This window comes from Streptomyces sp. NPDC047971, from assembly GCF_040653355.1.
Lineage (GTDB): Bacteria > Actinomycetota > Actinomycetes > Streptomycetales > Streptomycetaceae > Streptomyces.
Genome location: NZ_JBEZNW010000001.1, coordinates 55,488 through 111,266, shown reverse-complemented (window position 1 = coordinate 111,266; position 55,779 = coordinate 55,488). Strand labels below are relative to the sequence as shown.

The following is a 55,779-nucleotide window of genomic DNA, read 5'->3' as shown; positions in this document are numbered from 1 at the left end:
CGTCCAACTCCGCGTACGCGTTCACCGCGAGTGTGCCCGGCTCCAGGCGCTCCAGGGCCTCGGAGACCGCATCGATCGCGGCGGGGGAGATGAACGGTTCGTCACCCTGCACGTTGATGTACGCGTCGGCGCTGAGGCGCTGCGCGCACTCCGCGACGCGGTCGGTCCCGGTGGGGTGTTCTCCCGTGCGCATGCACTCGATGCCCAGGTCGCGGCACGCCTCCTCGATGCGTTCGTCGTCGGTGGCGACCACCACGCTGTCGAGGCGCTTTGCCTCTAGGCAGCGCTGATGAACGTGCCAGAACAGCGGCCTGTTCCCGAGCTGGGCCAGGGGCTTGCCGGGAAACCGGGAGGCGCCCCAGCGGCAGGGGATGACCGCTATGTGTCGGCGTGAGGGGGTGCGTGGGGACGCGGTGGCAGCCACGGTGCTCCTGTCGGTGAGTATCGAGCGTGGGGGCGAAGTCGTGTGCAGCCCGCTATGCCGCGTGGCCATACGCGGCGGAACCGGCAGCCAGCGCCTGCATGTGGGCTCGCATACCGGTGTGGAGGTCGATCTGGGGCCGCCAGCCGAGGACCTCGTGGGCGCGGCCGGGGTTGGCGCGGGTGGTGAGGACGTCGCCGCTGCGCGGGTTCTCCTGGTGGAGCTGGATCTCGCGCCCGGAGAGGCTGTTCGCGATGTTGATCACTTCGAGCAGGGAGGCGCTCGAACCGCCCCCGACGTTGATCACCCCGCTGGCCGTCGGGATGGTGGCCGCGGCCACCGTGGCGATCACCGCGTCGTCGACGTACGTGAAGTCCCGGCGCTGGTGCCCGTCCCCGTACAGACGCAGTGGCCGGCCGGTCAAGGCCGCCGTGAGCGCGCGGTGCGTGAACATGTCCTGGCGCTGGCGAGGGCCGTAGACGGTGAAGTACCGCAGGGCGACGACGCTGGTGGGGCAGTGCGCCTGTGTGGAGTGCGCGAGACAAAGCTGCTCCTCGGCGAGCTTCGTGACCGCGTACGGGGATGCGGGCTGGGGCCGATCGGTCTCGATGCTCGCACCGCCGTCGGTGGGCCCGTAGACGCTGGAGGAGGAGGCCACTACGAGTCGCGGTACGCCCATCCGGGAGGTGGCTTCCATGACGCGGTGGGTGGCGAGGACGTTCGAGGCGACGTACTCGCTGAACTTCGGCCCCCACGAAGGGCGTACCCCAGGGATGCCCGCCAGGTGGAAGACGGCGTTCGCCTCCACGAGAAGCGGCTCGATCGCGCAGCTGAGGAGGTCGGCGGTGACGTGCATGTACCCCGGGAGCCCCTGCAGGACGGAGAGGTTGGCCGCGGCCGTGGGGTCGGTGGCCGGGCCGCGCCGGTCGACGCCGATGACGACGGCGCCCGCTTGGACGAGGGCGTGCGCGAGGTGGGAGCCGATGAAGCCGGCGGCACCGGTCACCACGGCCCGGCGGGGCACGGCGGCGGTCAGGTGTGATGGGTGATGCGACACGGGGATCTCCAGGATTTCCGGCGAGGGCGTGGTTTTCAGGTGAGGCGGGCCAGAACGGTGCGGCCGTGGGTACTGAGCGAGAGGTCGTCCTGCTCGTGCCCGCGGACCAGGGCGGTGACGGCCTCGATCGCGCCGAAGGACTCCAGCAGCCGCTGTTCGGTGTCATTCAGTGGCTGTCCGTATCCGGCGAAGAACGCTGTCCGGAGGCTCGGGACGGCCTGCCAGCGGCGGAACTCGAGCCGGGTGAAGTCGCGGATGCGGGCGTCGCGGCGCACGTGCTCGAAGTCGCACAGCCCGAAAGCGTCGCCGATGAGCCAATTCCGAGGCTGGTAGTCGAGGTGGCACACGGCGCTGTCCATGAGCGTGTTCGCCAGGACGTCCGCGTTGTGGTTCAGGCGGTCGCGTTCGACCTTGGAGATGAGATCGGCCCGGTCTGCGCGGGCGATCCAGTCGCGCAGCCGCTGGGCGAGTTCCGTGCCGACGGCGCCGGTACGCGGCGCCGAGGTGGCATGGTGCAGCTTGCCCAGCACGCGCCCGGCCTCGTAGTGGGCCTGCTCCTCCTCGGGCGACCCCGGTGCGACCGTGTCTGCCCGTACGCCGGGGACAGCGGTGAGCAGCAGGGTGCACGTCCGATCGTGGCGGCCGACCACGCGGGGGACATGGCCGATCAAGCGAGATCCCCAGGCGAGGTAGGCGTGCAACTCGCGGGTGTACCGGTCGCGTTCGCTGTGCTGCTTGGCGAAGAACTCGTCGCCGTCGGTGTTGACCAGACGCATGACGCGGGACGGGAGCGTCGGATCGTGCACGACACAGACCTCTCCGAGGGCGCCTCGGGCCAGGTTCAGACGCGGGTCGTCGCACATCGTTATCACGAGGCGGCCTCCTGCGTTAAGGCGGCCAGGTGCTCGGTGTCGTTATGCCGGTCGAGCATCCACCGTCTCTGTCCGAGGCGGTTGCGGTGGTGCTGCCAGCGGGTGACGGACGCGTGCGAGACCGTGAATCCGGCCGAAGAACCGGGCGGGATCCCCAGGAGCAGGGTGTGCGCAACGAGCACGGTCTCGCCGTGCGCGGCGAACAGGATGCGGTCACCCTCGTGCTGCTCGATGAGCCCCTGCAGGAGGCGGCCGGCGCGTTCCAGGTATCCGTTCCAGGTGTCGGATCCGGCTGCCCACGGCTTGTCAGGGTGGGCGTGAGGCCCACCGTCGGCGGCGGCCTTCACGTCGGTCCAGGGCAGACCGTCGGCGGCGCCGTGGACGGGGCCGTCGAGACGGTCGTCCGTGTGCAGAGGGAGCCGAAGGGCCTGGCTGATGATCTCGGCGGTCTGGCGCAGTCGGATGCGCGGGCTGGCGTGCAAAGCGTCGAAGGGCTTGGCGCGGTGCTCGGCGGCGAGGCGGAGCGCGACCCGTTCGACCTGGTCGTATCCGAGGTTGGTCAGTCCGGTGCAGGTGCGGGGGCCGCCGACGAGGCCGTCGATGTTGCACTGGGCCTCGCCGTGGCGGACGAAGACGAGTTCGGTTGTGATCATGGGGATCCTTGGGGGCGGTGTCGGGAGGGCCAGCTGTGGAGGTAGCCGTTGCGCCCGGCGTACGGAGCGGTCAGGACGGCGTGCAGGGTGAGGAAGTCGTTGAGCCGCCGGCGATCCGTGGTGGCGAGTCGGGGGTCGTGGCGCTCGGCCGCCTCGTTGTACGTGCGCAGTGCGGAGTCGATGGCCGGGGTGGGCAGAGGCCCGTACATCAGGATGAGCGTCGCGATCAGCTTCGCCAGGTCGTACCCCATCGGCGCCAGCGTGAGGTCGTCGGCGTCGACCGTGTAGACGTCGCCGGCTTCGGTAATGAGGAAGTTCCGGGGATTGCTGTCCTTGTAGAACGCAGTCGGCCCCTCGGCGGTCTTCTCCAGCAGCGTCAGCATCGCGTGGAGGGCGTCCCGGTCCGCCAGGTACCCCTGCTCCAGTCTTCTTCGCAGCGCGGCCTGCCGAGGCCCGGTGTAGTCACCGAAGGCGATGCCGTCCCGGAAGCGGTGCGGCGTGTTCAGAGAGGCCGGCCGGAGGTCCGTGGTCCACGCGGCGCCGTGGGCGTCGCCCAACAGCGCGGCCAGGGCCAGCAGGTCCTCGGGCCGAGCCGGGCGGCCGTCGATCCATTCGTACGTCAGGCTCGTCGGCCCGACCACGGTCAGCGCCGGCAGCCGCAGCGGCCGTGCGTGCTCGGCGAGCCAGGCGTGATGGCGGGCTGCCGCGGCCACCAGGCCAGGCGCCTCGAAGCGCTTGGTGAAATACCGGAGCCTCACTGCCGTCCTCCCCGCGACTGGGCGAGCACGAAGGTGACGAGGGACTTGGTGGTGAGGGGCCGGTCCGGCAGCAGCTCGTGCAGGGTCGTGGCGAGCGCGGCCGCGTCGCTGTAGACGCCGGGGGCCAGGTCGTACTTCGGGTTGGTGGCGAGGTATTCGGCGACGTGGTCGTGGCCGTCGAAGGTGAAGGTGTGCTCTTCGTGCTCCACCGCGAGTACGTCGAGCGACACGGCGACCAGGTCGGCGAGGTTGCCGCTGTGCGCCGAGACGTACAGGCTCTCGTGCTGCTCTGCTGCTGGATCGAGGCCGGCGGCAGCGACGAGCTGGTCCATCTCCCGGTAGCTGTCGAGGCTCTTCGTGACGAACACGGCCAGACCGCCGGGAACGAGCGCCCGGCCGATCTCCGCGACCACGGACCGCGGACGCGGCGAGTGATACAGGCAGAACGCTGCGACGACGACATCGCACGACCCGGCGGACACAGGGAGATGGTGGAAGTCGCCCTGATGGAAGGTCACCGGGAGATCGGGTAGTCGCCGGGCGCGCTGACGTGCCTGCTCAAGCAGGGCCGGTGCGGCGTCGAGGCCGACGACGTGCCGGGGGCGGAGGTCCTCGGCGAGGGTCAGGCTGCTCGTGCCTCGACCGCAGCCGAGGTCCAGGACCAAGCCGAGGCGATCCGGTCGCTCGTGGTGGTGGCGCACCAGCCCGACGATTGTGTCCGGTACCGGGTGCCCGGAGGTCTTCGCCCGCATCAGCGCGCTGGACCGGCTTGCCAGCCGGGAGTCGTCCCCGTACAGCTCCGCCTGCCGCAACGGGTCCAGGAACGGGTTGATGCCGCTCACGCCGCACGCTCCCCTCGGGCGAGCGGTGCACTCCGCGGTGTACTCAGCGGTGCTCGGCGGCGACCTTCCGCAGCCAGCGACGCGTCTGCCTCCGGCTGGACAGCAGCACCACGTCGGCACGGCCCGAGGCGAACTCGCCGATCTTGGCCATGACCCGCGGGCGCATTTTGCGGCGGTACGTCGCCACGTACTTGATCACGCCCCAGTGGATGCGGTTGTGCACCCCGTTGCCCTTGTGCCCGGCCCCGTGCCGGAGCTGGCGGGAGAAGATCCCGAACAGCGCGGCCGCGGTCGAGACGTCCATCAGGACCACCGTGTCGCAGGCTTCGAGCCGGATCTGCAGCGTCGAGTTGTAGTTCCCGTCGATCACCCACCTCGGCTGCGCGACCAGCTCCCGCTGCAGATCGGCGAACCTCTCCATGGGCAGCTCGTTCCACTCGTCGTCGTAGAACGCGGCGTCCAGGTGCGTCACCGGGGCGTTGAGAATCCTGCCCAGCTCGCGCGCCAGGTACGACTTGCCGCTGCCTCCGCTGCCTCCGCTGCCTCCGCTGCCTCCGCAGCCGACGATGGCGACCTTCTTCATGATGCTCCAGCGTAGAGGTGCTCGGGTGCTCGGTCGGACCGGCTGCCGGGGCACTTTCGGATGATCCGGACTTGGTGGCCTGGCTGCTCAGCTGCATCAGGCCGCTCCGCGTTCCAGTGCCACGACGGGGTCCACGGCCGTGTTCAGGACGGCTTCCAGCGCGTCGACCTGTCGACTCAGGCAGAACAGGTCCAGGCGGTCCAGGCAGGCTGCGATCAGGTCCGCGTGCTGCTGGGTGCTGGCGATCCGCTGGAGGTGGTTCAGTCGCTCGATCACCTCGCCACCGGATCGGACGATCAGCTCCTGGGGTACGAAGCGGTCGGCGTGCACGATGTCGGCAGGGGCGAGCGGGAGGCAGCCGGCGAGCACGGCCTCGAAGATCCGCTGCGTCATCTGCCCGACGGCGGCGTACCGCTCCGGCAGCATGAGCACGGTCGCCAACGACCTGCCGTACACGCCATGGACCGCCTCGAAAGGGAGTCTGCCGAGGAACCGGACGTGCGGCCAGCGGCTGGCGTTGGTCCACTTGCCTCCGACGAGGTGGTCGAAGCGCGCGGCGGCCGGTGCGAAAAAGCGGTCGAAGTGCTCGTCGCGGTCGTATTGGTTGCCGAGGTACCCGAGGACGAGGTCCCGGGGCCGCTTGGCGAGCGCGACCGGATCCGCCCCGGCGAGCAGGCGGTCGTCGACGGGGAAGAGCAGGCGGTGAGCCCCAGGCGTCGGTTCGAGAGCGGCCTCGCAGACAGTGGCCTGGGGAACGCGCCGCCACACGCTTTCCGCCCGGAGCTTGCGGTCCTTGTCCCAGATCACGGTCGGCGTCTTCCTACGCACCGTGTACCGGGTGATCAGTTCGGCCTGGCGGTGCAGGTCGCACGTGTGGCCTTCGGCACCACACGGGGTGGTCGTCATGGCCGCCGCCGTCGCTGGCCCAGTGCACGAACTTGTACGTCGCGTACGGGCAGAGCAGCACGAGGACCATCACGACGATGCCTGCCATCGCGTCGGACAGGGCCGCCATCCCGTCGCTGGCGTCGCTCTTGCCCATGGCGGAGACGCCGATCAGGAAGACCACGGTCATCAGGAGTTTGGAGACGACCAGGGTGGCGGTGGCCTCGATCCAGCCGCGCCGCCAACGCTTGGCGACCTCCCAGCCGCCGCCGGCACCGGCGAACACGGCGAGCGAGACCATGATCAGGACGCCGACTTTGCGGGCGACCATGACGCCCCAGTAGAGGAAGGCGCCGACCGCGCACCCGAGGGCGACGAGCGCCGGGACGCCCCAGCCAAGGCCGTACATCGCCCCCAACTGGTTGACCTTCACCACGCGCCGGATCGCGTCGTCGACGGAGGTGTTGGCCGCTTGGAACAGTCCGTCGGAGAGGGCGTCGACCACGGTGATGGCGACAGTGGTGAAGGCAATGGCGGAGAAGCTGAAGAGGACGCCGGTCATGGTGCCGAACGCAGCCTGGGCAAGGGCGCGTTCATCGCGACGCCAGGCCGCGGTCATGAGCTGGACGCAGAAGATGCCGACGGTCAGAGCGAGCCCGATGGGCAGCAGGAGCTCGTAGTTGTCCCGGAACCATCCGGCGTTGAGGTCGATGGCGGTCGTCTTGTTGACGGCTTGGGCGGCGAGGTCAGCGGCGCTGGCCGCCAGTTCACCCATCGACTTCGCGATCCACGCGCCGATGCCGTCGGTGACGGTTCCGGCGGGGTTGGTGGCGAAGTCGACGGCACCACATACCTTGTCCATCAGCGGGAAGTCGCAGACTCCCATGGTGCTACCTCCTTTCTCGGACTGGGGTCAGGGCGCGACGGACGGCATGACGCCGACCAGGGCGCAGGGACGGTCGGGCCGGCACTGGACCGCGAGGGTGGTGGCACGGCTCTCCGCGCCGCCGGCGGGCGAGCCCTTCCAGGCGATCGACTGCTTGCCGGAGACCGTGACGGCGTAGACGTACGCCTGGGTGATCGCGCCGGGCTCTTCCTGCAGGGCCCGGGTGAACGCGTTCGGGAAGTGCCCCTCGTAGACCTTGGCGGTGGCGAACTGGCCGTTGGAGGCCATCTCCTTCCACAGCGCAGCCGAGGGGACGACCTTGTCGACCGAGGCCGGATCGGCGTAGTTGGTCTCCGTGGTCAGCCACCCGCGCAGAGCCTTCCGCAGCTCGGGCTGCGAGTACGCACGGGTGTCGTAGGACCACAGCGCTGCGGCGGCTGCCTTCCCGTACGCGATCGGGTCATGGGTCTTCGGTGGGACCGGAAGAGCATGGGGACGGGTGTGCGGGGTAGACGACCCGGACGCCGAGGGAGGCGAAGAGGAGCCCGAGGGTGAATTCGGCGGTGGAGCAGGGGCTTCGGAAGGACCCCTGCCGTCGCGGGTGAGGTACGCGGCCAGGCCGGCGAGGGCGACGAGCACCACCAGGACGACGGTGCCGAGCAGCGCCCGGCGGCGCACGCGAGATGCGCCGCCGGGGTGGGTGGAGTGCTGAGTCATCAGCGGACGTGCGTCCCCAGCGTGCTGAAGAAGGCGACCACGCCGTTCGCCGCGCCGAGCAGAAGAGCCGCGCCAGCGCTCACCAGCACGCCCTTCTTGCCGTTGGCCTCGGCCTGGTGACCGCCCGAGTGGTGGCCCCAGGCCCACACGCCCGCGCTGACGGCGAGGGCGCCGACCACGGCGATGAGCCCGAAGAGGTTGATCGAGCCCATCACCTGCTCGAGGACGGATAGGCCCGGCAGACCGCCCTCGTTCGGCTTGATCCCGGGATCGTAGGCGAGCTGAATGACCTGGTCGGCGAGATACATGGAGAACTCCAGTTCGATGGTGCGCACGCCGAGGCCCGCTGGGGCCAAGCGGCGGCGCGAGGAAAGGGGATGGGGGAAGAAGCGCCGGTCAGACGACTCGGCGGGCCGCGAGAATCCGCGGTTTCCAAGAGGCGAGGGTCGTGATGCGGACCACGTCGCCAGTGCGGGGGGCGTGGACGATCAGGCCCTGCCCGATGGCCATCCCAACGTGCTCGGGTACGGCGGCCGTCCCCTCGGTGAAGATCAGGTCACCCGGCTGAAGGGCATCCACCGACACCGCCTTGCCCTCCTTGACCTGCGTGTACGTCGTACGTGTCAGGGTGCCCCCGGCGGCCTTGTACGCCTGCTGCATCAGGGAGGAGCAGTCGCACCGGCCCAAGGCGTCCTCGCCGTGAGAGTCGGTGCAGGTCCCGCCCCACTGGTACGGCGTGCCGAGCTGGCCGAGCGCCCACCGGATCGCCGTCTGGACCTCTCGCGGAGCGGTGGCGGGGATCTTGTACTCGGCCGGCAGCGCGCCGGGCGGGATGGTGCCGAAGTCGGTCCCGTCCCCCTCGGCACTGCAACCGCCCGCGAAGCCGGGCGCAGGACTGCCAGTGTCGGCCGAGCCAGACGGTGAAGGGGCTGGCAACGCGCCACCGGCCTTCGGTAGCAGCGGCTCGATGGCCTTCTGCAGAGCGGTGGCCAGCGGCTCCCACTTGGCGTACGCCTCCGGGAAGCCCGACCGCTGCACCGCCTGCGCGGCCTGCGTGATCGACAGGGACTGCCAGCCTGAGACCTTCTGCAGCCCCTCGTAGAACTTGGTCGAGGCGTGCACCGGGTCGAGGATCTCGTTCGCCGTGCCCCAACCCTGTGACGGCCGCTGCTGGAAAAGCCCCAGCGAGTCGCGGTCGCCGTAGGTCAGATTCCGCAGGCCGCTCTCCTGCAGGGCGGTCGCCAGCGCCACGACCTGCCCGCGGGCCGGGATGTTCATCGCCACACCGGTGGCCTGGATCGTCTTGGCGTTGGACACCTGCTCGGCCGGATCGTCCAGGCCCGGCACGGAGACCGAGCCCTTGTCGCCGCCGTCCAGGATGGCCTTCACCTGGGTGGCGACGGCGGCAGTATCCACATCCTGTGCCCCGGCGGTCGAGCAGGCGGCCGAAGCTGTCCCGGCCCCAATGGCGAGAATCGGAACGGCCAGCAGCAGCGGAGCGGTCGCGCAGAGACCGACGACACCCTTGGTGGTCTTCTTCATCGCCGCCGCCGCTCACCGAGGCGGCGGTGTCGGCCGGGTGACGCCGTCGGGTCGGGGCGCGGATGTATCAGGGCATGCTGCATCGCAGCGGCTCCTCGCTGTTCGTAGGAGGCGCGGTGCCGACTTCTCGTGCAAAGCCGTCGGCACCGCGCCGATGTGCATCCGCCGCTCGGGCGGCCCCCGGGTCAGAGGAGTTGGTAGCTCCTGCCGCGGGCCGGCTGACCCTCGGACGCCGGTCTCAGGTCACGCGCGGCAGCCAGCCGCGCTCGTAATCTCAGGCAGTACACCGGGGCTCCTGACGGCATGCGGGAAGGAAGAGGACAAGGTGCCCCCGATACCGCTCGACTGGACGAGGTAGCACGGAAAGCACAGGTCAGCGACGGTGGAGCGACGCTCCTGTCCGGTGACACGGCGAGACAGTAGACCGGGCATCCGGCCGCACCAAACGACTCCCGGACCGCGCTCGTAGTATGGACCGCCCTCGTTGGGTACGGCCGTAGAACGCCGCTAACCTCCAGCACAACCCCGCCCCGGAAGAACGCCGTTGAGCGCTGCCCGAAGCGGTCCCAGCCCCGCCATGCCCTGAGAGAGGCCCTTCCCGTGAGCTACACGCTGCACCGAGGCGACGCCCTGACCGTGCTGAAGTCCCTTCCGGACGAGAGCGTCAACGCCGTGATCACCGACCCGCCGTACAACTCCGGCGGCCGTACGAGCTCGGAACGCACCGGACGGACCGCGCGCGCCAAGTACGTCACCAGCAACAGCGCCCACGACCTCGCCAACTTCCCCGGCGAGAACCGAGACCAGCGCTCCTACCGCTCCTGGCTGACCGAACTGCTCACCGAGGCGTACCGGGCCTCGACCGAGCACGCGGTGGCCATGGTCTTCACCGACTGGCGCCAGGAACCGACGACGTCAGACGCCCTGCAGACGGCCGGGTGGACCTGGAGCGGCACCATCCCGTGGATCAAGCCCGCCAGCCGGCCCCGCAAGGGCGGGCCGAAGCAGGACTCCGAGTTCATCGTCTGGGGCGTCAAGGGATCCCTCGACAACACCCGCGATCTCTACCTGCCCGGCCACTACATCGCCTCCCAGCCCCGCAAGGACCGGGTCCACATCACCCAGAAGCCCGTCGAGATCATGCAGCAGCTCGTACAGGTCTGCCCCGAAGGCGGCACCGTCCTCGACCCGTTCACCGGCAGCGGCTCCACGGGCGTCGCGGCCCTTCGCGAGGGACGTCGCTTCGTGGGCGTCGAGCTGTCCTCGCACTACGCCGATGTGGCCGAGCAGCGGCTCCGCGCCGAGCTGACCAAGGACGACTTCGACCTCGCCGGACCGGAGGCGTGATCATGAGAGCGGACAGAGCCTGGGGCCGGCGGGCCGCAGACGCCGAAGGGCGGATGGTGTATCGAATGACCGATGCACCAGCCGCCCTTCTCGTCGCGTCAGGCCGCCTCGAACGCCCGCCGGATCAACGGCGCCGCCTTCTCCAGATCCGCCGCCGAGACGAGACGCACCTCCAAGGCCCCGGTCCCCAGGTGCCCGACGCCGCGCATGTCCCGGGTGAACCCCTCCTCCAGCACGACCGAGTCCGGGTCGAGTCTGAGATAGACCAGGATCGCCCCGTGCTTCGCACGGAAGATCACCGACGCGACGTTCACCAGCCGCCGGTAGGCGATGTAGTGCCGCAGCGGCGCCACCTCGACCTCGCCCCACGCTGTAAGCGCTTCGTCGAGCTCGGCGTACAGGTCCCGCAAACAGTCCGGCACGAGGCAGGCACCCGCCGGCGAAGGCGTCGCTGGTGCCGCTGGCGGGCTGCCGACCACCGCGTCCCGCTCCCGGCTCCGCCGAGACGAAGCGGCGCTCGGCGAAGCGGGAGAGCAATCGACGAGCAGCAGACTCAACAGGCCGCCCTCGAAGACCCGGTAGCGCACCAGGTCTATCCGCTCTGGCAGCCACTGCACGGCCACACGGTCATGGTGGGAGAAGCCCGCTGCGATGCAGACCATCCGCGGACGCCGCCAGTCGATCGACTCGGCCGCCTCAGCGCCCAGCACCTTCCGGACCAGCGCCTCGAATTCGTACTGCGCCGAACGAAGCCAGGACAGATACGAGACGGCCTGCGACAGCACCCCGGTGTTGGAGCCCCTCTTGAACTCGATCACCACCGGGCTGCCGTTCTCGTCCAGCCCCAGCGTGTCGATCCGCCCCCGATGCCACGGACCAGTCGCATACTCCGACGCCACGAACCGAATACCGAGCATCTGCTCCAGCCCGGCCTCGACCCGCCGCTGCAGCTCCACCTCCAGCGCCACCGTCGAACCGGACAGCTCGACATCCCGCCCGTCCGCGTCCTGCCGGAACAGCATCAGCTCAGCCACTAGCGCCCCTCCCGTGATCTTTGCACGAAGACCAATCGTCGGAGAGCTCGCGGTATTCCACATCTAGGCACCGAGACGGAAGGTCGTTCAGCTGCGCCGTCTGCCAGCCTCCGTGCGGCTCGGAGAGCTGAACACAGCTGGGTCGGGCGACGGGGCACAAGAGGAACTGCCCTCACACCCTGACGCTTAGGTGTCGTGCTCTGGTGAGTGCGACGTAGAGCGCGCGGTGGGCCTCGTCGCCGGGGTCGAGGCCCTTGCGGAGCGCGGCCAAGTCGGACTCCTCCAGCCGCACTCCGACCCTGTCCCATTCCCTGCCCTTCGCCTGGTGACAGGTCAGACCGAGTATCAGACGCTCGTGATGGACGTTCAGGCGCGCGCGCAGGTGGCCGAGAGCCTTGCGTGGGGTCCGTTTGTGCCCCTCCGACGGCTCGACGCGCGCCGTAGCGACCACCGTACGCACCAAGGCGGTCCAGACCTCGGAGAGATCGTCCTGGCCCGCCAGGCGTTGGAGCGCGCTCTGCAGGTCCGGACGCAGCTTCTCAAACGTCTCGGCCTCCTTGATGCCCAGGGTGGTCCAGGCCTCCGGGATGAACAAGGCTGGCAGGCCGAGGGCCGTCTGAGTGAGTTCGTTCAGCAGCAAGGTGCACAAGGCTTTCTGGAGCGGCCCCATCCTCCACCTGGCGGTGGCCAGGGGGAGGACCTGAGGGGCGCAGTCCCACAGCGACTGCCACTTCCGTGCGAGCACGACATTGACGTCTTTCGCCGCTCCCGCGGGGATGATCGTGCTCTCGCCGCGGCGCAGTCCTTGCGTCAGTGACGTCTGGGTCACGCTGTCGCGCCATCGGAACGTGGTCCGGAGGTCGCCGCGTTCGAACTCCAGCAGTCCGAGGAGTCGGCGCACGCTCTCCGGGCGGGCGCCGCGAAAGGCGTAGAGGGCCTGCCAGGGGTCTCCCACCAGGGTGACGGCCAGTCCCGCGTCGGCCGCCACACGGATGATCTCCACGTCCAGGTCGTTCGCGTCGTAGACCTCATCGACGAGCAAGGACCTAATCGCCGTGGCGAAGTAGGCCGTGACCCGGGCGCGGATGTCCTCAGCGTCGAGGGCGTCGCGCAGGACCTCACGCACGTTCTCGTGGGTGCACCGACCGTCCCCGACCATGGAGGAGAAGTCCACCGGCTTGATGTGGTAATTCGGTTCGTCTTCCTGCTGATAGGTGGTGACGACGCGGGTGCCCGCGAGGCGGAGGACCGGCTTTGCTTTCGTTCGGGTGGTGGGTAGGTGGGTCGGCCATGTGTCCAGCACCTCCAGTTCCTCGTGGTTGCCCGGCCACTGGAGGACCCGGGACCGCAGGAGGTCGGTGAGAAGGTCGTCGAGAACGGTGTCGAGTGTGACGATGCGATGGGGCCAGGTCAGGGCTGAAGGGCCCCACTGTCGGGACACACGGCTGCGTATCTCCTCGGTGGCCGAGCGGGTGAAGCTGACCGCCACGACCGCCCGGTGGTCGGTCGTGCGCGCGAATCGGTGCAGGCCGAATCGCTGGTGCGAGACGGTCGTCTTCCCCGAACCTGGGAACGCCTCTATGTAGAGGAGGCGGTGAGGGCTCGCGGCGACAAGGAGTTGTTCCCGCGTGAGGACGGGGTTCTCAGCTCGGCGGCTACTCATCGGTGTTCGTCATTTGATGCGTGGCTGTGGGCCAGGCGGCTCTGGGGGAGGGGCACCAAGGCAGGAGTTCGTCCCAGGGCGGCGCATCCGGCTCTGGTACGCCGGGGAACGGTTCGTACCCGGCTGCTTCCGCCCAGTAGCTTTCCTCCTCTTCGTCATCGTCCAGCCAGTGGAAGCCCTCCACGTCCGTGGCGTACTGCTCGTCCGTGCCCTGTTCGCCCTCCACCGCGAGCCAGTCCGGCTCGTCGAGGGGCCCGAGGGATGTGTTGTGTGGCGCGGCATCGCCTTCGTCGGCCGGCGTGGGCGCGTAGAGAAACTCGAACAGGCGCCGCATGTGCTCAGGCACGGCTGGAAGGAACCAAGCCTGCTCGGGGTCTACTTCATTGGCTTCCGCGAGAAGACCGGCGAAAGCCAGCGCGAAGTCGCCCTTCTTACGCCGGTTGCCGCGGAACAGCTCGTACACCGTCTGGGGCGTCACCTCTCCCAGGTTCAGCCCGATTTCGTGCAGGGCCTCCTCGACCAAGTCCTCGTTGCCTGCGGTGATGGACGGCTCCAAGGTCGGGTGACTGACGAAGGCGTCGACGACCGACGGGTCGTGATCGGAGAGCCATCCCGGCTTCTTCCGCTCCTCGCTATCGAAGGGCAGGTCGTTGTCGACGAGGATCGCCAGCCTGGTGCACAGCTCGCTGCCCCGGGTCGCCAGGAGGTGCACCGGCCACTGTCCGACTTTCCAGCCCATGTGCACGATGCTGAGCGCGTCGATGAACGCGTGCTTGCGTGCGTCCATACCTGCCCAGGTCCTGCCGAACTCCCGCACGACAGCGGCGTCGGTGACACCCTCCACCAGCAGGAGACGTTCGGCGAAGAGTGCGGCGGACCGGCTGGCGTCCAGATGGAGTCGTGTCTTCCGCAGTGTGACGTCGCGGTGCTCGGCCGGTACGACGTCGGCGACGGTGCGACAGACCCTCCCCCGCGCCGTCCTGCGGACGACGACGAGCTCCTCCGGGGCGCAGGACGTGATGATGTCTGTTGCGTGGGTGGAGAGGACGACCTGCAGCTCCGGTCGCCTCTTGACGGTCCTGCGCAGGTAGCGGACCAGAGCCTGCTGCAACTGCGGATGGAGGTGTGCCTCGGGCTCCTCGATGACGACCGTCGCGTGGAATGGCTTCGTACCGAAGAAGGAGTCCTCCTCTGCGTCGGCGTCCGCCTGTGCCTGTTCGAGGTTCAGGGTCGCCTCCCGTATTTGCTCCTCCTCGGTGAGGGGCGGCTGATCTGAGGTGTCCGAGGGAAGCCACGCCCCAGCCTGCGGAGGTTCGGCGGAGTCCGGTATCGCCGCCAGAGTCACGGCGATGTGCAGCAGGTTGACGTATCCCAGCCCGGAGACTTCGAGGGGGCGTGCGAACCTGCGTCCCTCCATGACGGCGAGCATGACTTCCAGCACACGAGCCAGGTAGGTGTCGTCGATCACCTGGCCGCGTATGTACGGCCACTGGCGGTCCACTCCGGCCGACAGATCCATGAGGTATCCGCCGATCCGCTTCTCGACGGCGTCGATGATGCTCTCCTTGGCCAGCTCCTCAAGCAGCTGGGAGGCGCGCGCCCGGAGTCCCACCAGGTTCCGGGTACCGTTCAGGCGCTGCTGCTCGGCACGGAGCAGCTCGACCAGGATCCGCGCCTCACGGCGCGCCAGCTCGTCGAGCGGATGGCGCCAGGCCGGCAGGTAGATCAGCTTGTACGGGTCCAGGTCCAAGGACCTGCCGTGCGCGCTCTCGATCTTCGTGGCGACGCCTCCGAGTCGACGGCTCAGCGTGACACCCCAGCTCTGGGCGACGTGACCGAGGGGCCGGTGGTCGGCCTCGTGTAACTGGCGTCCGAGGCGCCCTTCCTCGGTGAGGCTGTCGCCCAGCTTGTAGGAAACCTCGATGCTGCGGGTGGACCTTTCGGGCGCGAGCGTGGCGGATCCGTACCTTGGCAGGACCGGGAAACGGTTGGTCGGATGCGCCAGGTAGAGGGCGTCCGTGAGCGTCGTCTTCCCGGCACCGTTGGCTCCGATCAGCACACTGAAACGACCGGGGAGGTCGCAGGTCATCTCCTCCTCCGCGCTTGCCCGGAAGCCGCTGACAGCAATACGACTCAGGTGCACCATGTCCCCCCACGGGCCAATCAGTACGGGTGGTCATCGTCACCCATGCCACTGACAATCCCTGAAGAGGTTGGTTGCTTGCGAGTACCTGTCGGGTTTTTCCTGAATTCCCTTTGATGTGCCAAGCGTTCGACGCTTACAGGACCAAGTGGTCTAGCGCGACGCCGACGGGGATGCTGAAGATCAAGCTAATGGATCTTCTGTTGCTCCAGCCATTGGAAGACCTCGGCCCTCTTGTACAGGACCTTGGCGTTCCTGCCTCGGCCGAGTTTGTACCCCTTCAAGCCCAGTTTCGACGCTTCCCTGTAGACCCAGCTCGTGGACATGCTGAGCATCGCGGCGACCTCGGAGGTTTCCATGAGGACGGGTTCGAGGGGTTGACGCCGTCGTGGTCGGGTGGTGTCGGAAGGCTGCGGTTCCATGGGTGAGACGGCTCCTGCGAGGCTGGCCTGAGCGTGATCGCAGTGCCGAGCTGCTCCGCTCTGGCGGGATTCTGAGGTCTTCGGCGGCCGCCCTGTGTCACTGCCAAGAGTCACCGGGCGGGCTAAGGCCATGGTCATGAGGAACGCCGGTTTCGCTGGGCCGGGATTCGCTGCTAGGTTCCCGCGCCGCTTTTTCGGGGATTCTTGCGGTGGCCTCGTGCACGCGCGGATCGGGCGTCGCCGCTCTGTGAGAGTGACGGTGATCACGAGGGCTCTTGAGCGCGTGCTGCGTAGGCTTGTGGGGTCGTCGCGGTGGAGCCAGGGAGAGTGGGCGAAGTTCCCCGGAATTGCCTGATGATGCGTCAGGAAAGTCAGCAAGTGGTCAGCATGAGTCCTGAAAAACCTGGGGACAGCTGCCTGAACTTGCGACTCGTTGTAGGGTGTGAAAACAGCCCTTGACCTGCAAAAACGCAGGCAGGGAGCCTATGTCCAGGAGTACCTCGATGATACGTACAATGTTCAAGTCCAAGATCCACCGCGCCACCGTGACCCAGGCCGATCTGCACTACGTCGGCTCCGTCACCGTCGACGCCGATCTCATGGAGGCGGCCGATCTGCTGCCCGGGGAGCTCGTGCACATCGTCGACATCGACAACGGCGCCCGGCTGGAGACCTACGTCATAGAGGGCGAGCGGGGGTCCGGGGTCATCGGGATCAACGGGGCGGCCGCCCACCTGGTCCATCCCGGGGATCTCGTCATCCTCATCAGCTACGCCCAGGTCGAGGACGCCGAGGCGCGCGCGCTCGTGCCGCGCGTCGTGCACGTGGACGCGGACAACCGGATCATCGAACTGGGGGCCGACGCCTCCGCGCCGGTGCCCGGGAGCGACACGCGGCGCAGCCCGCAGGCCGTGCCCGCGGGCGCCTGAACCGAACGAGGGAGACGCGACGCATGGCCGAGCGGGAGATCAGGGACGACCGGGAGAAGGGGCGCCTCGAAGCGTTCGAGGACGGCTCCTACGTCGGTGTGATCGTCTACTTCGTCCTCGACGCCGATCCCCACGCGCTCGTCGCCGTCCACACGGTCGTGGAGGAGGGCAACGAGGGCAAGGGGATCGCCGGGTCGCTCGTGCGGGAGTTCTACGGCATGGCGGCGCGGGAGGGAGTCCCCGTCGTACCGCTCTGCCCGTACGCAGCCAAGTGGGCCGAGAAGCACCCCGACGAGGCGCCCGTGCCCGCCGAGGACGTCGTCCGCGCCGCCAAGCAGCAGCTGAAGGCCACGCCGGAGCTCTGGTGAGGCTCGGCCTCCTGCACACCTCGGCCGTTCACGTGCCCGTCTTCGACGCGCTGCGCGACCGGCACCACCCGGAGCTCGACCTGCGGCACCACGTCGTCGAGGAGCTGCTCGAACGGGCCCGGGCCGAGGGGCCGCACGCCGTGGTGGGCGCCGTCCGCGACGCCCTCGCCGAGGCCCTCGCGGACGGCGCCCGCGCCGTCCTCTGCACCTGCTCGACCATCGGCGCCGTCGCCGAACGGTGCGCCGCCGAACTGGGAGTGCCCGTCCTGCGGGTGGACCGGCCGATGGCCGCCGAGGCGGTCGGGTGGGAACGGATCGTGGTGGTCGCGAGCGTGCGGTCCACCCTCGCTCCCACGCTCGACCTGCTCCGCGAGGAGTCGGGGGACCGGACCTCTTTCGTCACCACGCTCGTCGTGGACGGCGCCTGGGAGCGGTTCGAGGCCGGCGACCGGGACGGCTATCTCGACACGGTCGCCGCGGCCGTGGACCGCGTCGACCCCGACGGCGGGGGCGTCGTCGTCCTCGCCCAGGCGTCCATGGCGGACGCCGCCGAGCGGACCACGACCCCGCTGCCCGTCCTCTCCAGCCCGCGCCTCGGCCTCGCCGCCGCGGCCGAGGCGGTGCGCCGACACGGATGAATGGCCCCGGCGGGCGCGGGCACACGCTCCAGGAGAGCCTGGAGCCGTACGGCCCCGTCGACCGAGAGGCCCGTCATGACCCACCCGTACCCCGACCCGGTACCGCCCTCTCCCATTCCGCCGCCGGGGCCGGTGCCGTCACCGCCGACACCGGTGCCCGAGCCGCCTCCCGTGCCGCCTCCCAACCCGGTTCCGGAGCCCCCGGGTCCCGTACCCGTACCCGGACCCGAGCCACAGCCCGAGCCGGGGCCCGCACGGGGCTGATCCGTAGCTGACACAAGGGACTTGGGGTTCGGCCCCGGCCCTTGTCACGGCCTGTGACCTTCCCTTACCTTGGGCGACTGCCGATGCGCTTCCACTGACGCGCACAAGGGGGGGCCATGGCCGCACGGGGACGACACCGCCGGTATCAGCCGAGCCGGATCAACCGCGCCTCGCTCACCGTCACCGCGGGCGGTGCCGGGATCGCGTTACCGCTGGTCGGGGCGGGCGCGGCGCAGGCCGCGTCGCTCGACGTCTGGGAGAAGGTCGCGGCCTGCGAATCCTCCTCCAACTGGCGGATCAACACGGGCAACGGCTACTTCGGCGGTCTGCAGTTCAGCCAGGCGACCTGGGAGCGCTACGGCGGCACGCACTACGCGCCCCGCGCCGACCTCGCCTCCAAGGACCAGAAGATCGCCGTCGCGGAGAAGGTGCTCAAGGGCCAGGGTCCGGAAGCCTGGCCGACCTGCTCGTCGCGTGCGGGACTCGGCCAGGCGCCGGAGCGGACGAGCGCCCGGCCCGCGGCCGTGCCGGCGCAGCGCGACGGGGCGGCGCCCGGCACCGGACCGGCGGAGCGGACCGGAACGGCGCGGAGCGACGCGGCCGCGCAGCGCACCGGGCAGGCCCAGCGGCCCCCGGCGGCCGAGCCGCCGGCCGCGACCCCGACGACCGTGCCGACGATCCGCGAGATGTACACCGTCGCCCCCGGCGACTCCCTCTCCCGGATCGCCCGGGAGGAGCGGGTCACGGGCGGCTGGCAGCGGTTGTACGAGGCGAACCGCGCCGTCGTCGGCGGCGACCCCGACCTGATCCACCCGGGCCAGAAGCTGACCCTCCGGATCACCGCCCCCAACCGGCCGCCCACCCCGCACCCTCCGGTGGCCAAGCCCGCGCCCACGGCGAAGCCGCCCACGGCCAAGCCGGCCTCGACCAAGCCGCCCACGGCCAAGCCCGCCGCGAACCAGTCGACTTCGGCCGCACCGGCTCCGCAGGCGACCAAGCCCCGCACCACCCCCCAGGCCAGGCCGGCGGCCAAACCCGCCGCGAAGCCCGCCGCCACACCCGCACCCCGGGCCGACGGCTTCAGCGCCCCCGTCTCCGCCGCGATCGGCACCCGCTACCGCGTCTCCGGCTCCTCCTGGTCCAGCGGGTACCACACCGGCGTCGACTTCCCCGTCCCCACCGGCACGTCCGTGAAGGCGGTGGCCACCGGCACGGTCGTCTCCGCCGGTTGGGGCGGCGCGTACGGATACGAGATCGTCCTCCGTCACGAGGACGGGCGCTACAGCCAGTACGCGCACCTCTCCGCGCTCACCGTCAGGGAAGGCCAGCGGGTCAACGCCGGGCAGCGGATCGCCCGTTCAGGATCGACCGGCAACAGCTCGGGACCGCATCTCCACTTCGAGGTGCGCACGGGTCCCGGGTACGGGTCCGACATCGACCCCCTGGCCTACCTCAGGGCGCGGGGCGTCTCGATCTGACACGAGCCGTTTCTCTGACACCGAGAGCGAGTCGCCGGACGCCGTCAGCCGGTCCGTCGTGAGCTGGATCAGACCGCCGGCCGCCACCGCGCCGCAGATCAGCGCGGCGACGGTGCCCGCCGTTCCGTACCGGAAGCTCTCGCCGAACAGGGTGAGGCCCACCGCGGCGGCGACCACCGGGTTGACGACCGTGACCGTGGCCAGCGGGGCGGCGAGTCCGGCGCCCCGGTAGGAGGCCTGCGAGAGCAGCAGTCCGGTCACCGCGAGGGCGGAGAGGACCAGCAGGCTCGTCCACTGGGCGAACGGCGCGTCCGGCGACCACTCCACGGCCACGGTCTTGGTGAAGACCGAGGCGATGCCGAACGACACTCCGGCCGCCGCCGCGAGCACGATGCTGCGGAGCACCGAGCGGCCCAGGAGACGGGCGGCGGCGAACAGCCCGGCGACCACACCGAAGGTCCCCGCGGCGAGCAGCCAGCGTTCGGGCCCGTCCAGCGCCTGGGAGTCGGCGCCGCCCGTCAGGCTGAGCAGCCCGGCGAGCCCGACCGTGGCCATGAGCGCGCCGCGCCAGGCCGTGCGGCCGGCCTTGCGGCCCACGAAGAGCGCGGCCATGGGCAGCGCGAAGACGATCGTGAGGGCGCCCAGCGGCTGGACCAGACTGAGCGGACCGTAGGCCAGAGCCGCGACGTGGAGCGCCGCGCCGAGACCGTTGAGCAGCACGGACCCCCACCAGGCCGGGCTGCGCAGTGGTGCGTAGGTCGGGCCGCCGGCGGCGGCCGCGACCCGCTCCTGCACGATCGCCGCGGCCGCGTAGGCGACCGCCGAGACCAGTGACAGGAGGACGGACAGCAGGAGGGGGCTCATACATACAACGATCTCTCTTCCGGGCGTTCACGTCGTCGTACCTGGGAACCCCTTCAGACGTACTGCTCTCGCAGTACGGGACCGTCGCGTACGTCTCCGGATGTACACCGGCGCAGGTCAGGAGGGGTGGAAAGCGACCTTTCCGGTATCCAGGTCGAAGCGGGCGCCGACGATCCGAGCCGGGTGGAAAGCCTCATCCCGAGCCAGTCGACGCCGAATCCGGTCCACATTGGCCCGCACCGTGTTCTCCACCCAGTCACCCGGCAGGTCGCGGGTCGCGCGCGCCGCGGGGGCGAGCTCCTCCACGATCCGGGCGAGGTGTCCCTCGACGGGCCTGCCCGTCCGTACGTACTCCACGGCGGCGGTCGCGGCACCGCACCGCTCGTGACCCAGCACGAGGACGAGTGGGACGCCCAGCTCCTCGACGCCGAACTGGAGGGAGCCGAGCACCGCCTCGTCGAGGGCCTGCCCCGCCGACCGTATCGCCAGCAGGTCCCCGAGCCCCTGGTCGAAGACGAGCTCGGGAGCCACCCGCGAGTCGACGCAGCCGAGGACGAGCGCGAACGGGTGCTGGGACACGGCCACGGCGGCGCGCCGGGCGGCGTCCTCGTGCGGATGGGTCTGCCGGAGGGCCGCGAACCGGGCGTTCCCGGCGCGGAGTCGGGCCAGGGCCGCGGCGGCGGTGAGCGGTCCGCCGGGGCGTGGGCCGAGGTCCGGGCGCGTGGCGGCCCGGGCGGAGGCGGGGATGCCCGCCGCCACGGCCGCGGCGGTCAGCGCGAGCACCGCGCGGCGGGCGGGAGCGGCGGAGGGGGAGGGGTTCGCGGGAGGTGTCATGCGGTCGAGCGTCACGGTGCCCGGCGGTCGTGGAGCCGCACTTGGGGCGAGCATGACCCGGACGTGGCCGTCCATGACCCGAAGATGACCACGCATGACCGGAATGCGACCGGGCTTTTGCCACGGGCCGGTGAACCGGCGACCATGCACCCCGGTGGCCGTGTGATCGACGCGGTACTCCCCGGTGGTCGTGTCAGGAGGCAGTGACGGTGGATCTCGTCGAGAGCGGACGGGTCGGCGGCTTCTTCGCCCTGCGGACGGCCGCGCCGGAGACGGGCGGGGCACATCTGCCGCTCGCCCGCCTGTACGCGGGGGAGACCGGCCCCCTCTCCGCCCGCGTCACCCGCGTGAGCGGACGCCTCCGCGCCCCCGAGCGACGGGTCGCCGCCTCGATCGCCCACCTCGGGCTCGCCGCCCGGCTCTGGTCCACCGCGCTCGGCCCGGCCGCCCTCCACGGCCGCTTCCCGTCCCTCGACCCGGCGGAGCTGCACTGGGACGGCGCCCTGACCTCGCCCGACGACCTGTGGTGGGCGGGCGCGCACACCCGTCCCGCGACCGTGGCCGACCTCCGCGAGGCCGTCCAGCAGGCCCACCTCGTGCCCCTCCACGAAGCCCTCCGCCGCGACGGGCGGATCTCGCCCCGGTTGCTGTGGGGGAACGCGGGCTCCGCGCTCGCCGGAGCGCTGCGCGAGCTGACCCGCTGGGCCCTGGCGCAGAACAGGCCCGAGGTCGCCGGCCGGGCCTCCGAGCTCGTGACCGGGCTGCTCGACCACCCCGACCTGGCGGGCACGGTCCGGGGTCCGGCCCTGCGACGCGCCAGTTGCTGCCTCTACTACCGCTGCCCCGGCGGCGGACTCTGCGGCGACTGTGTGTTCGACCACCCTCCCGTCACGGGTTTGGAGACAGGGCCCCGGGCTCCGTAAAGTTTCTCTTTTGAGGACATGGGCGCGCGCGAGCGTACGAGCGATCGAGGAACGACAGAGGCCATGACGGTGACCGAAGAATCCCAGGAGTACGGGCCGGGTATCGACCCCGAGCGCCTGGCCGTCTGCCTGAGCGTGCTCGACGAGCTCGACGAGCTGGACGTCGACCACCCGGACGCGATCACCGTCCGTCGTGCCACCGCCGGCATCTACCGCACGGTCAAGCAGCGCCGCCGCCAGGAGCGCCGCGCCGCGAAGACCGCCCACGACAAGGCGGTCACCGAGGCCACCGCGACCGGCTCCGCGCAGCGGATCGACGACGAGACCGAGGGCATCCTGCCCTCCTCCGTCACCGAGGCCGGCCGGATCGCCGGGATACTCCAGCGCCCCCGCTCCTGCTACACCTGCAAGAAGCGGTACGTCGAGGTCGACTACTTCTACCACCAGCTCTGCCAGGAGTGCGCCGCGCTGAACCGCGGCAAGCGCGACGCCCGCGCCGACCTCTCCGGCAAGCGCGCGCTGCTCACCGGTGGCCGCGCCAAGATCGGCATGTACATCGCGCTGCGGCTGCTCCGCGACGGCGCGCACACCACGATCACGACCCGCTTCCCCAAGGACGCCATCCGCCGCTTCAAGGCCATGGAGGACTCGGCGGACTGGATGCACCGGCTCGAGGTCGTCGGCATCGACCTGCGCGACCCCGCGCAGGCCGTCGCGCTGGCCGACCGGATCGCCGAGGACGGCCCGCTGGACATCCTCATCAACAACGCGACCCAGACCGTGCGGCGCCTGCCCTCCGCCTACGCCGCCCTGGTCGAGGGCGAGAGCGCCCCGCTGCCCGCAGGCGAGCTCCCCGCCCAGCACGTGATCGGCGCCTTCAACTCCGGCGCGGTCGGTGATCTCGATGGACCGGCCGCGCTGCCCGTCGGGGTCACCGGCCTGGACGCGCAGAAGGTCGCCGACCTGGCCCTGGTCGCCGGGAACGCCAGCGTCGAGCGGCACCGCGACGGCAGCGCCATCGACGCGGGCGGCCTGGTGCCGGACGTCGTCGACACGAACACCTGGGTGCAGACCATCGAGCAGATCTCCCCGGTGGAGCTGCTGGAGACCCAGCTGTGCAACTACACCGCGCCGTTCATCCTGATCAGCAAGTTGCGGCAGGCCATGGCCGAGGCGGCGGGCAAGGCGTCCAGTGGCCGGGCCTACGTCGTCAACGTCTCGGCGATGGAGGGCGTCTTCGGCCGCGGCTACAAGGGAGCGGGGCACCCGAACACCAACGCGGCGAAGGCCGCGATCAACATGGTGACGCGGACCAGCGCCCAGGAGATGTTCCAGAGCGACGGCATCCTGATGACCTCGGTCGACACCGGCTGGATCACGGACGAGCGCCCTCACTTCGACAAGCTGCGCCTGGCCGAGGAGGGCTTCCACGCCCCGCTCGACCTGGTCGACGGCGCCGCGCGCGTCTACGACCCGGTGGTGCGCGGCGAGGCGGGCGAGGACCTGTACGGCGTCTTCCTCAAGGACTACGCGCCCGGCAACTGGTGATCGGCCGGCGGTAAACCGATTTCGGCAACCAAGCCGCGGTAAACCGTCCAGATGTCCGAAATTCACTCGATCGCGTCACACTTCTGGGCCCCATAGAGCGATAGGGCGCTCATTTGGTTAGTCTGATGTCCACGGTCGGCCACCGGGGTTTCACAAAACCCCCACGGCTTGCCTGGGGACTGGCCTGCCACCAAGGCCGCGGTCCCGCCCGAAGAACGGCGCCACCGCGACCGAACGGCCATGTCCTCATAGGTACGCGACACAAGGGAGTGCGCGGTGACACCAGAACTGACGAAGCAGGAACAGCGACCGGCCGAACATCCCGAGCGGCCCCGCCGCTCAGGTGAGCTGGGCAGCCTCGACGTGTGGGCCCATGCGGCTCCGATCCGGCTGGCGGGCTACGAGGACGACCTCGCGGAGCCGCACATCCTGCCCGGTATCGACTGAGTCGTAACTGTCGCTTCGCCCTGTGCCCCCGGCCGCCCCGAGACCGGGGGCACAGGCATGTCCGGGTCCGGCGCCGTCAGCGCCGCGCCACGGTCCGCAGCTCGACGGGCGGCAGATACTCCCGTACGAGCGTGCGGTGCCACCACGCCCCCGTCTCCCGCAGCTCGCGCCAGGTCGTGTAGCGGTAGCGGTAGAGGCGGGCCCTGACACGGGCCGGCGGCGCGTCCGGGAACGGATTGTGGCGCAGCAGCCGCAGGGTGTCCGGGTCCCCGTCGAGCAGCCGCTCGACGAACGGCCCGAACCAGTCGCGGGCGTACGCGGGGGAGAGCGCCGCGAACCACATCAGCCAGTCGAGCCGCAGATGGTACGGGGCGAACTGGCGCGGCAGCAGGCGCGGATCGCCCGGCTTCCCCTTGAAGCCGTACTCCTTCCACTCCGCGTCCCCGTTTCGCAAGGGGTCGGAGGTGCCCTCGATGACGATCTCGTCCCGTATCCGGCCGACGGAACCGAAGGCGCCGTACGTGTTGACCAGGTGGAACGGGTCGTACGAGCGGTTCATCGCCTGCCGCCGCGACAGCAGGTTGCGGACCGGCCGGTAGCTGCGGAAGAGGACCAACGCCGTCACGGCGATCACCACGACCACGTACCAGATCGGTGGGGAGGGCTGCGGGTGCTCGCCGACGAGGAGCGAGCCGTCCACGGCGGAGAGCGCGAGGACGATCGTCAGCCAGTTCAGCCAGGCGAAGTTGCCCGAGAGCACCAGCCACAGCTGGGTCGCCACCATCAGGCCGGCCGCCACCGTCGCCACCGGCTGCGGCGTGAAGAGCAGCACCGGGACCAGCAGCTGGACGACGTGGTTCGCGGCCACCTCGACCCGGTGCAGCGGGCGGGGGAGGTGGTGGAAGAACCAGCTGAGCGGGCCGGGCATCGGCTGGGTCTCGTGGTGGAAGTACAGGCAGGTCAGCTTCCGCCAGCAGGGGTCACCGCGGATCTTGATGAGTCCCGCGCCGAACTCGACGCGGAAGAGCAGCCAGCGCAGCAGCCACAGGACGAGGACGGGCGGCGCGGTGTCGTCGTTGCCGAGGAAGACCGCGAGGAAACCGGCCTCCAGGAGCAGCGACTCCCAGCCGAAGGCGTACCAGGTCTGACCCACGTTGACGATGGAGAGGTACAGCGCCCAGAGCACGGCCCACAGCAGCATGGAGACGGGGAGCGGCACGGCGTCGCCCGCGCCCGCCACCAGGGCGAGGGCCACGGCCGCGCCGCTCCAGCAGACCGCGGCGAACAGCCGGTCCGAGTAGTGCCAGTGGAAGAGGCTCGGGGCCCGGCGTGGCTCCACCCGGCGCAGATACTCCGGCACGGGGAGCATTCCGCGTTCGCCGATCAGAGCCCGGAACTGGAGAGCGGCCGAGAGGAAGGCCACGAGGTAGAGCCCGGCGAGCCCCCGTTGGAAGACGATCCGGCTCAGCCAGTAGTCCGGTGCCGTGAACCACTCCATCCCTTCCAGTATCGGCCCGGGGGGTCAGCCCTTCTTCTCCTCCTCGTCAAGCGAGCGCAGGCCCTCCGCCTGGGACGGTGTGGTGCGGGCGGTCAGCGGATGCCGGTGGTCCCGCTGCAGCGTGTCCATGTCCTCTTCGAGGCGCTCGCCCTCGGCCTGCGAGGGGGTGCTGTACGTGTACTCGTCGTACTGGCTCACGGCCGCCTCCGGGGGTCGGAACGTATGCCTACAGAAGGAGCGTAACCCCGCGCGTGACCTCGGGTGTCATCCCCCCGCGAGGCGCTGCAGGACGCGGCCGAGGCGGCGTGCGTAGGCGTGCTGGAGCACCGGGACGAGGCGCCCGGCGAGGCGGGTGTGCCAGGCTGCGGGGCGGCTGAACGCGGTCACCGTGAACCAGACCGAGCCGTCGTCGTGCAGATCGACCAGGAAGGACTCCTCGCCGCGCTCGGGGTGCCCGGTGCGGGTGCCGTAGGCGAATCCGACGCGGTCCTCCTCGTACGCGGTCCAGATCACCTCGCAGGGCGCGGCGAGCCGGACCGGACCGAGGCCGATCGAGACCTCCACGAAGGCGCCGGCTTCGGCCCGGACCGCCTCGCTGTGGACCCGGGCACCCGAGGCGCGGTGCATCCGCCAGGTGGTGACGGCGCTGCCCGCGGTCTCGAAGGCGTCGCGGCCCCGCCCGATCCGGACCGTGTGGTGGAGGTGGTGGTACCCGGCGGGGAGGCGGTCCCCGCGGGTGGCGCCCACGTCCTGGTAGTTGAGGGGCGCGGGGGCGGTGGCGAGGTCGCGTATCAGACGGGCCATGGTGCGGTCTCCTTGATCGGGTCGGTCGCCCGCAGGCGATGCCGGGCGAGCAGCGAACAGAGCGCGAATCCGAGGGCGTTGCCGAGGCCGTGGGTGGCGGCCATCCAGGTCAGGTTCGGGTGGGGCAGGCCGGTGGCCTCGCCGAGGGCCCAGCTCAGGGCGAGCAGCATTGTCGCCACCAGCACCACGGCGGAGACGGCCAGGAGGCCGCGGGTGACCGGGTCGAGGCCGCCGCGCAGCTCCCGCCGGGTCTCCAGGGCGACGGCCCACATCCCGGCGGTGAGCACGAGCGCCCCGACGAGCTCGGCCCAGTCGTCGACGAAGTAGCCGATGAGGACGAGCAGGGTGCCGAGCGGGACGCTGAGCGCGGCGAAGCGGGTGGCGCGTCCGTCGGAGGTGCGGCAGACCAGTCCGGCGACCAGGGCGGCCGCGAAGCCGGCGAAGTGGAAGTGCGGGACGGTCAGCGCGAGGATGTCGAGGTCGAAGCCGAACAGCTCGTGCCCGGCGCGTTCGGCGACCAGGGCGAGGCCCGCGACCGAGGGGGCGACGAGCGCCGTGAGCACGGCGATCTCGGCAGGGGCGAGGAGGCGGGGCGAGAAGCCTCCCTCCCGCCGGGCGAGCGCCGTGATCCGGGCCGGGGCGCAGAGCGCCAGTGCGACGGTGGCCAGCGCGTAGACCGCGGCGAGCGCGGCGGCGGTGGGCGAGCGGGGGAGCCACAGCGCCAGGGCGCCGGGAGCGGCGAGCAGGGGCCAGGCGCGGCGGAGCGACCGCAGCCCGCGCGGCCGGGGGCCGTCGATGAGCCCCAGGCCCATCGGGACGATGACGAACATGCCGAGCATCACGATGAGATCGACCAGCACCGACATCTGCCCACCCCCTGGTTGAACGTGTTCAAACCTCTCGGGAGTGAGGGTAGAGGCTTTCTTGAACGTGTTCAAGTGTGCCTTCCGGTGCGGCCGGTGGTCCGTCCTCCGGCCGGCCGCGCTCGGCTTGCGGGCGACCGTGCGGTGCGACAGACATGAAGGAATGCCGGGGTGGAAAGAGGCGGGAGATCCACGTGCGCTCACCCATACGACGTCCGCGACGGCCCCACGTCGCCGTACTCGTCGCGCTGGCCGCTTCGCTGGTGCTCGCGGGCTGCTCGTCCGACGGCGACCGAGGCGGAGCCGGGACGGCCGCCGCCTCGCGGGACGTCTTCCTGCAGCCGCTCGCCGCGCCCGGTCCCGACCCCTTCACCGCCTCCACGGCGAGGACCGGCGCTCCGCCCGTCCCGAGCGCCGCCCCGCCCGACACCCCGACGGCAGACGCCACCGCCGAGGTGATGCGCGAGGTCACCGGCTCCACCCCCGGCCTCTACGGCGGCACGCGCTCCGTCGCGAGCTGCGACGTCGAGCAGCAGGTCGCCTTCCTCTCCGGCGACCGGGCCAGGTCCCGCGCCTTCGCGGAGGCCGCGGGCATCCCCGAGTACCGTCTCGCCGACTGGCTGCGCGGCCTCACGCCCGTCGTCCTGCGCGCCGACACCCGTGTCACCGGCCACGGCTACCGCGACGGAGCCGCCACCCCGTTCCAGTCCGTCCTCCAGACCGGTACGGCGGTGCTCGTCGACCGGTACGGCACCCCCCGGGTCCGCTGTGCCTGCGGAAACCCGCTGCGCGCGCCGGTCGCCGTCCAGGGCGCCACGCACCGCGGAAAGCCCTGGGGCGGCTTCCGCCCCGACCGGGTCGTCGTCATCAGGCCCACCGCGACGACCGTCGACAGCCTGGTCATCGTGAACGTCGCCGACAACACCTGGATCGAGCGGAAGGCGGGCACCGACGGCGAGCGCGACACCCACCCCACCGTGGTCCCGCCCTGCGATCCCGCCACCTGCGACCTCGCCGGCTCGCCGACCCCTTCGGCCACGACCACCTCGCCCGCTCCCGATCGCGACACCTCCGCGAGCCCCGACGGCCCGGCCACACCCGGTGACACGGCCCCGCCCGGCCGCTCCACCCCGCCGGGGAGCGACTCGCCGGCCCCGTCCGCCACCGACTGCCCGTCCCTGCCGCCGAGCCCCGGCGACCCGGACTCCACCGTTCCCGACCCGGCCTCCCCGAGCCTCCCGCCGGGCTGCCCCACCCCGACCTGGTCCGAGCCCGAACCCGATCAGGACCCGCCCTCCTTCGAGGAGCTGTTCCCCGACGGCGACACGGGCGCCCAGCAGCCGGAGACCTTCGAGGGATGAGGCGGAGCTCCGGGGGCAGGGCCTCCGCCGTGCGAGCCGCCGGGCCTCGGCCTAGCGTGGCCCCATGAGCGCGGGCACCGGGGGAGGAGCGGCGGCGGACCCCTGCCGCTGCGCATCCGGGGCAGGGGGCCTGACGTGCTGCTTCCTCCGCGACCACGGCCGGGCGTTCCGGATGGGGAGCTTCGACTGGGACCTCGGCAACGGCGTGCTGGCCATGGACGAGGGCGCCCTCCGCGTCTTCGATCTCGGACCCGAGGAGTACGACGGGAACCCGGGCAGCCTCTCCCCCCGGGTGATGGCCGACGAAGCGCGTCAGCTCGACACCCTGGTGAGCCACGCGCTCAAGGACGGCAGCGACCACTACGGCGCCTACTTCCGTGTCCGGCTCAGGGACGGCACCCCGCGCTGGACGCACACCGAGGGCCAGATCGAGCGTGACGACAGCGGCCGTCCCGTCCGGATCGTCGGCATCGTCCGGGACGCCTCGGAGGAGGTGTCCGAGCAGGCCGCCCGGCTCGGCCTGGACGAGGGCCGGCGCAGACGCACCAGCGTCGTGGAGGGCACCACCGCGGCCCTGGCGCACGCCCGGACCGTGCAGGACATCATCGACTTCCTCGGCGCCTCGCACGGCCTGCGGTACTTCGGTGCCACCAGCCTCGTCATGGGACTCCTGGAGGCCGGCCGCATCCATCTGGTCGCCGAGGGGCCCACCGGCGCCTTCGTGCCCGGCACGCGATTCACCCGGGTGGACGAGCCGTACCCGATGAGCGAGGTGGTCCGGACCCTGCGGCCGCGCTTCATCGAGTCCGCGAAGGACTTCGCCGAGTCGTACCCGATCCTGTGGCCGCACATCAGCGGACTCGGCATCACCTCCGCGGCCTATCTGCCGCTGGTCGCCCAGGCCCGGCCGATCGGCGCGCTCGGGCTGCTCTACAGCGACAAGACCGGCTTCAGCGCCGACGAGCGCAATCTTCTGGTGGCACTCGGCAGCAGCATCGCGCAGAGCCTCCAGCGCGCCATGCTCTACGAGCAGGAGCACGACCTGGCCGAGGGCCTCCAGCAGGCGATGCTGCCGCGCCGCATCCCCGAGGTGGCCGGCGCCCAGATAGCGGTCCGCTACCGCTCGGCCCGTCTGGGCCGGGACATCGGCGGCGACTGGTACGACGTCATCCCGCTGCCCGGCGGCCGGGTCGGCGCCGTCATCGGGGACGTCCAGGGGCACGACACCCATGCCGCGGCCGTCATGGGCCAGCTGCGGATCGTGCTGCGCGCCTACGCCGCCGAGGGCCACACCCCGGCGACCGTGATGGCGCGTGCCTCCGTCTTCCTGCACGAGCTGGACACCGACCGCTTCGCCACCTGCACCTACGTCGAGGCGGACCTCGCCACCGGCGTCGTCCAGGTGGTGCGCGCCGGGCACGTCGACCCGCTGCTCCAGGACACCGACGGCAGCTGCCGCCGGCTGCCCGTGGAGGGCGGACTGCCCCTGGGCCTCTCCGCCGAGTTCGGCCGCCTCGACCATCCCGTGACGACCCTGGAGCTGTCCCCGGGGCAGACCCTGCTGCTCTACACCGACGGCCTGGTGGAGAAGCCGGGCGCGGACCTCGACGAGGGGCTGACATGGCTCTCCTCGCTGGTCAGGCGTGGACCCCGGGACCTCCAGGAGCTGGCCGACCACCTCTGCGAGGTCGTGGACGACCGGGGCGGCGAGGACGACGTGGCGATCCTGCTGCTGCGTCGCCAGGGGACGTACTACCCGCAGTCCGGCGGCCGGCTCCAGCAGCACGTGGCGCAGAGCGACCCGGAGGCGCTGAGCTCCGCGCGCCACATGATCCGGGCCGCGGTCCGGGCCTGGGGCGCCGGGGAGCGCTCGGACGAGATCGAGCTGGTCTCCGACGAACTGATCACCAACGCGCTGATGCACACCGACGGCGGCGCGATCGTGACGCTGCGGATGCTGGCCGGACCGGAACGGCGGCTGCGGGTGGAGGTCGAGGACCGTTCCAGCGCGCTGCCGCGACGGAGGGAGGCCGGCGAATCGGGCGTCTCGGGCCGGGGTCTGATGCTGGTCGACCGGATCTCGGACGTCTGGGGCGTCGAATCGCGTGGCAGCGGCAAGTGCGTCTGGTGCGAATTCATTGTTAACCCTGCGTACATAGATCGTACTTGACCGTAACCGACCGTACGCGATTGACTGCGATCCCCTGCCATCCTCTGAGGACATGTGATCACTTGAGCAGTGAGCTTCTGGCCCCTCTCGATCTGGCGTTCTGGCACCTCGAATCCTCCGACCACCCCATGCACCTGGGCGCGCTCGCCCACTTCGGTCCGCTCCCCGCCCACGGCGATCCGTCCTCCGTCCTGCACCTGCTCGCGAGCCGCGCCGCCGCGATCCCCCGGCTGCGCATGAAGGTCCGCGACGTCCTGCTGCCCGTCGGAGGCGCCGCCTGGACCACGGACCAGCGGTTCGACGTACGACGGCACGTGCGGGAGGTCGCGCTGCCCGGCGCCGACTTCGCCGCCGAAGCGGCCGGGCTCGCGGGCGAGCTCATGGAACGGCCGGTCGAACGAGGGCTGCCGCCCTGGGAGATGTACCTGCTCACCGGCGCCCCCGACGGCTCGTTCGCCGTCCTCGTCAAACTGCACCACGCCCTCGCCGACGGCATGCGGGCGGTCGCCATCGGGGCCGGCATCTTCGACGAGATCGCCGCCACCCGGAGGTACGGCGGGCGGCGCGCCCGCGCCGTACCGCCGCGCTCCTGGCTCCCGGGCCCCGGCCGGATCATGGGCGCCGCCCGGGAACGGATCGAGGACATCGGCCGCGCCGTCGAGGTCGGCGCGTCCGTGGTCGGCCAGTCCTTCCTCCGCGCCGGCCGGATCGACGTCCGGACCCCCTCCGCGCTCGCCGCCCACTCCAGCGGAACCCGCCGCGTCGCCACCGCCGTCCTGGACCTCGACCGTGTCCACCAGGTGCGCCGCGCCCACGGCGGCACCGCCAACGACGTCCTCCTCGCCGTCGTCGCCGGCGCCCTGCGCCGCTGGCTCGACGGACGGGGCGAACCGCTCCCCGCCGATCCGCGCGCCCTCGTCCCGGTCTCCCGCCGCCGCCCCGGCTCACCCGCGGGCAACGGCAACAGTCTCTCCGGCTACCTCCTCACCCTCCCCGTCACCGACCCCGACCCCGCCACCCGGCTGGCCTCCGTACGGCGGGACATGGACCGCAACAAGGCCGACGGGCCGATGCGCGGTGCCGGAGCCGTCGCCCTGCTCGCCGACCAACTGCCCCCGCTCGCCCACCGCTTCGGCGCCCCGCTGGCCTCCGGAGCCGCCCGGCTCCTCTTCGATCTCCTGGTCACCAACGTCCCGCTGCCCCGCTCGGCCCTCTCCCTCGGCGGCGCCCCGCTGAGCGCGCTCTTCCCCATGGCCCCGCTGGCGCGAGGCCAGTCCCTCGCCGTCGCCATGTCCCCGTACGCCGGCCGCGTCCACGTCGGACTGGTCGCCGACGGCAAGGCCGTCCCCGACATCGAGGAACTGGCCGGCGCCCTCGGCGACGAACTCGACCTGCTCGACGAGCTCGGGGGTGTCTGAGCGCGCGTCCTGACGGCTCGTGCGGGAAGGTGGAGTCATGCCCGAACTGCCCGAGGTGGAAGCGCTGCGCGAATTCCTCGACGAGCATCTGGTGGGCAAGGAGATCGCCCGCGTACTGCCCGTCGCGATCAGCGTGCTGAAGACGTACGACCCACCCCTCGCCGCCGTCGAGGGCGCCACCGTCACGGCAGTCGCCCGGCACGGCAAGTTCCTGGACATCACCACCGACGGCGAGGCGGGCGAGCTCCATCTCCTCGTCCACCTCGCCCGCGCGGGCTGGCTCCAGTGGAAGGACCCCCTGCCGTCGGGGCCGCCACGCCCCGGCAGGGGACCGCTCGCCCTGCGGACCGCGCTCACCGAGGGCGACGGCTTCGACCTCACCGAGGCGGGCACCACCAAGCGGCTCGCCGTCCACCTCGTCCACGATCCGCGGGACGTGCCGGGCGTCGCCCGCCTCGGGCCCGATCCGCTCGCGGACGACTTCGACCTCGCCGCCTTCACGGCCCTGCTCGCCACGGAACGGCGCCAGATCAAGGGCGCCCTGCGCGACCAGAGCCTGATCGCCGGCATCGGCAACGCGTACAGCGACGAGATCCTGCACGTGGCGAGGATGTCCCCCTTCAAGCCCACCCAGAACCTCACCGACGAGGAGATCGCCACCCTCCACGAGGCGATCCGCACCACCCTGAGCGGAGCCGTCGAACGCTCCCACGGACTCGCGGCCGGCAAGCTCAAGGCCGAGAAGAAGAGCGGCCTGCGCGTCCACGGGAGGACCGGGGAGAAGTGCCCGGTCTGCGGCGACACCATCCGCGAGGTGTCCTTCAGCGACTCCTCCCTGCAGTACTGCCCCACCTGCCAGACCGGCGGCAAACCGCTCGCCGACCGCCGGATGTCGAAGCTGCTCAAGTAGCCGGCCCCCCGGAGCGGCCGACGCCTCTCCACCGGCCGCCCGGGCCCCGAACCCCCGGCGGCCGCTCGCATAGACTCCGCCGCATGGTGCGCGTACTGGCCGTCGACGACGAAGAGCCGGCCCTCGGCGAGCTGCTCTACCTCCTGCGTGCCGATCCCCGGGTCCTCAGCGCCGAGGGGGCGACCGACGCGACCGAGGCGCTGCGCAGGATCGGCCGCGCCCTCGACGCCGGGCCGGACGGCGCCGACGCCATCGACGTCGTCTTCCTCGACATCCACATGGCCGGCCTCACCGGACTCGACCTCGCCCGGCTGCTCGCCGGCTTCGCCCGGCCGCCGCTGATCGTCTTCGTCACCGCCCACGAGGGCTTCGCCGTCCAGGCATTCGACCTCAAGGCGGTGGACTACGTCCTGAAGCCGGTGCGCCGCGAGCGCCTCGCCGAGGCCGTCCGCCGGGTCCGCGAGCTGGTCCACGCCTCCGCCGCACCCGCGGCCCCGCCGACGGCGCCCGAGCAGATACCGGTCGAACTGGGCGGGATCACCCGTTTCGTGACCGTCGACGACATCGCGTACGTCGAGGCCCAGGGCGACTACGCCCGCCTGCACACCGACGAGGGCAGCCACCTCGTCCGCATCCCGCTCTCCACGCTCGAGGAACGGTGGGCCGACCGCGGCTTCGTCCGCATCCACCGCAGCCACCTCGTCGCCCTCGGCCGCATCGACGAACTGCGGCTCGACGCCGGTGCCACCTCCGTCCGCGTCGGCTCCACCGAGCTGGCCGTCAGCCGCCGCCACTCCCGCCAGCTGAGGGACCTCCTCATGCGCCGCGCGGGCGGCTGACCACGGCGGGGACGGTCCCCGGAAGCCGGCCGACGCCCCTACCCCGCTCCATCACCGCTGCGTAGACTCCGTTCACTCCCAGCCCTGCGAGGTCGACAGATGACGGAGCGGACACCGACGTCCGAGCAGCCACCGCCGCGCCGGCCCCGGCGCGAGACCGTCACGCGCGCCTCGGCCCTCCGCGACAGCGCCGGCGGCCGGCCCCCGCGCGGTCCGAGCGGCCGTCCGCCCGGCCATCCCCCCGCGCGCTCCGAGATCAGCGAACAGACCACCCTCGGCCACACCTACGTGCGCTCCCTGATGAGGAGCCAGCTCAGGGCCGCCCTCACCGCGCTCGGCGCCCTCGTCCTCCTCGTCGGCCCGCTGCCGCTGCTCCTCGCGCTCCCCGCACCCGAGGCCGTCGTCTGGGCCGCCCTCGGCGTCGGCGTCTACCCGGTCATCTGGGCGGTCGCCCGGTGGTACGTCCGTCGCGCCGAACGCAACGAACGCGACTTCACCGGCCTCGTCGAGGGCCGCTGACCGCGGGGGCAGGACGTGAACCACACCTACGCGGTGGCCGCCGTCACCGTCGTCGTCCTCGCAACCGTGCTCATCGGCGCCCTCGGCCTGCGGATATCCCGCACCACCTCCGACTTCTACGTCGCCTCCCGCACCGTCCGTCCCGGGCTCAACGCCGCCGCCATCAGCGGCGAGTACCTCTCCGCGGCCTCCTTCCTCGGCATCGCGGGACTCGTCCTCGTCCAGGGCCCGGACATGCTCTGGTACCCCGTCGGGTACACCGCCGGCTATCTCGTCCTGCTCGTCCTGGTCGCCGCCCCCCTGCGCCGCTCGGGGGCGTACACCCTCTCCGACTTCGCCGAGGCCCGGCTGGAGTCCCCGCCCGCGCGGCGGCTCGCCAGCCTCTTCGTCGTCGGCATCGGCTGGCTCTACCTCCTCCCACAGCTCCAGGGCGCCGGGCTCACCCTGGAGATCCTCACCGGAGCGCCCGACTGGGTCGGCGGACTGCTCGTCGCCGTCGCCGTCACCGGGATCGTCGCCGCGGGCGGGATGCGCAGCATCACCTTCGTCCAGGCGTTCCAGTACTGGCTCAAGCTCACCGCCCTGCTCGTGCCCGCCCTCTTCCTCGTCGCGGCCTGGTTCGGCGACGCCGCCCCCCGCGTCCGCTTCGACGCCCCCGCGGTCTTCCGCGAACACACCGTGGTGCGCGTCGCCGACACCGTACGGATCGAGGTCGACGCCCCGCTCACGCTCACCGTCACGGGCCGCGTCGACGAGACCGCGTACGAGCGGCGGACCCTCACCCTCGACAAGGGCGCCCACCGAGTCGAGGGCGGCACCGAACTCGCCTTTCCCCAGGGGGCGCCCGTCCCCGCCCGGGCCTCCACCGGCGCGGACCCCCTCGGCTGGTCCCAGCCCCTGGCCGGCGGGCGTGACGGCCACCAGCTCTACGCCACCTACGGACTGATCCTCGCCACCTTCCTCGGCACGATGGGGCTGCCCCATGTCGCCGTCCGCTTCTACACCAGCCCGCACGGCCGCGCCGCCCGGCGCACCACCCTGGTCGTCCTCGGCCTGGTCGGCGTCTTCTATCTGCTGCCGCCGGTCTACGGGGCGCTCGGCCGGATCTACGCGCCCGACCTCGCCCTGACCGGAGCCGCCGACGCCGCCGTGCTCGTCCTGCCGGACCGGATGCTGGGCGGAGTGCTCGGCGACCTGCTGGGCGCGCTGCTCGCCGGCGGAGCCTTCGCCGCGTTCCTCTCCACCGCCTCGGGGCTCACGATGTCCGTCGCGGGCGTGCTCACCCAGGACGTGCTTCCGTCCCGTGGAGTACGGCACTTCCGGCTCGCGAGCCTGCTCGCCACCGCCGTTCCGCTGGCCGTCGGGGTCCTCGCCTCGAAGGTTCCGGTCGCCGACGCCGTCGGCCTCGCCTTCGCCGTCTCCGCCTCCTCCTTCTGCCCGCTGCTCGTCCTCGGGATCTGGTGGCGGAGGCTCACCCCGCCCGGTGCCATGGCCGGGCTGCTGCTGGGCGGCGGCTCCGCGCTCGCGGCCGTGATGGCGACCCGGGCCGGGCTGCCCGAGGAGGGCTGGTCCCACACCCTGATGGCCTGGCCGGCGGTCTGGTCGGTGCCGCTCGGCTTCCTCACGATGATCGTGGTCTCGCTGGCCACCCCACGCCACATCCCGGCCGGCACCCCGGCCCTGCTCGCCCGGCTGCACCTGCCGGAGGAGCTCACGGGACGCACGGTCGCGAGGGACGAACTCCCCGATCCGGAGCCGCGCGCGGACCCGGTGCGCGTTGCCGAGCCGCGGTCGGGAGGTCGGGAGCGGTGACACCGATCGTCTATGCCGCCGGCGCCGCCGGGGCCGTGCTGCTGGTGGCCGGCTTCGTCCTCGGCCGGATCGCCGCGCGCCGCGGCGCGGCCGATCTCGACCTCGGCACGCCCGTCGAGCGGGCCACCTTCCACACGCTGCATGCGGCCTCGCTCGCCGCGCCGCCCCTGCGAGGGGGCCTCACCGAGGACACCGCCCGCAAGGCCGTCAGGCGACTGCGCCCGCTCCTCGGGACGGAGGCGCTCTGCCTGACCGACCGGACCGCCGTCCTCGCCTGGGACGGGCCGGGCGAGGGGCATCACCGCGAGCATGTGATGGACCAGGTCGCCGGGATCCTCGACTCGGGCCGCAGCAGATCGGAACACACCGGTTGCGCCGATGTCGCCTGCCCGTTGCGCTGGGCGGTGATCGCCCCGCTCACGGGCGAGGACGGCGTGCTCGGCGCGCTGGTCGCCTACGGCTCGCGGGAGTCCGCCGTGCTCGTGCGGGCCGCGACCGAGGTCGCCCGCTGGGTCTCCGTCCAGCTGGAGCTGGCCGAGCTGGACCGCTCGCGGACCAGGATCGTGGAGGCGGAGATCCGCGCCCTGCGGGCCCAGATCTCGCCGCACTTCATCTTCAACTCCCTGGCCGCCATCGCCTCGTTCGTCCGCACCGACCCCGAGCGTGCGCGGGAGCTGCTGCTGGAGTTCGCGGACTTCACCCGCTACTCCTTCCGGCGCCATGGGGAGTTCGCTCAGCTGGCCGACGAACTGCGCGCCATCGAGCAGTACTTGGCGCTGGCGGGAGCCCGCTTCGGTGACCGCCTCAAGGTGACGCTCCAGATCGCGCCCGAGGTGCTGCCGGTCACCCTGCCGTTCCTCTGTCTGCAGCCGCTGGTGGAGAACGCCGTCAAGCACGGCCTCGAGGACAGCGTGAACGCGTGCCGGGTGACGATCTCCGCCCGGGACGCCGGCGCGGAGGCCGTGGTCGTCATCGAGGACGACGGCGTGGGCATGGATCCGGCCGTCCTGCGCGCGGTTTTGCTCGGGGAGCGGCCCAGCGGCTCCGGGATCGGTCTGTCCAACGTCGACGAGCGGCTGCGCCAGGTGTACGGGGCGGAGCACGGCCTCGTGATCGAGACCGGGGTCGACGCGGGGATGAAGGTCACGGTACGGATCCCCAAGTACCGCTCGGGGGTGCACCGTACGACCCCTCAGCCGCCGGCGCCGTAGAGGTGCAGGGCCAGATGGCCCAGAGGGAGTCCCAACTTCCATGCGGGAAGCCAGACCTGCTCCGACTCGTCGACCGGGGGGAAGACCCCGGGCGAGGTGGTCAGCCCGCTCAGATCGGCCGCACGGATGCGGGTCGCCTCCAGGAGGCGCCAGGTCTCCCTGGCCATGGCGAGGTCGGGACCTTCCCGGCCCGCGCGGCTCCGTGCGGCGAGCCGCTCGCGGACCCACTGCGGCCAGGGGTGGTCGTGGGCGGTCCGGGACAGCCATTCGTCGATGAGGCCCGCGGACCACGACGTGGCGGGGGCGTCCGCGTCGGCGCAGAGATGGATGGTGAGGGCCAGCGTCTGCCGCCCGGCCCGGTACTCCAGGGTGCCGGGTGCGACCAGACACCCCGTGCGCAGCAGATCGTCCGCGGTGAACTCGGCACACAACCAGGCCATCGGGACGGCGAGTCCGCCTCCGCTGGTGCCGTTCGTACTCTCGGGCAGCACGCTCCCACCTTCTCCCGGACGTGTCGGTCGGCGACCCCCGGACACGAGCCTCCACCGAGGAAGACGCGCGTGGGCCGCTCTTTGCTCAACTCGCCCGTGTGGTTTCGGATACGTTTCCCCGCCGGATCGGTACCGGTGGGAAACAGGGGGACACGGGGTGCGTCAGGGCAAGGTGGGGCGGCCACGCGTGCGGGTGAGGAGGAGCGCCGCCGGCCTCAGCCGAGCAGCGCGTACACCGCCGTCGCGTGGGCGGCCGTCTCGTCCGAGCCCTCCGCCGTCATCGTGATGTCCGCGAACGCCATCCGCTTGCCCGCCTTGGTGAGCCGCGCCCGCACCAGGACGTCCGCGCCGACGACCGCCCGCTGGAAGCTGATGGACTGCTGCACCGTCGTCATCGGCACGAAGCCGCCGCGGGCCGCCGCGACCGCGATGACGGTCGCCGTGTCGGCGGCGGCCATCAGCGCCTGGCCCGAGAGGCCACCGCCCTCCCGGGCGAGCCGGTCGGACCAGGGGAGGCGGAGGACCGCCTCCTCCCCGTCGACCGAGGCCACCGAGAGCCCCAGATCGAGCACCCAGGGGGCGAAGTTGTCGGCGAGAACCTTTTCCGCGGCGGCGAGAGTCAGCGTCACGCGGTCATTGTGCGGCCCTGGCCCGGGGGCGGGCAACGGTACGGCGCCCGGTCCGGTAGCCCGGCAGGCAGTGGCCCAGCTGCCGCAGCGCGTAGTGCGATCGGGACTTGACGGTCCCGGCGGGGATGCCCAGATCGGCGGCGGCCTCGTTGACGGTCAGGCCGTGGAAGTAGAGCCGGACGAGGACCGCGCGGTGCTCGGGGCTCAGGCCCCGCACCGCGGCCCGGACGTCGACCGCGGCGACCGCGGACTCCGTGGCGTCGGCCGGATCGGGGGTGGCGGCGAGCACTCCGTCGCCGATCTCGGTGGGCCGGGCGAGCCGGGAGCGCCGGGCGTCGATGGCCAGGCGGCGGGCCACCGTGAAGAGCCAGGGGCGCATCGACTCGTAGGGGCCGTCGAACGCCTCCGGGTGCAGCCAGGCGCGGACCAGCGTCTCCTGCGCCAGGTCCTCCGCCCGTTGCCGGTCGCCGTAGGTCAGGCCGAGCAGGAAGCCGAGCAGGGCCTGACCGTGGTCACGCTGCAGCTCCGCGAGGGCCCGCTCGTCCGTCGTCGCCGTCGTCATGCTCCACACCTCTCCTGCCGGCTCGTCGTCCCGGGGCGTATCCGAACGCATGTGGGCGGCGAGGGACAGGGAACGCGCACGTGTCTGCGACGAGCGGTCGCACCGAGCGGCGAATGGTGCGATGAACGGTCAGGCGGAGGTGCTTCGTCCGTTTCGGCAGGGTTTGGAGCTCTGTACGGCTTTGACTCTTGACTGTGGCTTCTGCCCCCTGTGAATTCATCCGCAGAGATGTTCATAGGACTAATTGGGCGGAGTCGGCGGATGACCCAACGTACGAGACGGGGGGCGGTGGTCTTCGCCGCCCTCCTGTTCACCACGGCCACCGGCTGCGCGGGGAGCGCCCGCGGCCCCGTCGGCCCACCCGCGGGGCAGGACCCGGCGAGCCCCGGGTCCCCCTCGGCGGTGGGCGGCGCGCCCTCCGCGCGGACCGGTTTCACACTCGTCGCCTCCGGCGACGTCCTGCCGCACGAGTCGATCATCCGCCGGGCGGCCATGGACGCGAACGGGCGGGGATACGACTTCCGTCCCATGCTGTCCGGGGTGAAGAGCGTGGTGGCCGGAGCCGACCTGGCGATCTGCCACATGGAGACCGTGTACGGGCCGGACGGCGGGCCGTACACCGGCTATCCCGCCTTCAAGTCGCCCCCCGAGGTCGCCCCCGCCCTCAAGGAGACCGGCTACGACTCTTGCTCCACCGCCTCCAATCACTCCCTGGACGACGGCGCCGCCGGCCTGCGCCGCACCCTCGACGCCCTCGACAAGGCGGGTGTCCGGCATGCCGGATCGGCACGCACCGCCGAGGAGGCGGCCCGCCCCACGCTGCTGAGCGCGGGACCCGCGACCGTCGCCCAGCTCGCGTACACGTACGACACCAACGGCTACCCGATGCCCGAGGGGCAGCCGTGGGCGGTCAACCTGATCGACGAGAAGAAGATCATCGCCGACGCGCGGGCGGCCCGTCGGGCCGGCGCCGACGTCGTCGTGGTCAGCATGCACTGGGGGACCGAATGGCAGACCGCCCCCGACGGGCGCCAGCTCACCCTCGGCCGCGCCCTCACGGCCTCCCGGACCGGCGGCCGCCCCGACATCGACCTCATCATCGGCACCCACGCCCATGTCCCCCAGGCGTACGAGAAGGTCAACGGCACCTGGATCGTCTACGGCATGGGCGACCAGATCGCCGGCGACATGGTCAACCACGAGGGCGCCTTCGACCCCCGGGGCAACCAGGGCACGCTCGGGCGCTTCACCTTCACCCGGCCCGAGGCTCCCGGCGCTCGCTGGGAGGTCACCCGGGCCGAGTTCCTCCCCCAGTGGTTCGACACCGGCCGCGGTCGGGTGGTCAACCTCAACGCCGCCATCAGGAAGGGCGAACCCCTCACCGCCGTGCGCGACACCATCCGCGACGTCGTCCTCGGGCGGGGCGCCGCCGGGGAGGGACTGACGATGGGGGAGTAGGGGCGAGCGCGGGCCCCGGGAGGGGTGTGCGCCCATCGAGTGTTTTCGGGCGGGCCGTCGGTGTGGGGCGGGGGCGGTGGCGTTCGGCCGTGCGAGCTATTAGTCATGAAAAAGGATCAGATGCCCACCGGGCGGCGGACCGTGCTGCGCATCGCCGCCGCCCTCGGGGCCACAGCCACGGTCGGAGTACTCACGGCGGATCGTTTGGGCACGCCGCCCGGCGCGCCGCCGAGCGGCCGTCCGGACATCGCAGGGGGGCCCGCCCCCGGCCCCGGACCCGCGGCGGGAGCGCCCGCGAGCAGCCGGCTCAAGCCCTCCGCGTACCGGCTCCAGCCGATGACGGCCGACGCGCCCCCGGCCTTCCGCAAGGCGCTGCCACCGGTCCGGCAGCGGCCGTTCCTGAGGATGTCCGGCGTGGGCCGGTCGATGGTGCTCACCTTCGACGACGGGCCCGACCCCCGCTACACCCCGGCGATCCTCGCCACCCTGCGCCGCTACGACTGCCGGGCGATGTTCTTCGTCTGCGGAGAGATGGTCGCCGAGAACCAGGACCTGGTACGGGAGATGGCCGCGGACGGGCACGTGGTCGGGAACCACTCGTGGTCGCATCCGCTGATCCCCACACTCCGTCCCTCGCGCATCAGGGACGAGCTGGGCTCCACCAGCGAACTCGTCGAGAAGATCCTCGGCGCGGCCCCGCTCTGGTACCGCGCCCCCTTCGGGGCGTGGAACCGGCACTCCTTCGAGATCGGTGCCGAGCTGGGCATGGAGCCGCTCGCCTGGACCGTCGACACCCTCGACTGGAAGGAACCGGGAACCGACAGCATCGTCCGCCGGGTCCTGGACGGCGCGGCGCCCGGTGTCGTCGTCCTCTCGCACGACGCGGGCGGGAACCGCTCGCAGAGCGTGGCGGCGCTGAGGCGGTATCTGCCCGAGCTGCTGGACGCCGGCTACAGCATCACCGTGCCCAGGAGCTGAGTCCGTACGGCGAGGGCCCCCGGCGCCGCTCGGCGCCGGGGGCCCTCGCGTGGGCCTGGCCACCCCTCAGGTGGATCCGATCATGCGTGCGTAGACCACCACGTTGCCCTGGTAGCCCTGCGCCCGCGAGTAGCCGCCGCCGCAGGTGATGACCCGGAGCTCGGGCTCCCCGGTGTCGGCGTAGACCTGGACCCCGGGGAAGTTGTTCTTGTCGTACACCTCGATGCCGTAGATCTCGAAGACCGCGACCCGGCCGTCGTACCGCTCCACCTCGATGTGCTGGCCCCTCTCCAGCGAGCCGAGGCCGTAGAACACCGCGGGGCCCGCCTCGTTGTCGACGTGGCCGACGACGACCGCCGTGCCGCGCTGGCCCGGCGCGATGCCGTTCTGGTACCAGCCGGCCATGTTGGCGTCCTGCGGGGGCGGCGCCTCGATCCAGCCGGCCGGATCAAGGCCGACGTCCATGATCGGTGCGGCGACCCTGATCGAAGGGATCCTGATGCGGGAGGCCGGGGCGTGCGGCAGGGGCTCGACGCCCGCGGCCAGGGGAGGCGGAGCGCCGATCCGGCTCGCGTCGGGAGCCTCGGCGGCCGCGGGCTGCGGCGGGCCGAGCTCGACGTCCACCCCGTTGCGCATCATCGCCAGACCGGACAGCATGACGAGAGCCAGAACGCCCCACGGCGGGCGTCTTCTTCGCGGCTCAAGGACGCTGAAGTCCTTGGGTCTCATGGTTCTCCCTTCGTGGCGTCGTCAGAACGGTAAGGGCGGCGGGCCGGACCGGCGATCAGAGCGGTGCGAACGGGTGGCGGCCGGGATTCCGGGGTGCGTCCGGGGCCGGGGCCCCTTGGTACCCGAGGGCGGGCCGGGTGACGGGGACGATCACCCATCCGAGTATTCGTCGGACAATCGTCCTGATGGTGCGTGACCTGCGGCTCCGTCAGATCCGGAGCCGTTTCCTCGGCGTGTCGCCTCACCGGGGTGGCCCAGTGCCGAAATGCGCAGGTTGCCCCCGCTTGTGAGGGTTCGTCATGGAAGGCGTACTCGTCGAATCTCCCGGAGCGCCGCTTTGGGGCGTCTTCCACTGGAGGTTCAACCATGCGTGCTGCACGCACTCTGGCGGTGACCGCCACCGCGTTCGCGGCGGTCGGGCTCGCAGCCCCTCTCGCCGCCGCCCACGGACCCAGCAACCTGGCCGTCGGTCACTACCAGGTCGACCAGGGTGGTGACGGTCGTGGCGGTGACGGCGCCAACAGCGTCACGGTCTCCCCGTTCGCCGTCCACCAGGGGGCGACCCTCACCATCACCGTCAGGGGCTGCGCCGGAGGCACGGTCTCCTCCAACGCCTTCCCGACGGTCACCCTCTCCGGCAACGTCAACGGCGTCTCCACCGCCACGGCCCGCATCCACAACAACGCCACGCCCGGCCAGTACAACCTGGCCGTCCAGTGCGGCGGCCGCACGCTCACCCAGACCTTCCGCGTGCTGGCCGGTCAGGGCGCGCTGGGCGGCATCGGCGGCTCCCTCGCGCCGAGCTCCACGGAGATGGCCGTCGGCGGCTCGCTCGTCGCCGCGGCAGCGCTCGGCGGCGGTCTCTTCATCGCCCGGCGCCGTATGAGCGGCGGAAGGGCCTGACCGGCCGAACCTCCCGGTCGGCCCTGTACGCCCGTCGCCCCCGAGTCCTGGTCCCAGGACTCGGGGGCGACGGGCGTGTGCGGGTGGGTCTCGATCGTCGGGCTTCTCCGCCGGTGCGGGCCCCGGGTTGGGGGCCCGCCGGGGGCGCCGGTCCCGACGTCAGTGACGCCGGCCCCGGGCGAGGTCGGTCCGGCGCCGTACGGCGAAGAAGGTTCCGGTGGCCGCGGCGAGGACCAGGCCGGCCCCGGCCGCCAGCGTCACCGTGTCGACCCCGTCGACCGAGCCGCCGAGACCGCCCTGGACGCCCCGCGGGGTGGTCAGGATGGTCGAGCTGGTGGTCGCGGAGGCGGTGGTGCCGCTGATGGTCAGGGTGACGGTGTCGGTGATGCCACCGGTGCAGTTGAACGCCACGGTGTAGACGGCGCCGCGCCGGGCGTCCGTGTCCACCGTCGCGGTGGCCGAGGACCCGGGGGCGATGGTCACCGTGTCGAAGACGCCCGACGACACCAGCGTCGTACTGCGGCATCCGGGAGCGGTGAGCGTCACCCGCCCGCCGGGCGCCACCAGAGAGGGCGTCACGACGAAGTCGCCCGGCGCCTTCGCTCCGGCGGCGTTGGGGTTCGGTGCGGGTGCGCCGTCCGCCGCGGCGGCGACGGGAGCGGCCAGGGCGAGAGTGGCCGCCCCCAGCAGGGCAGTGGACACGGCACGTATCGCGCGCATGGAATCCTCCGGGTCCCCGAGGAGCAGCCGCGGAAGGGGTTTCCGCGCAAGGACAGGGCGTGCACCTCGATACCCGAAACGCTAGGAGCGCACTATCACGGCCGCGATCCCAGACGGGCGAATGGGTCATTCATGTCCCCCGTGCGGCCCACTCGTGTCGCGCCACGGCCGGAAGTCGGTCCGCGGATCGCGCGCCGACCATGGGTGAGTCCGTCAGCCGTCGAGGAGGACCATCATCACGGCGTGGAGGACGATCACGGCGCCGCAGCAGAAGACCAGGACGGCGCCCGCGTAGGTGTTCACCAGGTGCGTGAGCGGCGCCGCCGGCACCAGCACGTCCGCCGGGTCCTCCGGGGGGTGGGCGACGGTGATCGTGGGGCCGGCCTCGCCGTGCACGAAGCCGCGGTACGTCCCGGTCGCGTCCGGGTAGACGTACGCTCCGCGGGACATCGTGGCCCGGGTGGCGGTCACCATGACGCCGTGTCGGTACAGCCAGCGTTCCCGCCGTGCGCGGATCACTCCGTACAGGCCCAGCCACAGACCCAGCCAGGCGAAGCCGCCGATCGGGACCGTGAGGAGCACCAGGTCCCACCTGCCCAGCGAGCCGGCCACCACGCAGACGACGACGAGCGCCAGCAGGTGCCCGAGCGTGCCCCGGAGGATCCTGCGGTGGAACCTCGACCGCCAGGTGGGGGCGAGCGAGCGGACCACGGCGAACGGGGCCCCGTCGACGTCGTCGCTGTCGGTCCGGTTCGCCAGGATCGCGTTGACCCCGTCGGCGAAGGCGGTGGCCGCCGCCTCGTCCACGTCGTCGATGCGGTGGACGCGCGGCGTCGCCCCGGCCCTCGCCCGCAGTTCGATCAGGACCGAGCGGCCCTCGGCGCGTATCCGGCCCAGCCCGTCGGGGGTGAAGGTGACCTGCTCGCGCGGGAGGTCGAGGACCAGTCCGATGTCCTCGACGGACAGGACGGCCCCGCCCCGGCCTCGGAGCACCGGGAGGGAGGAGAAGGAGGTCGACATGGGCATGATCGTAGAGGGGAGGCCGGCCCGGCGGGCCACGGAATCGCTTCACGCGACCCGTCGTGCGCGGGCCGGGAACCGGGCGCGGGGGCCGCTCCGTGACGGCCCGGCACGGCCGTTCGACATCCCCCGGATCCACGGGAGTTCACCTACTCCGTCAGGTGCGGGAAGAGGTCGGTGAACGGTGCGGCCGTCGCCGAGATCCCGCGTCCGAAGGGCGCGTCGAAGTCCCAGATCAGGAAGAGCAGGAAGGCGATCAGCGCGCTGAAGAGCCCGGCGAGGAGCAGCTCACGGCCGGTGCGCCGGATCTGCAGGGTGAAGATCAGGCCGACCGTCACCAGCGCTCCGGTGATCAGGCCGAACCACACCACCCCGGGCATGGTCGCCCCCGCGTTCTGGCCCCGCGCGCCCCGCGTGTCGTCCACCACCGCCACCTGGTCCACGAGGGGCTGGTACGCCTGCGCCTCGTGGTCGTCGGCCGGCCGGTAGTCGGTCACGCTCCGACGCAGCCGCTCGAGCAGGCGGGTGCCCTCCTCGCTGAGTTCGCCGTGCTCGGACATGTGGCTCCACTCCTGGTCGACCACGGAGGAGACGTACGCGTCGACGTCGGCGCGGATCCGGGTACGGACGTCGACCGGGTACACCTCGACCCGGGCCGAGATCTCGTGCAGCGCCTGCGCCTCCTGACGCACGGTCTCCTGCGCCGCGCCGCGCGCCTCCCAGACACCGGCGATGGCGAGACCGAGCACGATCGCGTAGATCACGCCGATCATCATCGTCATGTACTCCATGACGTCGGGGGTCTCGCTCGGATCGTCGTCGTCGGGGACCCGGCGGTTGTTGATGACGACGATGGTGAGGACGACCGCGCAGGCGGCCGCCATCGCGATGGTCAGGACGAGCCATTCGGACATGGTGTCTCCTTCGTCGGGATCAGCGGGAGCGGGCGCGCAGGATCGCGGTCGCGAGCACCGCGGGGGCGGTGACCAGCAGCGTCATCGACACGAGCGAGGGGCCGCCCTCGGGTTCCGGCCGTGCCGCGCGGCGGTAGGTGGGCAGGGCGACGGGGGTCGCGGCCGGTGGGCGTGGGCGCAGCGAGGGGGCCGGGGGCGACGGCGCGGGCGGCCTGGGGGCCGGGGGCGGCGGTGCGGCCCGCGGCGGGGCCGGCGTCGCGGGAGGCTTCAGCCTCGGCGGGGGCGGAGGGTCCGCGCGTACGGGAGGGGGCGGCTGTACCGGTGGCGGAGGGGGCTTCGGCGTGGGTTCGGGCGGCGTCGGTGTCGGTGTCGGTGTCGGCTCGGGCGACGGGGGAGGTGACGACGGGGAGGGGCACGGCGGCGGAGAAGGAGGGGGAGGAGGCGGGGGAGTGGGCGAACACGCGCCCGGCCCGGCGACCGCGACCGAGGTGTTCGAGCCGCCCGGCCCGGTCGTGGCGTAGGCGCAGGCGTCGGCGGCGGCGGGCGCGGGTGCGGTGAGGAGCCACAGCAGCGCGGCGGCCGCCAAGGGCCGCGCGAAAGACGATCCGTACGGAGACACGCCGAAGAGCATGATCAGAGGCCGCGGGCACCACGCCGTGAATCGGCCCGGATTCCCCGGATGGTGGGGATCTCGCCGAGCGGGGTTTGAGGCGTGCCGGAAATTTCTTCGGCTCCTCTTGAGCACGATGCCGTCGCCCCCCGTATTCAAGGCCGGGAACGGCGTTCGGCGCCGCACCGACTGGCGATGAAACAACAGGAGTTGACATGAAGACCTGGGGCAACGCGGCACTCGCGCTCACGGCGGCGGCCATGCTCGCGCTGACCACGGCGTGCGGGCAGGAGCAGGGCTCGTCGTCGCTCGGCGGCCAGCCCGCCGGAGCGGCGAACCCGGCCGGCGCCCCTGCCGACAACGGTTACAGCTCCGGCGGTTACGCCTCCGGGGGCTACGGCGACGCGGGCGGCGGTGCGGCCGAGCCCGCCGGGCAGCTGGCGGTGGCCGACACCAAGCAGCTCGGCAAGGTCGTCACCGACAGCGAGGGTTTCACCCTCTACCGCTTCGACAAGGACTCCGCCTCCCCGCCCAAGGCCACCTGCGAGGGCGACTGCGCCAAGGCGTGGCCCGTCGTGAGCGCCGAGGGTGCCAAGCCCCCGGCCGGGGTGGACCCCTCGCTGATGGGCGAGGTGGCCCGGACCGACGGCACCAAGCAACTCACCATCGACGGCTGGCCGATGTACCGGTACGCCAAGGACACCAAGCCCGGCGACCTCAACGGCCAGGGTGTCGGCGGTACCTGGTTCGCCTCGGCCCCCGACGGAAAGAAGGCCGCACCCGCCGCGGGCGGCGGGGCCGACGAAAGCGGTGGCGAGGATTCCGGAGTGGACGCGGCGGGCCTCTCGGTGCGTAAGGACCCCAAGCTCGGTGACATCGTGGTCGATTCGCGCGGCATGACGGTCTACCGGTTCAAGAAGGACTCCGCCTGGCCGATGAAGACGGCCTGCACCGACGCCTGCCTGGAGAAGTGGCCGGTTGTCGCCCCTGTGGAGAAGAACGACACCAAGGGCATCACCAAGAAGGGCTTCGTCACCTTCAACCGGCCCGACGGAATCAAGCAGCAGACGATCGACTGCTGGCCCCTGTACACCTTCGCCGGTGACGAGGAGCCGGGAGACACCAACGGCCAGGGCGTGGGCGGCACCTGGTACGCCGTCTCCCCCGAGGGAAAGCTGGTCGGAGCGCCCAAGTAGGTCCCCCGCGCCGCGCTCCCGGCCTGTCGGCCCGCTGTCACCCCTCGGGTGACAGCGGGTCGGCGCACGTCCATGTGCACGTGAATATGCACGAGCTGAAGGCGTGAATCCTTCGTTCCGCACGCACGTGCCAATGGCGTGTGACCAAGAACGGACCGCGAATTTCCGTTTCTACTCGCTCTCCAGGCGGGCGATCAGTAGCCTCGGCTCGAACACCGGCCGCGAACACATGGCCGTATCCCCCGTGGCGACTTGTTGGAGACATTGATGGAGCGTCCCGCCTGGGCCCCGCCGGGTATCGATATTTCGGTGCCGAGCGTGTCCCGTATGTACGACTTCTATCTGGGCGGCTCGCACAATTTCGAGGTGGACCGGGAAGCGGCCCGCAAGGCCATGGAGTTCATGCCGGGACTCCCCAAGATCATGCAGGCGAATCGGGCCTTCATGCGCCGGGCCGTGCGCTTCGCCGTCGACAGCGGAGTCACCCAGTTCCTCGACATCGGCTCCGGCATACCGACGTTCGGCAATGTCCACGAGGTCGCCCAGGCCGCGTCCCCCGACACGAGCGTCGTCTACGTCGACCACGACCCGGTCGCCGTCGCGCACAGCCGCGCCGTGCTGGAGGGCGAGGAACGCGCCGCCGTCGTCGCCGCCGACCTGCGCAAGCCGCTGGAGATCCTGCACAGCCCCGAGGTCCGCCGACTCCTGGACATGGACAAGCCGGTGGCGCTGCTGCTCGTCGCCGTCCTGCACTTCCTGGAGGACGAGGACGAACCGGAGAAGGCCGTCGCGGAGCTCGTCGACGCCCTCGCGCCCGGCAGCCTGCTCGTGGTGACCCACGCCTCCTACGAGGGCATCCCGCTCCTGCAGGACGAGGCCGAGGGCACGGTCGGGGTCTACCGGAACATCCGCAACCCCCTCGTGATGCGCTCGCACGCCGAGATCAGCCGCTTCTTCGAGGGCTGCCCGCTGGTCGAGCCGGGGCTCGTGTCCATGCCCGACTGGCGGCCCGACAGTCCGTCCGACGAGGAGGATCCCTACGCCTTCTCCGGCTTCGCAGGGGTGGGGCGCAAGGCGTGAAGGTGCCGTCACAGCCGTCCGGTTGCGGCGCGGATCCGGACGGGCTCGAGGACAGACTCAGGCGGTTCGTGACCATCTGGAGCCGGGCCATCTTCCCGGTCACGGCCACCCCGATGACCCGCGCCGAGTTCGAACAGCATCTGCTGCCGCTCGCCCGCGAACTGCGCGCCGCGCTGCACGCCCGGACCTTCGACACCGCCCCCGCCCACCGTGCGGGCGGGGCGCTCGTCGGCGTCCACTGCACGGACCCCGACGCGCTGAGCCGCACCCTCGGCGTCATCGACGCGTATCTGGTGCTCTACTGCGGCGAGGACGGCACCTCCACCGAGGAGTTGCGGGCCCGCTGTTCACGCCTCCAGCACGCGATGGCCGCCGGCTTCGCCCAGGCCCTGCGCGAGCGGACGCTGCTGGAGCAGGAGGCCATCGCCCGCTCCGCCCTCACCGCCCGCAGCGCCGCCGAGGTGGCCCTGCACACCACCGAGAGCCGCTTCCGGGCGGTCTTCGACGGCGCGGCCGTCGGCATCGGCATCGCCGACCTCGAAGGCAACGTCCTGGAGGTCAACGAGACCCTCACCCGGATGTTCGGCGGACTGGACCAGCAGATCCGCAGCCGCAAGGTCAACGAATGGGCCCACCCCGAGGACGGCCCGCACGTCTGGAAGCTCTACGACGAGCTGGTGCGCGGCGAACGCGACCACTACCGCGTCGAGAAGCCGTACTACCGGGGCGACGGCACCGTCCTGTGGACCAACCTGACCGTCTCGCTGCTGCGCGACGCCGAGGGCTTCCCCCGCTATCAGCTCGCGCTGCTGGAGGACACCACCGAGCGGCGGCTGCTCAACCTGCGGCTGCGGTACGAGGCGACCCACGACGCGCTCACCGGACTGCCCAACCGGACCCTGTTCTTCGAGCGCCTCGACAAGGCGCTCACCCTGGGGGAGGGCGCCCGCTTCGGGCTCTGCTACCTCGATCTCGACGGCTTCAAGGCGATCAACGACAGCCTGGGTCACTCGGCGGGGGACCGGCTCCTCGTCGAGGTGGCCGACCGGCTGCAGAGCTGCGCCACGGCGCCGGGCGAGATGGTGGCCCGGCTCGGCGGCGACGAGTTCGTCGCCCTGACCACCGGCCCGAACACCGAGCGCGAGGTCGTCGAACTGGCGAACCGTATCCTCGCCGCGCTCGCCTCGCCGGTACGGATCGACGGCCGGGAGCTGACCGTGCGGGGCAGCATCGGTGTCGTCGAGGGGCCGGCGGGGGAGCGGACCCCGGCCGAGGTGCTGCGCAGCGCCGACATCACCATGTACCGCGCCAAGTCCGCGGGCGGCAACCGCTTCGAGTTCGCCGACGCGGAGGCCGACGCGCGCGCCATCACCCGGCACGGGCTGACCACCGCGCTGCCCGCGGCGCTGGAGCGGGGCGAGTTCTTCATCGAGTACCAGCCACTGGTCCACCTCGGCGACGGCAGCGTGCACGGCGCCGAGGCGCTCGTCCGCTGGTGCCACCCCCAGCACGGGGTGCTGGGACCCGACCGCTTCATCCCGCTCGCCGAGAACACCGGCCTGATCGTGCCGCTCGGCCGCTGGGTCCTCCAGGAGGCGGTCCGCCAGGCGCGCTTCTGGCAGACCCGGCACTCCGACGGCGGTCCGCTGCGGATCAACGTCAACCTCTCTCCCACGCAGCTGCACCACCCGCGGCTCGTCGCCGACACGGTCGACGTGCTGGAGCGCTCGGGCCTGGAGCCCGGGGCCCTCTGCCTGGAGGTCACCGAATCGGCGCTGATCGGCGCGGACGACGACCTGCTGAAGCCGCTGCGCCAGCTCGCCGAGATGGGCGTGGACATCGCGCTGGACGACTTCGGCACCGGCTACTCGAACCTGGCGAACCTGCGCCGGCTGCCGGTGAGCGTCCTGAAGCTGGACCGCTCCTTCACCCAGGGGATGCAGCGGCACCCGGCCGACCCGGTCGACGTCAAGATCGTGGAGGGCATCGTCGGACTGGCGCACAGCCTGAAGCTGGCGGTGACGGTCGAGGGGGTCGAGACGGGGGCGCAGGCGCAGCAGCTGCGGGAGCTGGGCTGTGACACGGCCCAGGGCTGGTACTACGCGCGCCCGGGCGCACCGGACCGGATCCACACGCTCCTCCTGGCGGACGCGGTCTGACCGACCGTGCGGGGCCCGGCCGCCGCGCCCTCCGGCCCCGGCCGGCGCCCACCCCGCGGGACGGGCGCCGGCGAGGGCGACACCGCCCCTCGTCGGACACCGGACACCGCCCCTCGTCGGACACCGCCCCTGTCGGACACCGCGCCCGGTCGCACACTCCCCCCGTCGGACACCGCCCCCGGTCGCACACTCCCCCCGTCGGCCCCCGGCCGGTGCCTCAGGTCGAGCGGAGGAGGAGGCGCTGGAGTTCCCTCGCCGCCCGGGGCGGTGCCACATCGCTGCGGTGCGCCAGCGCGATCGTGCGGCGCAGGCCCGGGCGGGCCAGGGCCGTGACACGGAGGTCGCGGCCCGCGCGCGCGGCGACCATCGCCGGGACCACCGCCACCCCGAGACCCGCCCGTACGAATCCCAGCACGGCGTCCATCTCGCCGCCCTCCACGGTGAACGAGGGCTCGAAGCCCTCCGACCGGCATGCGGCCACGGTCAGCTCCCGCAGGTCGTAGCCGTGCCGGAACATCACCAGCGGCTGGTCGCGCAGATCCGCGATCCGCACCGGCCGCCGCGGCGCGGGCGCCGCCGCGCTCGACACCACCACCAGGTCCTCGCGCAGCAGCTCCACCGTCGTCAGCGCCGGGGACGGCGTCGGCAGCGGCAGCACGACCAGCGCCAGATCCAGCGCGCCGCGCGCCAGCTCCCGGACGAGGTCGTGCGAGCCGCCCTCCTCGATGAGGAGCTGGATCCCCGGGTGCAGATCGTGGAAGGCGCGCAGCACGTCCGGCAGCAGGCCCGTGCACAGGCTCGGCGTCGCGCCGAGCCTCACCCGCCCGCGCCTGAGCTGCACCAGCTCCTGCACCTCGTGCCGTGCCGTGTCCGTGTCCGCCAGGATCCGTCGCGCCAGCGGCAGCAGCGCCTCCCCCGCGTCCGTCAGTGCGATGTTCCCGCGGGCCCGGCTGAAGAGCTCCGCCCCGAGCTCCTGCTCCAGGGCCCTGATCTGCTGCGAGAGCGACGGCTGGGAGACATGGACCCGCTCGGCGGCCCGGGTGAAGTGCCGGGTCTCGGCGACGGCCACGAAGTAGAGGAGCTGCTGGAACTGCATAGGTTCAGCCTATCGAGATGAGCCGCACCATGTCTTGGACCTCTCGGGCCCTTCGCCCCTACCGTCGGTCGCATGGCTCTGGCAACGAAGACGGCTCCGGCGGAACGACCACCGTCCCCCACCCGCTCACGCGGCTTCTGGGCGTCCACGATCGGCAAGAAGACCGTGATGGCGGTCAGCGGCCTCCTCATGCTCGGCTACCTCGTGGCCCACGTCGCGGGCAACCTCAAGGTCTTCTTCGGCCCCGAGGAGTTCAACGCGTACGGCCACTGGCTGCGCACCATGGGCGCCCCCGTCCTGCACTACTCCTGGGCCCTCTGGCTCGTCCGGATCGTGCTGCTCGCCGCGGTCGTCGCACATGCCGTCTCCGCTTACCAGCTCAGCAGGCGCGACATCAAGGCCCGCCCCACGGCCTACGTCCACCGCCGCAAGCGGTCCTCGTACGCCACCCGCACGATGCGCTGGGGCGGGATCATCGTCGCCCTGTTCATCGTCTGGCACATCCTCGACCTGACCACCGGGACGCTCCACCCCGGCGGCTTCCAGGAGGGCCGTCCGTACCAGAACATCGTGGACACCTTCTCCACCTGGTACGGCAACGTGATCTACATCGTCGCCATGCTCGCCGTCGGCCTGCACGTCCGCCACGGCTTCTGGAGCGCCGCGCAGACCCTCGGAGTCGGCCACGCCCGCCGCGAGCGGCTGCTCAAGGTCCTCGCGAACGGCCTGGCGCTCGTCCTGACCGTGGGCTTCGTCTCCGTACCCGTAGCCGTCATGACCGGAGTGGTGAGCTGACATGAGCTTTCTCGACTTCACGACCGGTGAGCCGGTCGTCGACCACAAGGCCCCCGCAGGCCCCATCGCCGAACGCTGGGACACCCGCCGCTTCCAGGCCAAGCTGGTCAACCCCGCCAACCGCCGCAAGCACACCGTCATCGTCGTCGGCACCGGCCTCGCCGGCGGTTCCGCCGGCGCGACCCTCGCCGAACAGGGCTACCACGTCGTCCAGTTCTGCTACCAGGACTCCCCGCGCCGCGCCCACTCCATCGCCGCCCAGGGCGGCATCAACGCCGCGAAGAACTACCGCAACGACGGCGACTCCGTCCACCGCCTCTTCTACGACACCGTCAAGGGCGGCGACTTCCGCGCCCGCGAGTCCAACGTCCATCGCCTCGCGCAGATCTCCGTCGAGATCATCGACCAGTGCGTCGCCCAGGGCGTCCCCTTCGCCCGCGAGTACGGCGGACTGCTCGACACCCGCTCCTTCGGCGGAGTCCAGGTCTCCCGCACCTTCTACGCCCGCGGCCAGACCGGCCAGCAGCTGCTGCTCGGCGCGTACCAGGCGCTCTCCCGGCAGATCGCCGCGGGCAACGTCGAGATGCACGCCCGCACCGAGATGCTCGACCTGATCGTCGTCGACGGCCGGGCGCGCGGCATCGTCGCCCGCGACCTGATCACCGGCGCGATCTCCACCCACTACGCGGACGCGGTGGTCCTCGCCAGCGGCGGCTACGGCAACGTCTTCTACCTCTCGACGAACGCCATGAACTCCAACGCCACCGCCGTGTGGCGGGCCCACCGGCGCGGCGCCTACTTCGCCAACCCCTGCTTCACCCAGATCCACCCCACCTGCATCCCGCGCACCGGCGACCACCAGTCCAAACTGACCCTGATGAGCGAGTCGCTGCGCAACGACGGCCGCATCTGGGTCCCGAAGGCGAAGGGCGACACCCGCCCCGCCGCGCAGATCCCCGAGGCCGAGCGCGACTACTACCTGGAGCGCATCTACCCCTCCTTCGGCAACCTCGTCCCGCGCGACATCGCCTCCCGGGCGGCCAAGAACGTCTGCGACGAGGGCCGGGGCGTCGGACCGGGCGGGCAGGGCGTGTACCTGGACTTCGCGGACGCCATCCGGCGGATGGGGCGCAAGGCGGTCGAGGAGAAGTACGGCAACCTCTTCGACATGTACGAGCGGATCACCGCCGAGAACCCGTACGAGGTCCCGATGCGGATCTACCCCGCCGTGCACTACACGATGGGCGGACTCTGGGTCGACTACGACCTCCAGACCACCGTGCCGGGCCTGTTCGCGATCGGCGAGGCCAACTTCTCCGACCACGGCGCCAACCGGCTCGGCGCCTCCGCCCTCATGCAGGGGCTCGCCGACGGCTACTTCGTCCTGCCGTCCACCATCAACGACTACCTCGCCCGTCACCCGCACGCCGAGCCGGTCACCGACGACCATCCGGCCGTCCGCGACGTGCTCGCCGAGACCGAGGACCGGCTGAACCTCCTGCTCTCGGTGGACGGCGACCGGACGCCCGACTCCTTCCACCGCGAACTGGGCGAACTGATGTGGGAGTTCTGCGGCATGGCCCGCACGGACGAGGGGCTGCGCAAGGCCCTGGAGCGCATCCCGCAGATCCGCGAGGAGTTCTGGCGCCGGATCAAGGTGCCCGGTACCGGCGAGGAGTTCAACCAGTCGCTGGAGAAGGCCAACCGGATCGTCGACTACCTGGAGCTCGCCGAGCTGATGTGCCTCGACGCGCTGAACCGGGCCGAGTCCTGCGGCGGCCACTTCCGCGAGGAGTCCCAGACGGCGGACGGCGAGGCCGCGCGCCGCGACGAGGAGTTCTCGTACGCGGCGGCCTGGGAGTTCACCGAGGGCGCCGCCCCGGTCCTGCACAAGGAAGACCTCGTCTTCGAGTACGTCCACCCCACCCAGCGGAGCTACGCATGAGGCTCACCCTGCGCGTCTGGCGCCAGAAGAACGCCGACGCCCCCGGCGCCATGTCCACGTACGACGTGGACGGCATCTCCTCCGACATGTCCTTCCTGGAGATGCTCGACACGCTCAACGAGGAGCTCATCCTGCGGGGCGAGGACCCCGTCGCCTTCGACCACGACTGCCGCGAGGGCATCTGCGGCGCCTGCAGCCTGGTCATCAACGGCGACGCCCACGGTCCCGAGCGCACCACCACCTGCCAGCTGCACATGCGGTCCTTCCGGGACGGCGACACGATCGACATCGAGCCCTGGCGGGCCTCGGCCTTCCCGGTCGTCAAGGACCTGGTCGTCGACCGCTCCGCCTTCGACCGCGTCATCCAGGCCGGCGGCTACATCAGCGTTCCCACCGGCGCGGCCCCGGAGGCCCACGCGACCCCGGTCCCCAAGGCCGACGCCGACTTCGCCTTCGAGCACGCCGAGTGCATCGGCTGCGGCGCCTGCGTGGCGGCCTGCCCGAACGGCTCGGCGATGCTCTTCACCTCGGCCAAGGTCAACCATCTGAACGTCCTGCCCCAGGGCTCCCCGGAGCGGGAGACGCGCGTCCTGGACATGGTGGCCCAGATGGACGCGGAGGGGTTCGGCGGCTGCACCCTGACCGGGGAGTGCGCGACGGCCTGTCCCAAGGGCATCCCGCTGCCCTCGATCGCCGCCATGAACAAGGAGTGGCTGCGCGCGACCCGCAAGTCCGGCCGCCGGCAGGCGGGTTGACCCCTATACTCCCTGTGCTCGCCGGTGGGCCCGGCGGGCGGGAGATGGGGGAGGCATGGCGGAGGCCGCGGAAACAGCGCTGACTCTGGACGTGTTGACGGTGGTGGGACCGGCACTGGTGCTGAGGTCGGTGACACTGCCCCTGCTGATCAGGGCGCAGCAGGCCGTACGGCGCCAGGCGCTGGCGGATCCGGGCACACCGCCCCGGAAGGTCCC

General features: G+C 71.6%; 55 protein-coding genes and 1 pseudogene (2 of these 56 running past the window's edge). 26 read left to right on the top strand and 30 right to left on the bottom strand.

The annotated features are described in order from the left end of the window. The 12 genes and pseudogenes from AB0D99_RS00560 to AB0D99_RS00505 form a co-directional block, all read right to left on the bottom strand. Positions 1–424, bottom strand: the 5' portion of a protein-coding gene (locus AB0D99_RS00560; RefSeq protein WP_362355141.1) for a 3-deoxy-manno-octulosonate cytidylyltransferase. 341 nt of this gene lie to the left of the window's left edge; 424 of the gene's 765 nt are visible here — the first part of the coding sequence; the start codon lies at positions 422–424; the stop codon falls past the left edge of the window. Positions 425–476: 52 nt separating this feature from the next. After that, positions 477–1,478, bottom strand: a complete 1,002-nt coding sequence (locus tag AB0D99_RS00555) for an NAD-dependent epimerase/dehydratase family protein (RefSeq protein WP_362355138.1) — start codon at positions 1,476–1,478, stop codon at positions 477–479. A gap of 35 nt (positions 1,479–1,513) precedes the next feature. Continuing rightward, on the bottom strand, positions 1,514–2,341 hold the full coding sequence (locus AB0D99_RS00550) for an aminoglycoside phosphotransferase family protein (protein ID WP_362356015.1): 828 nt from the start codon (positions 2,339–2,341) through the stop codon (positions 1,514–1,516). 5 nt (positions 2,342–2,346) lie between these two features. Further along, the gene (locus AB0D99_RS00545) at positions 2,347–3,003 is read right to left on the bottom strand and encodes a histidine phosphatase family protein (RefSeq protein WP_362355135.1); all 657 of its coding nucleotides are present in this window, start codon (positions 3,001–3,003) and stop codon (positions 2,347–2,349) included. Beyond that, entirely contained in the window at positions 3,000–3,761 is a 762-nt protein-coding gene (locus AB0D99_RS00540; protein WP_362355132.1) for a phosphotransferase, read from the bottom strand. The genes AB0D99_RS00545 and AB0D99_RS00540 overlap by 4 nt, the downstream gene beginning before the upstream one ends. Continuing rightward, the gene (locus AB0D99_RS00535) at positions 3,758–4,603 is read right to left on the bottom strand and encodes a class I SAM-dependent methyltransferase (RefSeq protein WP_362355129.1); all 846 of its coding nucleotides are present in this window, start codon (positions 4,601–4,603) and stop codon (positions 3,758–3,760) included. The genes AB0D99_RS00540 and AB0D99_RS00535 overlap by 4 nt, the downstream gene beginning before the upstream one ends. Before the next feature lie 43 nt (positions 4,604–4,646). Then, positions 4,647–5,186, bottom strand: coding sequence for a topology modulation protein (locus AB0D99_RS00530; protein WP_362355126.1), 540 nt, complete (start codon positions 5,184–5,186; stop codon positions 4,647–4,649). Between the two features lie 96 nt (positions 5,187–5,282). After that, entirely contained in the window at positions 5,283–5,993 is a 711-nt protein-coding gene (locus AB0D99_RS00525; RefSeq protein ID WP_362355123.1) for a hypothetical protein, read from the bottom strand. A 91-nt stretch (positions 5,994–6,084) separates the two neighbouring features. Next, positions 6,085–6,957, bottom strand: a pseudogene (locus tag AB0D99_RS00520) (ATP-binding protein); the annotation flags it as partial. A gap of 27 nt (positions 6,958–6,984) precedes the next feature. Next, positions 6,985–7,674, bottom strand: a complete 690-nt coding sequence (locus tag AB0D99_RS00515) for a hypothetical protein (RefSeq protein ID WP_362355120.1) — start codon at positions 7,672–7,674, stop codon at positions 6,985–6,987. After that, positions 7,674–7,982: a DUF6112 family protein gene (locus tag AB0D99_RS00510; protein WP_362356013.1), complete on the bottom strand. Its 309-nt coding sequence runs from the start codon at positions 7,980–7,982 to the stop codon at positions 7,674–7,676. The genes AB0D99_RS00515 and AB0D99_RS00510 overlap by 1 nt, the downstream gene beginning before the upstream one ends. 88 nt (positions 7,983–8,070) lie before the next feature. Beyond that, positions 8,071–9,216, bottom strand: a complete 1,146-nt coding sequence (locus AB0D99_RS00505) for an NlpC/P60 family protein (RefSeq protein ID WP_362355117.1) — start codon at positions 9,214–9,216, stop codon at positions 8,071–8,073. 600 nt (positions 9,217–9,816) lie between these two features. Here AB0D99_RS00505 and AB0D99_RS00500 point away from each other — a divergent pair. Then, positions 9,817–10,563 carry a site-specific DNA-methyltransferase gene (locus tag AB0D99_RS00500; protein ID WP_362355114.1) on the top strand — a complete coding sequence of 249 codons (747 nt, stop codon included), beginning with the start codon at positions 9,817–9,819 and terminating at the stop codon, positions 10,561–10,563. 98 nt (positions 10,564–10,661) lie between these two features. On the opposite strand, the gene AB0D99_RS00495 is transcribed toward AB0D99_RS00500, so the two are convergent. The 4 genes from AB0D99_RS00495 to AB0D99_RS00480 form a co-directional block, all read right to left on the bottom strand. Then, positions 10,662–11,597, bottom strand: coding sequence for a DUF5655 domain-containing protein (locus AB0D99_RS00495; RefSeq protein WP_362355111.1), 936 nt, complete (start codon positions 11,595–11,597; stop codon positions 10,662–10,664). A 172-nt stretch (positions 11,598–11,769) separates the two neighbouring features. Further along, on the bottom strand, positions 11,770–13,260 hold the full coding sequence (locus AB0D99_RS00490) for a UvrD-helicase domain-containing protein (RefSeq protein WP_362355108.1): 1,491 nt from the start codon (positions 13,258–13,260) through the stop codon (positions 11,770–11,772). Continuing rightward, positions 13,253–15,349: an AAA family ATPase gene (locus tag AB0D99_RS00485; RefSeq protein ID WP_362355105.1), complete on the bottom strand. Its 2,097-nt coding sequence runs from the start codon at positions 15,347–15,349 to the stop codon at positions 13,253–13,255. Before AB0D99_RS00485 ends, AB0D99_RS00490 begins: the two co-directional genes overlap by 8 nt. A gap of 242 nt (positions 15,350–15,591) precedes the next feature. Next, positions 15,592–15,825, bottom strand: a complete 234-nt coding sequence (locus AB0D99_RS00480; RefSeq protein WP_362355102.1) for a helix-turn-helix domain-containing protein — start codon at positions 15,823–15,825, stop codon at positions 15,592–15,594. A 503-nt stretch (positions 15,826–16,328) separates the two neighbouring features. On the opposite strand from AB0D99_RS00480, the gene panD reads away from it, so the two are divergent. The 4 genes from panD (at position 16,329) to AB0D99_RS00460 (ending at position 19,502) form a co-directional block, all read left to right on the top strand. Continuing rightward, positions 16,329–16,754, top strand: coding sequence for an aspartate 1-decarboxylase (panD, locus tag AB0D99_RS00475; protein ID WP_362355099.1), 426 nt, complete (start codon positions 16,329–16,331; stop codon positions 16,752–16,754). 23 nt (positions 16,755–16,777) lie between these two features. Then, positions 16,778–17,122 carry a GNAT family N-acetyltransferase gene (locus AB0D99_RS00470; RefSeq protein WP_362355096.1) on the top strand — a complete coding sequence of 115 codons (345 nt, stop codon included), beginning with the start codon at positions 16,778–16,780 and terminating at the stop codon, positions 17,120–17,122. Continuing rightward, positions 17,119–17,760, top strand: coding sequence for an aspartate/glutamate racemase family protein (locus AB0D99_RS00465; protein ID WP_362355093.1), 642 nt, complete (start codon positions 17,119–17,121; stop codon positions 17,758–17,760). The genes AB0D99_RS00470 and AB0D99_RS00465 overlap by 4 nt, the downstream gene beginning before the upstream one ends. Before the next feature lie 380 nt (positions 17,761–18,140). Continuing rightward, positions 18,141–19,502 carry a transglycosylase family protein gene (locus tag AB0D99_RS00460; protein WP_362355090.1) on the top strand — a complete coding sequence of 454 codons (1,362 nt, stop codon included), beginning with the start codon at positions 18,141–18,143 and terminating at the stop codon, positions 19,500–19,502. Here the strand turns inward: AB0D99_RS00460 and AB0D99_RS00455 are convergent. Next, a complete protein-coding gene (locus AB0D99_RS00455; protein ID WP_362355087.1) occupies positions 19,383–20,366 on the bottom strand; it encodes a DMT family transporter in 984 nt (327 codons plus the stop codon). The two genes, AB0D99_RS00460 and AB0D99_RS00455, sit on opposite strands and share 120 nt — an antisense overlap. A gap of 117 nt (positions 20,367–20,483) precedes the next feature. Then, a complete protein-coding gene (locus AB0D99_RS00450) occupies positions 20,484–21,200 on the bottom strand; it encodes a carbonic anhydrase (protein ID WP_362355084.1) in 717 nt (238 codons plus the stop codon). 209 nt (positions 21,201–21,409) lie between these two features. Between AB0D99_RS00450 and AB0D99_RS00445 the strand changes: the two genes are divergently transcribed. The 3 genes from AB0D99_RS00445 to AB0D99_RS00435 all read left to right on the top strand — a co-directional run bounded on the left by AB0D99_RS00445 (position 21,410) and on the right by AB0D99_RS00435 (position 24,118). Continuing rightward, positions 21,410–22,123, top strand: coding sequence for a (2Fe-2S)-binding protein (locus AB0D99_RS00445; protein WP_362355081.1), 714 nt, complete (start codon positions 21,410–21,412; stop codon positions 22,121–22,123). 63 nt (positions 22,124–22,186) lie between these two features. Further along, positions 22,187–23,671, top strand: a complete 1,485-nt coding sequence (locus AB0D99_RS00440) for an SDR family NAD(P)-dependent oxidoreductase (RefSeq protein ID WP_362355078.1) — start codon at positions 22,187–22,189, stop codon at positions 23,669–23,671. Positions 23,672–23,947: 276 nt separating this feature from the next. Further along, entirely contained in the window at positions 23,948–24,118 is a 171-nt protein-coding gene (locus AB0D99_RS00435) for a hypothetical protein (RefSeq protein WP_362355075.1), read from the top strand. Positions 24,119–24,194: 76 nt separating this feature from the next. On the opposite strand, the gene AB0D99_RS00430 is transcribed toward AB0D99_RS00435, so the two are convergent. From AB0D99_RS00430 to AB0D99_RS00415, 4 genes are all read right to left on the bottom strand, one after another. Beyond that, positions 24,195–25,616: a lipase maturation factor family protein gene (locus AB0D99_RS00430; RefSeq protein ID WP_362355072.1), complete on the bottom strand. Its 1,422-nt coding sequence runs from the start codon at positions 25,614–25,616 to the stop codon at positions 24,195–24,197. A gap of 24 nt (positions 25,617–25,640) precedes the next feature. Beyond that, on the bottom strand, positions 25,641–25,814 hold the full coding sequence (locus tag AB0D99_RS00425; protein ID WP_362355069.1) for a hypothetical protein: 174 nt from the start codon (positions 25,812–25,814) through the stop codon (positions 25,641–25,643). Positions 25,815–25,880: 66 nt separating this feature from the next. Then, positions 25,881–26,420, bottom strand: coding sequence for a DUF1990 domain-containing protein (locus AB0D99_RS00420; RefSeq protein ID WP_362355066.1), 540 nt, complete (start codon positions 26,418–26,420; stop codon positions 25,881–25,883). Further along, positions 26,408–27,286, bottom strand: coding sequence for a YndJ family protein (locus tag AB0D99_RS00415; protein WP_362355063.1), 879 nt, complete (start codon positions 27,284–27,286; stop codon positions 26,408–26,410). Before AB0D99_RS00415 ends, AB0D99_RS00420 begins: the two co-directional genes overlap by 13 nt. A 191-nt stretch (positions 27,287–27,477) precedes the next feature. Here AB0D99_RS00415 and AB0D99_RS00410 point away from each other — a divergent pair, with 191 nt between their 5' ends. The 8 genes from AB0D99_RS00410 to AB0D99_RS00375 all read left to right on the top strand — a co-directional run bounded on the left by AB0D99_RS00410 (position 27,478) and on the right by AB0D99_RS00375 (position 37,523). Further along, positions 27,478–28,644: a DUF6777 domain-containing protein gene (locus AB0D99_RS00410; protein ID WP_362355060.1), complete on the top strand. Its 1,167-nt coding sequence runs from the start codon at positions 27,478–27,480 to the stop codon at positions 28,642–28,644. 172 nt (positions 28,645–28,816) lie between these two features. Then, a complete protein-coding gene (locus tag AB0D99_RS00405) occupies positions 28,817–30,814 on the top strand; it encodes a SpoIIE family protein phosphatase (RefSeq protein WP_362356011.1) in 1,998 nt (665 codons plus the stop codon). A 62-nt stretch (positions 30,815–30,876) separates the two neighbouring features. Next, a complete protein-coding gene (locus AB0D99_RS00400) occupies positions 30,877–32,232 on the top strand; it encodes a wax ester/triacylglycerol synthase family O-acyltransferase (protein WP_362355056.1) in 1,356 nt (451 codons plus the stop codon). A 37-nt stretch (positions 32,233–32,269) separates the two neighbouring features. Then, positions 32,270–33,142 (top strand): DNA-formamidopyrimidine glycosylase family protein, encoded by an 873-nt coding sequence (locus AB0D99_RS00395; RefSeq protein ID WP_362355053.1) that lies wholly within the window; start codon positions 32,270–32,272, stop codon positions 33,140–33,142. 83 nt (positions 33,143–33,225) lie between these two features. Next, entirely contained in the window at positions 33,226–33,981 is a 756-nt protein-coding gene (locus AB0D99_RS00390; protein WP_362355050.1) for a LytTR family DNA-binding domain-containing protein, read from the top strand. 99 nt (positions 33,982–34,080) lie between these two features. Next, on the top strand, positions 34,081–34,500 hold the full coding sequence (locus tag AB0D99_RS00385) for a hypothetical protein (RefSeq protein ID WP_362355047.1): 420 nt from the start codon (positions 34,081–34,083) through the stop codon (positions 34,498–34,500). Positions 34,501–34,515: 15 nt separating this feature from the next. Continuing rightward, positions 34,516–36,312, top strand: a complete 1,797-nt coding sequence (locus AB0D99_RS00380) for a cation acetate symporter (protein ID WP_362355044.1) — start codon at positions 34,516–34,518, stop codon at positions 36,310–36,312. Then, entirely contained in the window at positions 36,309–37,523 is a 1,215-nt protein-coding gene (locus AB0D99_RS00375; RefSeq protein WP_362355041.1) for a histidine kinase, read from the top strand. The genes AB0D99_RS00380 and AB0D99_RS00375 overlap by 4 nt, the downstream gene beginning before the upstream one ends. On the opposite strand, the gene AB0D99_RS00370 is transcribed toward AB0D99_RS00375, so the two are convergent. The 3 genes from AB0D99_RS00370 to AB0D99_RS00360 all read right to left on the bottom strand — a co-directional run bounded on the left by AB0D99_RS00370 (position 37,505) and on the right by AB0D99_RS00360 (position 39,205). Then, positions 37,505–38,014, bottom strand: a complete 510-nt coding sequence (locus tag AB0D99_RS00370) for a hypothetical protein (protein WP_362355038.1) — start codon at positions 38,012–38,014, stop codon at positions 37,505–37,507. The two genes, AB0D99_RS00375 and AB0D99_RS00370, sit on opposite strands and share 19 nt — an antisense overlap. 215 nt (positions 38,015–38,229) lie before the next feature. After that, on the bottom strand, positions 38,230–38,643 hold the full coding sequence (locus AB0D99_RS00365) for a PaaI family thioesterase (RefSeq protein WP_362355035.1): 414 nt from the start codon (positions 38,641–38,643) through the stop codon (positions 38,230–38,232). A gap of 4 nt (positions 38,644–38,647) precedes the next feature. After that, complete coding sequence (locus tag AB0D99_RS00360) at positions 38,648–39,205, bottom strand: sigma-70 family RNA polymerase sigma factor (RefSeq protein WP_362355031.1); 558 nt, start codon at positions 39,203–39,205, stop codon at positions 38,648–38,650. Positions 39,206–39,466: 261 nt separating this feature from the next. Here AB0D99_RS00360 and AB0D99_RS00355 point away from each other — a divergent pair, with 261 nt between their 5' ends. Both AB0D99_RS00355 and AB0D99_RS00350 read left to right on the top strand, forming a co-directional pair. Beyond that, positions 39,467–40,663, top strand: coding sequence for a CapA family protein (locus AB0D99_RS00355; protein WP_362355028.1), 1,197 nt, complete (start codon positions 39,467–39,469; stop codon positions 40,661–40,663). Between the two features lie 105 nt (positions 40,664–40,768). Then, positions 40,769–41,641, top strand: coding sequence for a polysaccharide deacetylase family protein (locus tag AB0D99_RS00350; protein ID WP_362355025.1), 873 nt, complete (start codon positions 40,769–40,771; stop codon positions 41,639–41,641). Between the two features lie 66 nt (positions 41,642–41,707). On the opposite strand, the gene AB0D99_RS00345 is transcribed toward AB0D99_RS00350, so the two are convergent. Beyond that, positions 41,708–42,370 carry a class F sortase gene (locus tag AB0D99_RS00345; RefSeq protein WP_362355022.1) on the bottom strand — a complete coding sequence of 221 codons (663 nt, stop codon included), beginning with the start codon at positions 42,368–42,370 and terminating at the stop codon, positions 41,708–41,710. A 366-nt stretch (positions 42,371–42,736) separates the two neighbouring features. On the opposite strand from AB0D99_RS00345, the gene AB0D99_RS00340 reads away from it, so the two are divergent. Continuing rightward, the gene (locus AB0D99_RS00340; RefSeq protein ID WP_362355019.1) at positions 42,737–43,273 is read left to right on the top strand and encodes a hypothetical protein; all 537 of its coding nucleotides are present in this window, start codon (positions 42,737–42,739) and stop codon (positions 43,271–43,273) included. Between the two features lie 159 nt (positions 43,274–43,432). On the opposite strand, the gene AB0D99_RS00335 is transcribed toward AB0D99_RS00340, so the two are convergent. From AB0D99_RS00335 to AB0D99_RS00325, 3 genes are all read right to left on the bottom strand, one after another. Further along, positions 43,433–43,993, bottom strand: coding sequence for a hypothetical protein (locus AB0D99_RS00335; protein ID WP_362355017.1), 561 nt, complete (start codon positions 43,991–43,993; stop codon positions 43,433–43,435). A gap of 213 nt (positions 43,994–44,206) precedes the next feature. Beyond that, positions 44,207–45,013 carry a hypothetical protein gene (locus AB0D99_RS00330; protein ID WP_362355014.1) on the bottom strand — a complete coding sequence of 269 codons (807 nt, stop codon included), beginning with the start codon at positions 45,011–45,013 and terminating at the stop codon, positions 44,207–44,209. Positions 45,014–45,162: 149 nt separating this feature from the next. Beyond that, positions 45,163–45,927 (bottom strand): DUF4239 domain-containing protein, encoded by a 765-nt coding sequence (locus AB0D99_RS00325; RefSeq protein ID WP_362355011.1) that lies wholly within the window; start codon positions 45,925–45,927, stop codon positions 45,163–45,165. Between the two features lie 825 nt (positions 45,928–46,752). Between AB0D99_RS00325 and AB0D99_RS00320 the strand changes: the two genes are divergently transcribed. From AB0D99_RS00320 to AB0D99_RS00310, 3 genes are all read left to right on the top strand, one after another. After that, positions 46,753–47,733: an SCO0930 family lipoprotein gene (locus tag AB0D99_RS00320; RefSeq protein WP_362355009.1), complete on the top strand. Its 981-nt coding sequence runs from the start codon at positions 46,753–46,755 to the stop codon at positions 47,731–47,733. Positions 47,734–48,000: 267 nt separating this feature from the next. Then, positions 48,001–48,813, top strand: a complete 813-nt coding sequence (locus AB0D99_RS00315; RefSeq protein ID WP_362355006.1) for an SAM-dependent methyltransferase — start codon at positions 48,001–48,003, stop codon at positions 48,811–48,813. After that, positions 48,810–50,972, top strand: coding sequence for an EAL domain-containing protein (locus AB0D99_RS00310; RefSeq protein WP_362355003.1), 2,163 nt, complete (start codon positions 48,810–48,812; stop codon positions 50,970–50,972). The genes AB0D99_RS00315 and AB0D99_RS00310 overlap by 4 nt, the downstream gene beginning before the upstream one ends. Positions 50,973–51,189: 217 nt before the next feature. Here the strand turns inward: AB0D99_RS00310 and AB0D99_RS00305 are convergent, their stop codons facing one another. Further along, positions 51,190–52,068, bottom strand: coding sequence for a LysR substrate-binding domain-containing protein (locus AB0D99_RS00305; protein WP_362355000.1), 879 nt, complete (start codon positions 52,066–52,068; stop codon positions 51,190–51,192). A gap of 72 nt (positions 52,069–52,140) precedes the next feature. Here AB0D99_RS00305 and AB0D99_RS00300 point away from each other — a divergent pair, with 72 nt between their 5' ends. The 4 genes in view from AB0D99_RS00300 to AB0D99_RS00285 are tightly spaced (at most 55 nt apart) and all read left to right on the top strand, a layout consistent with a single transcriptional unit that may run on beyond the window. After that, positions 52,141–52,863, top strand: coding sequence for a succinate dehydrogenase (locus AB0D99_RS00300; RefSeq protein ID WP_362354997.1), 723 nt, complete (start codon positions 52,141–52,143; stop codon positions 52,861–52,863). Position 52,864: 1 nt separating this feature from the next. Beyond that, positions 52,865–54,808: a fumarate reductase/succinate dehydrogenase flavoprotein subunit gene (locus AB0D99_RS00295; RefSeq protein ID WP_362354994.1), complete on the top strand. Its 1,944-nt coding sequence runs from the start codon at positions 52,865–52,867 to the stop codon at positions 54,806–54,808. Continuing rightward, positions 54,805–55,563, top strand: coding sequence for a succinate dehydrogenase/fumarate reductase iron-sulfur subunit (locus AB0D99_RS00290; RefSeq protein WP_362354991.1), 759 nt, complete (start codon positions 54,805–54,807; stop codon positions 55,561–55,563). The genes AB0D99_RS00295 and AB0D99_RS00290 overlap by 4 nt, the downstream gene beginning before the upstream one ends. A gap of 55 nt (positions 55,564–55,618) precedes the next feature. Beyond that, a protein-coding gene (locus AB0D99_RS00285; protein WP_362354988.1) for a hypothetical protein crosses the window boundary here: on the top strand, positions 55,619–55,779 show its start. It continues 400 nt past the right edge of the window; 161 of the gene's 561 nt are visible here — the first part of the coding sequence; the start codon lies at positions 55,619–55,621; its stop codon lies beyond the right edge, outside the window.

Coding starts and splice junctions, on each gene's coding strand:
- AB0D99_RS00345 (WP_362355022.1), bottom strand. CDS start 42,370: ATGAGACCCAAGGACTTCAGCGTCCTTGAGCCGCGAAGAAGACGCCCG.
- AB0D99_RS00300 (WP_362354997.1), top strand. CDS start 52,141: ATGGCTCTGGCAACGAAGACGGCTCCGGCGGAACGACCACCGTCCCCC.
- AB0D99_RS00340 (WP_362355019.1), top strand. CDS start 42,737: ATGCGTGCTGCACGCACTCTGGCGGTGACCGCCACCGCGTTCGCGGCG.
- AB0D99_RS00295 (WP_362354994.1), top strand. CDS start 52,865: ATGAGCTTTCTCGACTTCACGACCGGTGAGCCGGTCGTCGACCACAAG.
- AB0D99_RS00330 (WP_362355014.1), bottom strand. CDS start 45,013: ATGTCGACCTCCTTCTCCTCCCTCCCGGTGCTCCGAGGCCGGGGCGGG.
- AB0D99_RS00350 (WP_362355025.1), top strand. CDS start 40,769: ATGAAAAAGGATCAGATGCCCACCGGGCGGCGGACCGTGCTGCGCATC.
- panD (WP_362355099.1), top strand. CDS start 16,329: ATGATACGTACAATGTTCAAGTCCAAGATCCACCGCGCCACCGTGACC.
- AB0D99_RS00450 (WP_362355084.1), bottom strand. CDS start 21,200: ATGACACCTCCCGCGAACCCCTCCCCCTCCGCCGCTCCCGCCCGCCGC.
- AB0D99_RS00360 (WP_362355031.1), bottom strand. CDS start 39,205: ATGACGACGGCGACGACGGACGAGCGGGCCCTCGCGGAGCTGCAGCGT.
- AB0D99_RS00395 (WP_362355053.1), top strand. CDS start 32,270: ATGCCCGAACTGCCCGAGGTGGAAGCGCTGCGCGAATTCCTCGACGAG.
- AB0D99_RS00505 (WP_362355117.1), bottom strand. CDS start 9,216: ATGAAGAAGACCACCAAGGGTGTCGTCGGTCTCTGCGCGACCGCTCCG.
- AB0D99_RS00355 (WP_362355028.1), top strand. CDS start 39,467: ATGACCCAACGTACGAGACGGGGGGCGGTGGTCTTCGCCGCCCTCCTG.
- AB0D99_RS00440 (WP_362355078.1), top strand. CDS start 22,187: ATGACGGTGACCGAAGAATCCCAGGAGTACGGGCCGGGTATCGACCCC.
- AB0D99_RS00480 (WP_362355102.1), bottom strand. CDS start 15,825: ATGGAACCGCAGCCTTCCGACACCACCCGACCACGACGGCGTCAACCC.
- AB0D99_RS00550 (WP_362356015.1), bottom strand. CDS start 2,341: ATGTGCGACGACCCGCGTCTGAACCTGGCCCGAGGCGCCCTCGGAGAG.
- AB0D99_RS00420 (WP_362355066.1), bottom strand. CDS start 26,420: ATGGCCCGTCTGATACGCGACCTCGCCACCGCCCCCGCGCCCCTCAAC.
- AB0D99_RS00315 (WP_362355006.1), top strand. CDS start 48,001: ATGGAGCGTCCCGCCTGGGCCCCGCCGGGTATCGATATTTCGGTGCCG.
- AB0D99_RS00290 (WP_362354991.1), top strand. CDS start 54,805: ATGAGGCTCACCCTGCGCGTCTGGCGCCAGAAGAACGCCGACGCCCCC.
- AB0D99_RS00490 (WP_362355108.1), bottom strand. CDS start 13,260: ATGAGTAGCCGCCGAGCTGAGAACCCCGTCCTCACGCGGGAACAACTC.
- AB0D99_RS00460 (WP_362355090.1), top strand. CDS start 18,141: ATGGCCGCACGGGGACGACACCGCCGGTATCAGCCGAGCCGGATCAAC.
- AB0D99_RS00485 (WP_362355105.1), bottom strand. CDS start 15,349: ATGACCTGCGACCTCCCCGGTCGTTTCAGTGTGCTGATCGGAGCCAAC.
- AB0D99_RS00405 (WP_362356011.1), top strand. CDS start 28,817: ATGGGGAGCTTCGACTGGGACCTCGGCAACGGCGTGCTGGCCATGGAC.
- AB0D99_RS00385 (WP_362355047.1), top strand. CDS start 34,081: ATGACGGAGCGGACACCGACGTCCGAGCAGCCACCGCCGCGCCGGCCC.
- AB0D99_RS00325 (WP_362355011.1), bottom strand. CDS start 45,927: ATGTCCGAATGGCTCGTCCTGACCATCGCGATGGCGGCCGCCTGCGCG.
- AB0D99_RS00390 (WP_362355050.1), top strand. CDS start 33,226: ATGGTGCGCGTACTGGCCGTCGACGACGAAGAGCCGGCCCTCGGCGAG.
- AB0D99_RS00455 (WP_362355087.1), bottom strand. CDS start 20,366: ATGAGCCCCCTCCTGCTGTCCGTCCTCCTGTCACTGGTCTCGGCGGTC.
- AB0D99_RS00335 (WP_362355017.1), bottom strand. CDS start 43,993: ATGCGCGCGATACGTGCCGTGTCCACTGCCCTGCTGGGGGCGGCCACT.
- AB0D99_RS00430 (WP_362355072.1), bottom strand. CDS start 25,616: ATGGAGTGGTTCACGGCACCGGACTACTGGCTGAGCCGGATCGTCTTC.
- AB0D99_RS00530 (WP_362355126.1), bottom strand. CDS start 5,186: ATGAAGAAGGTCGCCATCGTCGGCTGCGGAGGCAGCGGAGGCAGCGGA.
- AB0D99_RS00320 (WP_362355009.1), top strand. CDS start 46,753: ATGAAGACCTGGGGCAACGCGGCACTCGCGCTCACGGCGGCGGCCATG.
- AB0D99_RS00470 (WP_362355096.1), top strand. CDS start 16,778: ATGGCCGAGCGGGAGATCAGGGACGACCGGGAGAAGGGGCGCCTCGAA.
- AB0D99_RS00515 (WP_362355120.1), bottom strand. CDS start 7,674: ATGACTCAGCACTCCACCCACCCCGGCGGCGCATCTCGCGTGCGCCGC.
- AB0D99_RS00415 (WP_362355063.1), bottom strand. CDS start 27,286: ATGTCGGTGCTGGTCGATCTCATCGTGATGCTCGGCATGTTCGTCATC.
- AB0D99_RS00305 (WP_362355000.1), bottom strand. CDS start 52,068: ATGCAGTTCCAGCAGCTCCTCTACTTCGTGGCCGTCGCCGAGACCCGG.
- AB0D99_RS00545 (WP_362355135.1), bottom strand. CDS start 3,003: ATGATCACAACCGAACTCGTCTTCGTCCGCCACGGCGAGGCCCAGTGC.
- AB0D99_RS00510 (WP_362356013.1), bottom strand. CDS start 7,982: ATGTATCTCGCCGACCAGGTCATTCAGCTCGCCTACGATCCCGGGATC.